This is a genomic window from Paenarthrobacter histidinolovorans, from assembly GCF_014647595.1.
In the GTDB taxonomy this organism is placed as follows: Bacteria; Actinomycetota; Actinomycetes; order Actinomycetales; family Micrococcaceae; genus Arthrobacter; species Arthrobacter histidinolovorans.
This window is the reverse complement of the sequence record NZ_BMPM01000009.1, coordinates 111788-169458: the sequence shown is the minus strand read 5'-3', so window position 1 is coordinate 169458 and position 57671 is coordinate 111788. Positions and strand designations below refer to the sequence as shown.

At 63.7% G+C, this 57671-nt stretch carries 51 protein-coding genes (2 of these 51 running past the window's edge); 34 read left to right on the top strand and 17 right to left on the bottom strand.

Annotated elements, in window-relative coordinates:
- The 3 genes in view from aceB to IEY62_RS18645 are tightly spaced (at most 14 nt apart) and all read left to right on the top strand, a layout consistent with a single transcriptional unit that may run on beyond the window.
- A protein-coding gene (aceB, locus tag IEY62_RS18655) for a malate synthase A (protein ID WP_189020677.1) crosses the window boundary here: on the top strand, window positions 1-1246 show its 3' portion. It extends 353 nt beyond the left edge of the window; only the last 1246 of its 1599 coding nucleotides appear in the window; the start codon falls outside the window, past its left edge; the stop codon is at window positions 1244-1246.
- Between the two features lies 1 nt (window position 1247).
- A complete protein-coding gene (locus IEY62_RS18650) occupies window positions 1248-2510 on the top strand; it encodes a DUF6986 family protein (protein ID WP_189020675.1) in 1263 nt (420 codons plus the stop codon).
- Window positions 2511-2524: 14 nt separating this feature from the next.
- Complete coding sequence (locus IEY62_RS18645) at window positions 2525-3337, top strand: bifunctional allantoicase/(S)-ureidoglycine aminohydrolase (RefSeq protein WP_026546909.1); 813 nt, start codon at window positions 2525-2527, stop codon at window positions 3335-3337.
- Window positions 3338-3435: 98 nt separating this feature from the next.
- Here IEY62_RS18645 and IEY62_RS18640 read toward each other — a convergent pair whose 3' ends face one another.
- The 5 genes from IEY62_RS18640 to IEY62_RS18620 all read right to left on the bottom strand — a co-directional run bounded on the left by IEY62_RS18640 (window position 3436) and on the right by IEY62_RS18620 (window position 7452).
- Window positions 3436-3732, bottom strand: a complete 297-nt coding sequence (locus tag IEY62_RS18640) for a hypothetical protein (RefSeq protein ID WP_189020674.1) — start codon at window positions 3730-3732, stop codon at window positions 3436-3438.
- A 79-nt stretch (window positions 3733-3811) separates the two neighbouring features.
- Complete coding sequence (locus IEY62_RS18635; protein WP_189020672.1) at window positions 3812-4135, bottom strand: MmcQ/YjbR family DNA-binding protein; 324 nt, start codon at window positions 4133-4135, stop codon at window positions 3812-3814.
- 65 nt (window positions 4136-4200) lie between these two features.
- Window positions 4201-5106, bottom strand: coding sequence for a carbohydrate ABC transporter permease (locus IEY62_RS18630; protein ID WP_189020670.1), 906 nt, complete (start codon window positions 5104-5106; stop codon window positions 4201-4203).
- 10 nt (window positions 5107-5116) lie between these two features.
- Entirely contained in the window at window positions 5117-5995 is an 879-nt protein-coding gene (locus IEY62_RS18625; RefSeq protein ID WP_229785442.1) for a carbohydrate ABC transporter permease, read from the bottom strand.
- A 119-nt stretch (window positions 5996-6114) separates the two neighbouring features.
- Window positions 6115-7452, bottom strand: coding sequence for a sugar ABC transporter substrate-binding protein (locus tag IEY62_RS18620; protein ID WP_189020666.1), 1338 nt, complete (start codon window positions 7450-7452; stop codon window positions 6115-6117).
- Between the two features lie 243 nt (window positions 7453-7695).
- Here IEY62_RS18620 and IEY62_RS18615 point away from each other — a divergent pair, with 243 nt between their 5' ends.
- Window positions 7696-8721 carry a Gfo/Idh/MocA family protein gene (locus tag IEY62_RS18615; protein ID WP_189020664.1) on the top strand — a complete coding sequence of 342 codons (1026 nt, stop codon included), beginning with the start codon at window positions 7696-7698 and terminating at the stop codon, window positions 8719-8721.
- Here IEY62_RS18615 and IEY62_RS18610 read toward each other — a convergent pair.
- Window positions 8718-10166 (bottom strand): sulfatase-like hydrolase/transferase, encoded by a 1449-nt coding sequence (locus IEY62_RS18610; protein WP_189020661.1) that lies wholly within the window; start codon window positions 10164-10166, stop codon window positions 8718-8720. The genes IEY62_RS18615 and IEY62_RS18610 overlap by 4 nt on opposite strands.
- Before the next feature lie 152 nt (window positions 10167-10318).
- Between IEY62_RS18610 and IEY62_RS18605 the strand changes: the two genes are divergently transcribed.
- Entirely contained in the window at window positions 10319-11509 is a 1191-nt protein-coding gene (locus IEY62_RS18605; protein WP_189020659.1) for a GntR family transcriptional regulator, read from the top strand.
- A 60-nt stretch (window positions 11510-11569) separates the two neighbouring features.
- Here the strand turns inward: IEY62_RS18605 and IEY62_RS18600 are convergent, their stop codons facing one another.
- Window positions 11570-13942, bottom strand: coding sequence for a polysaccharide lyase 8 family protein (locus tag IEY62_RS18600; RefSeq protein ID WP_189020657.1), 2373 nt, complete (start codon window positions 13940-13942; stop codon window positions 11570-11572).
- 237 nt (window positions 13943-14179) lie between these two features.
- Here IEY62_RS18600 and IEY62_RS18595 point away from each other — a divergent pair, with 237 nt between their 5' ends.
- The 8 genes from IEY62_RS18595 to IEY62_RS18560 all read left to right on the top strand — a co-directional run bounded on the left by IEY62_RS18595 (window position 14180) and on the right by IEY62_RS18560 (window position 23068).
- Window positions 14180-14761, top strand: coding sequence for a DinB family protein (locus IEY62_RS18595; protein ID WP_189020655.1), 582 nt, complete (start codon window positions 14180-14182; stop codon window positions 14759-14761).
- 84 nt (window positions 14762-14845) lie between these two features.
- Window positions 14846-15826, top strand: coding sequence for a phosphodiester glycosidase family protein (locus IEY62_RS18590; protein WP_189020653.1), 981 nt, complete (start codon window positions 14846-14848; stop codon window positions 15824-15826).
- The gene (locus IEY62_RS18585; RefSeq protein WP_189020651.1) at window positions 15823-16956 is read left to right on the top strand and encodes a bifunctional glycosyltransferase family 2/GtrA family protein; all 1134 of its coding nucleotides are present in this window, start codon (window positions 15823-15825) and stop codon (window positions 16954-16956) included. The genes IEY62_RS18590 and IEY62_RS18585 overlap by 4 nt, the downstream gene beginning before the upstream one ends.
- Window positions 16953-17606, top strand: coding sequence for a DUF4956 domain-containing protein (locus IEY62_RS18580; RefSeq protein ID WP_189020649.1), 654 nt, complete (start codon window positions 16953-16955; stop codon window positions 17604-17606). The genes IEY62_RS18585 and IEY62_RS18580 overlap by 4 nt, the downstream gene beginning before the upstream one ends.
- Window positions 17603-18412: a polyphosphate polymerase domain-containing protein gene (locus IEY62_RS18575; RefSeq protein WP_229785441.1), complete on the top strand. Its 810-nt coding sequence runs from the start codon at window positions 17603-17605 to the stop codon at window positions 18410-18412. The genes IEY62_RS18580 and IEY62_RS18575 overlap by 4 nt, the downstream gene beginning before the upstream one ends.
- A 9-nt stretch (window positions 18413-18421) precedes the next feature.
- The gene (locus IEY62_RS18570) at window positions 18422-20008 is read left to right on the top strand and encodes a carbohydrate-binding domain-containing protein (RefSeq protein ID WP_189020647.1); all 1587 of its coding nucleotides are present in this window, start codon (window positions 18422-18424) and stop codon (window positions 20006-20008) included.
- Window positions 20009-20271: 263 nt separating this feature from the next.
- Entirely contained in the window at window positions 20272-20772 is a 501-nt protein-coding gene (locus tag IEY62_RS18565) for a sensor histidine kinase (RefSeq protein ID WP_189020645.1), read from the top strand.
- A 106-nt stretch (window positions 20773-20878) separates the two neighbouring features.
- Complete coding sequence (locus IEY62_RS18560; protein ID WP_189020642.1) at window positions 20879-23068, top strand: transglycosylase domain-containing protein; 2190 nt, start codon at window positions 20879-20881, stop codon at window positions 23066-23068.
- 3 nt (window positions 23069-23071) lie between these two features.
- Here IEY62_RS18560 and IEY62_RS18555 read toward each other — a convergent pair whose 3' ends face one another.
- Window positions 23072-23806, bottom strand: coding sequence for a glutamine amidotransferase (locus tag IEY62_RS18555; protein WP_189020726.1), 735 nt, complete (start codon window positions 23804-23806; stop codon window positions 23072-23074).
- Window positions 23807-23953: 147 nt separating this feature from the next.
- On the opposite strand from IEY62_RS18555, the gene IEY62_RS18550 reads away from it, so the two are divergent.
- Window positions 23954-25213: an MFS transporter gene (locus IEY62_RS18550; RefSeq protein ID WP_229785440.1), complete on the top strand. Its 1260-nt coding sequence runs from the start codon at window positions 23954-23956 to the stop codon at window positions 25211-25213.
- Window positions 25214-25387: 174 nt separating this feature from the next.
- A complete protein-coding gene (locus IEY62_RS18545; RefSeq protein WP_189020640.1) occupies window positions 25388-26713 on the top strand; it encodes an ammonium transporter in 1326 nt (441 codons plus the stop codon).
- 138 nt (window positions 26714-26851) lie between these two features.
- Here IEY62_RS18545 and IEY62_RS18540 read toward each other — a convergent pair whose 3' ends face one another.
- Together IEY62_RS18540 and IEY62_RS18535 are read right to left on the bottom strand one after the other, a co-directional pair.
- Window positions 26852-27448 carry a DnaJ family domain-containing protein gene (locus IEY62_RS18540; protein WP_189020638.1) on the bottom strand — a complete coding sequence of 199 codons (597 nt, stop codon included), beginning with the start codon at window positions 27446-27448 and terminating at the stop codon, window positions 26852-26854.
- Between the two features lie 235 nt (window positions 27449-27683).
- Window positions 27684-29966, bottom strand: coding sequence for a SulP family inorganic anion transporter (locus tag IEY62_RS18535; protein ID WP_189020636.1), 2283 nt, complete (start codon window positions 29964-29966; stop codon window positions 27684-27686).
- A 247-nt stretch (window positions 29967-30213) separates the two neighbouring features.
- Here IEY62_RS18535 and IEY62_RS18530 point away from each other — a divergent pair, with 247 nt between their 5' ends.
- From IEY62_RS18530 to IEY62_RS18520, 3 genes are read left to right on the top strand one after another with little or no spacing between them, the layout of a single operon-like run.
- On the top strand, window positions 30214-31290 hold the full coding sequence (locus IEY62_RS18530; RefSeq protein ID WP_189020634.1) for an acyl-CoA dehydrogenase family protein: 1077 nt from the start codon (window positions 30214-30216) through the stop codon (window positions 31288-31290).
- Entirely contained in the window at window positions 31284-32648 is a 1365-nt protein-coding gene (locus IEY62_RS18525; protein WP_189020632.1) for a bifunctional PIG-L family deacetylase/class I SAM-dependent methyltransferase, read from the top strand. The genes IEY62_RS18530 and IEY62_RS18525 overlap by 7 nt, the downstream gene beginning before the upstream one ends.
- Complete coding sequence (locus IEY62_RS18520; protein ID WP_189020630.1) at window positions 32645-33391, top strand: glycosyltransferase; 747 nt, start codon at window positions 32645-32647, stop codon at window positions 33389-33391. The genes IEY62_RS18525 and IEY62_RS18520 overlap by 4 nt, the downstream gene beginning before the upstream one ends.
- A 55-nt stretch (window positions 33392-33446) precedes the next feature.
- On the opposite strand, the gene IEY62_RS18515 is transcribed toward IEY62_RS18520, so the two are convergent.
- Window positions 33447-34388 (bottom strand): LysR family transcriptional regulator, encoded by a 942-nt coding sequence (locus tag IEY62_RS18515; RefSeq protein WP_189020628.1) that lies wholly within the window; start codon window positions 34386-34388, stop codon window positions 33447-33449.
- Between the two features lie 120 nt (window positions 34389-34508).
- Here IEY62_RS18515 and IEY62_RS18510 point away from each other — a divergent pair, with 120 nt between their 5' ends.
- From IEY62_RS18510 to IEY62_RS18500, 3 genes are read left to right on the top strand one after another with little or no spacing between them, the layout of a single operon-like run.
- Window positions 34509-35501, top strand: coding sequence for a DUF1852 domain-containing protein (locus tag IEY62_RS18510; protein ID WP_189020626.1), 993 nt, complete (start codon window positions 34509-34511; stop codon window positions 35499-35501).
- A gap of 20 nt (window positions 35502-35521) precedes the next feature.
- A complete protein-coding gene (locus IEY62_RS18505) occupies window positions 35522-36568 on the top strand; it encodes a methionine synthase (protein WP_189020624.1) in 1047 nt (348 codons plus the stop codon).
- Window positions 36569-36570: 2 nt separating this feature from the next.
- Complete coding sequence (locus IEY62_RS18500; RefSeq protein ID WP_189020622.1) at window positions 36571-37143, top strand: flavin reductase family protein; 573 nt, start codon at window positions 36571-36573, stop codon at window positions 37141-37143.
- An 11-nt stretch (window positions 37144-37154) separates the two neighbouring features.
- Here the strand turns inward: IEY62_RS18500 and IEY62_RS18495 are convergent, their stop codons facing one another.
- Together IEY62_RS18495 and IEY62_RS18490 are read right to left on the bottom strand one after the other, a co-directional pair.
- Complete coding sequence (locus IEY62_RS18495) at window positions 37155-37733, bottom strand: adenylate kinase (protein ID WP_189020620.1); 579 nt, start codon at window positions 37731-37733, stop codon at window positions 37155-37157.
- Between the two features lie 102 nt (window positions 37734-37835).
- Window positions 37836-38714, bottom strand: a complete 879-nt coding sequence (locus IEY62_RS18490; protein ID WP_082924656.1) for a MurR/RpiR family transcriptional regulator — start codon at window positions 38712-38714, stop codon at window positions 37836-37838.
- A 108-nt stretch (window positions 38715-38822) separates the two neighbouring features.
- Between IEY62_RS18490 and IEY62_RS18485 the strand changes: the two genes are divergently transcribed.
- The 4 genes from IEY62_RS18485 to IEY62_RS18470 all read left to right on the top strand — a co-directional run bounded on the left by IEY62_RS18485 (window position 38823) and on the right by IEY62_RS18470 (window position 42747).
- A complete protein-coding gene (locus IEY62_RS18485) occupies window positions 38823-40217 on the top strand; it encodes an MFS transporter (RefSeq protein ID WP_189020618.1) in 1395 nt (464 codons plus the stop codon).
- Complete coding sequence (locus IEY62_RS18480; RefSeq protein WP_189020616.1) at window positions 40214-40732, top strand: GAF domain-containing protein; 519 nt, start codon at window positions 40214-40216, stop codon at window positions 40730-40732. The genes IEY62_RS18485 and IEY62_RS18480 overlap by 4 nt, the downstream gene beginning before the upstream one ends.
- 1 nt (window position 40733) lies before the next feature.
- Complete coding sequence (locus IEY62_RS18475) at window positions 40734-41984, top strand: metal-dependent hydrolase family protein (RefSeq protein WP_189020614.1); 1251 nt, start codon at window positions 40734-40736, stop codon at window positions 41982-41984.
- A gap of 100 nt (window positions 41985-42084) precedes the next feature.
- Window positions 42085-42747, top strand: a complete 663-nt coding sequence (locus IEY62_RS18470; protein WP_189020612.1) for an SRPBCC family protein — start codon at window positions 42085-42087, stop codon at window positions 42745-42747.
- A gap of 69 nt (window positions 42748-42816) precedes the next feature.
- On the opposite strand, the gene IEY62_RS18465 is transcribed toward IEY62_RS18470, so the two are convergent.
- Window positions 42817-44850, bottom strand: a complete 2034-nt coding sequence (locus tag IEY62_RS18465) for a rhamnogalacturonan lyase (protein ID WP_189020610.1) — start codon at window positions 44848-44850, stop codon at window positions 42817-42819.
- 361 nt (window positions 44851-45211) lie between these two features.
- Between IEY62_RS18465 and IEY62_RS18460 the strand changes: the two genes are divergently transcribed.
- Window positions 45212-46348 (top strand): LLM class flavin-dependent oxidoreductase, encoded by a 1137-nt coding sequence (locus tag IEY62_RS18460; RefSeq protein WP_189020608.1) that lies wholly within the window; start codon window positions 45212-45214, stop codon window positions 46346-46348.
- Window positions 46349-46387: 39 nt separating this feature from the next.
- The gene (locus IEY62_RS18455; protein ID WP_189020606.1) at window positions 46388-46825 is read left to right on the top strand and encodes a rhodanese-like domain-containing protein; all 438 of its coding nucleotides are present in this window, start codon (window positions 46388-46390) and stop codon (window positions 46823-46825) included.
- 77 nt (window positions 46826-46902) lie between these two features.
- On the opposite strand, the gene IEY62_RS18450 is transcribed toward IEY62_RS18455, so the two are convergent.
- Genes IEY62_RS18450 through IEY62_RS18440 form a run of 3 tightly spaced genes read right to left on the bottom strand, consistent with a single transcriptional unit; the run spans window position 46903 to window position 49853 of the window.
- Window positions 46903-48063: an LLM class flavin-dependent oxidoreductase gene (locus tag IEY62_RS18450; protein ID WP_189020603.1), complete on the bottom strand. Its 1161-nt coding sequence runs from the start codon at window positions 48061-48063 to the stop codon at window positions 46903-46905.
- An 18-nt stretch (window positions 48064-48081) separates the two neighbouring features.
- The gene (locus IEY62_RS18445) at window positions 48082-48741 is read right to left on the bottom strand and encodes a methionine ABC transporter permease (RefSeq protein ID WP_189020601.1); all 660 of its coding nucleotides are present in this window, start codon (window positions 48739-48741) and stop codon (window positions 48082-48084) included.
- A complete protein-coding gene (locus IEY62_RS18440; protein ID WP_189020599.1) occupies window positions 48738-49853 on the bottom strand; it encodes a methionine ABC transporter ATP-binding protein in 1116 nt (371 codons plus the stop codon). Before IEY62_RS18440 ends, IEY62_RS18445 begins: the two co-directional genes overlap by 4 nt.
- A gap of 222 nt (window positions 49854-50075) precedes the next feature.
- Between IEY62_RS18440 and IEY62_RS18435 the strand changes: the two genes are divergently transcribed.
- The 7 genes from IEY62_RS18435 to IEY62_RS18405 form a co-directional block, all read left to right on the top strand.
- Entirely contained in the window at window positions 50076-50960 is an 885-nt protein-coding gene (locus IEY62_RS18435; protein WP_189020597.1) for a MetQ/NlpA family ABC transporter substrate-binding protein, read from the top strand.
- A 92-nt stretch (window positions 50961-51052) separates the two neighbouring features.
- A complete protein-coding gene (locus tag IEY62_RS18430; RefSeq protein ID WP_189020595.1) occupies window positions 51053-52402 on the top strand; it encodes an LLM class flavin-dependent oxidoreductase in 1350 nt (449 codons plus the stop codon).
- A complete protein-coding gene (locus IEY62_RS18425) occupies window positions 52399-52935 on the top strand; it encodes a GNAT family N-acetyltransferase (RefSeq protein WP_189020593.1) in 537 nt (178 codons plus the stop codon). Before IEY62_RS18430 ends, IEY62_RS18425 begins: the two co-directional genes overlap by 4 nt.
- Window positions 52936-53077: 142 nt before the next feature.
- Window positions 53078-55054 carry an APC family permease gene (locus IEY62_RS18420; protein ID WP_189020591.1) on the top strand — a complete coding sequence of 659 codons (1977 nt, stop codon included), beginning with the start codon at window positions 53078-53080 and terminating at the stop codon, window positions 55052-55054.
- Between the two features lie 111 nt (window positions 55055-55165).
- The gene (locus IEY62_RS18415) at window positions 55166-55996 is read left to right on the top strand and encodes an oxidoreductase (protein ID WP_189020588.1); all 831 of its coding nucleotides are present in this window, start codon (window positions 55166-55168) and stop codon (window positions 55994-55996) included.
- A 181-nt stretch (window positions 55997-56177) separates the two neighbouring features.
- Window positions 56178-56348, top strand: a complete 171-nt coding sequence (locus IEY62_RS18410; protein ID WP_018778796.1) for a hypothetical protein — start codon at window positions 56178-56180, stop codon at window positions 56346-56348.
- Window positions 56349-56565: 217 nt separating this feature from the next.
- Window positions 56566-57671: the 5' portion of a glycosyltransferase gene (locus IEY62_RS18405; RefSeq protein WP_229785439.1), read on the top strand. 40 nt of this gene lie beyond the right edge of the window; only the first 1106 of its 1146 coding nucleotides appear in the window; it begins with the start codon at window positions 56566-56568; the stop codon falls past the right edge of the window.

Below are 57671 nucleotides of genomic sequence, written 5' to 3'. Positions count from 1 at the left end.
CACATGGCCCAACGTCATCGACGCCATCCTGAACCTCCGCGACGCCGCCCAGGGAACCCTGAGCTATACCTCCCCCGAAGGCAAGGAATACCGCCTCCGCACGGACGCTCCCCTGGCTGTTGTTGTGGCCCGTCCCCGCGGCTGGCACATGGAAGAGAGCCACCTGCTGATCGACGGCGAACCCGCCGTGGGCGCGTTGGTGGACTTCGGCCTGCACTTCTTCCACATCGCCAAGCAGCTTCTCCTCAACGGCCATGGCCCGTACTACTACCTGCCCAAGATGGAGAGCCATCTGGAGGCCCGCCTCTGGAACGACGTCTTCGTCTTCGCGCAGGACTTCCTGGGCATTCCGCAGGGCAGCGTCCGCGCCACTGTGCTCATCGAGACCATCCCGGCGGCGTTCGAGATGGACGAGATCCTCTACGAACTGCGTGACCACGCCTCGGGCCTGAACGCCGGCCGCTGGGATTACCTCTTCAGCATCATCAAGTACTTCCGTGATGCCGGCGAAGAGTTCGTCCTCCCGGACCGCGCCACCGTTGCCATGACGGCACCGTTCATGCGCGCCTACACCGAACTCCTGGTCAAGACCTGCCACAAGCGCGGCGCCTTCGCCATGGGTGGCATGGCCGCCGTCATCCCCAACCGCAAGCAGCCCGACGTCACCGCCGCCGCCTTCGACAAGGTCCGCGCCGACAAGACCCGCGAAGCAAATGATGGCTTCGACGGCTCCTGGGTGGCCCACCCGGACCTCGTGTCCACCTGCCGCGAAGTCTTCGACTCCGTACTGGGCGACCGTCCCAACCAGCTGGACAAGCAGCGTCCCGAGGTGAACGTCACCGCTGAGCAGCTCATCGACGTCGCGTCCGCCGGCGGAACCGTCACGGAGGCAGGCCTGCGCCTGAACCTGTACGTCGCCGTCGCCTACACCGGCGTCTGGATCTCCGGCAGCGGCGCCGTTGCCATCCACAACCTCATGGAAGATGCCGCCACGGCGGAGATCTCCCGTTCGCAGGTGTGGCAGCAGATCCGCAACAAGTCCGTCCTCGCGGACACGGGCAACACCGTGACCCGCGAACTGGTCACCCGTATCCTGGGCGAAGAAACCGAGCGCCTGCGCATCGAGTTCGGCGATGAGAACTTCACCAAGTACTACGAGCCGGCGTCCAAGCTGATCGAGGACATTTGTCTCTCCGACGATTACACGGACTTCCTCACCACTCCTGCCTACGAGCTGGTGGGCTGAGATGGGCTCATTCTCCGCATCCGATCTGGCCCACATCGAGTCCCAGCTGTCCGCTACCGATGAGCTGCTGGACCGCAACTACCCCGGCGACGACGGCTCACGCCAGCCGATCCACACCGTCTACATCCCGGCCGACCGCTTCACGCCGGCTCTCGCAGCTGAGTGGGGCACGCAGGCACTCGCGACGGCGGAGGCCCACGGCGGCCTGGAGAAGCTCGGCCGGCTGCTGGGCCAGGAATCCCACTTGGCCGCCGCTGTGGCTGAGCGTGTGGCAGCCAAGCTGTCCACTGAGCCCATCGAAGACCTCCGTTTGGACTTCGAGGACGGCTACGGCGACCGCGGCGACGAGGCAGAAGACGCCGACGCCGTTGCTGCCGCCAAGGCTGTTGCCACTGCCGTCGCGGCCGGAACAGCTCCGCCGTTCATCGGCATCCGCTTCAAGTGCTTCGAAGCGCCCACCCGGGCCCGCGGCCTGAAGACGCTGGACCTGTTCGTCTCCACCTTGGCTGAGGCCGGCGAGCTCCCCGCTGGCCTGATCCTCACCCTGCCCAAGGTCACCACGGTGGCACAGGTGCAGGCCATGGACTTCGCGGTGTCCCGCCTTGAGGAAGTCCACGGGCTCCCCGCTGGCCGGCTTCGCTTTGAGGTGCAGGTGGAAACACCGCAGCTCATCATCGGCGCGGACGGAACCTCGCCGGTAGCCCAGCTCCCCCACGTTGTTCCGGGCCGCATCAGCGCCCTGCACTACGGGACCTACGACTACAGCGCTTCCCTGGGAATCTCCGCGGAATACCAGTCCATGGAGCACCCGGTGGCCGACTTCGCCAAGGAAGTCATGCAGCTCGCTGTTGCCGGCACCGGCATCCGCCTCTCCGACGGGTCCACCAACATCATCCCCGTGGGCGATGGCGTGGAAGACGCGTGGAAGCTTCACGGCCGGCTGGTCCGACGCTCCCTGGAGAACGGCTACTACCAGGGCTGGGATCTCCACGCCGCCCAACTCCCCAGCCGCTTCTCGGCGTCGTATGCCTTCTACCGCGAAGGCCTGCCCGCCGCGGCACTGCGCCTGCGCAACTATGTGGAGCGCACCGAAGGCGGCGTCATGGATGAACCCGCCACGGCCCGCGCCCTGGCAGGCTTCGTCCTCCGCGGCGTCCAGTGCGGCGCAGTGGGAACCGACGAGGTCAAGGCGCTTGCCGGCGTCGAACTTTCACAGCTGACCGCGCTGGCGCACCCGCGGCTCGCACAACCGACTTCCCACTGATAGGAGCAACTCGCATGGGCAAGTACTACTACCCGCAGGGCGGCCTGCCGCCGCAGACCCACCTCACCACGGAACGGGCCATCGTCACCGAGGCCTACACGGTGATCCCCAAGGGCGTCATGACGGACATCGTCACCAGCAACCTGCCGGGCTTCTCCAACACGCGCTCGTGGATCATCGCGCGGCCGATCTCCGGTTTCGCCACCACGTTCTCCCAGCTGATCGTCGAGATCGCACCGGGCGGCGGGGCTCCCAAGGCAGAGTTCGAGTCCGGTGTTGAAGGCGTCATCTTCGTGACCAAGGGCCAGGTCAACCTGACCCTCGACGGGGAACTCCACCACCTCGAAGAAGGCGGCTACGCCTACCTCGCCGCAGGTGCAGAGTGGGGCCTGGAGAACGTCTCCGACGACATCGTCTCCTTCCACTGGATCCGCAAGGCCTATGAGCGTCTTGAAGGCTTCGAGGCCAAGTCCTTCGTCACCAACGAGAAGGACGTGGAGCCCACCTCCATGCCGGACACCGACGACGTCTGGAAGACCACCCGCTTCACGGACTCCAGCGACCTCGCCCACGACATGCAGGTCAACATCGTCACTTTCCAGCCCGGCGGCGTGATCCCTTTCCCGGAGACGCACGTCATGGAGCACGGCCTGTACGTCCTGGAAGGCAAGGCCATGTACTTGCTCAACAACGACTGGGTTGAGGTTGAGGCCGGCGACTTCATGTGGCTGCGCGCGTTCTGCCCGCAGGCTTGCTACGCCGGTGGCCCGGGCGAGTTCCGCTACCTGCTGTACAAGGACATGAACCGCCAGGTGAAGCTCACTTAGTCCTTGCCTGCCGCCGAGATCGCCGGAAAGCTGCCAGTTCGCTGGAGCTGTCCGGCGATTTCGCGTTTCAGCGGCGAACTCGCGTTTCTGCGGCGATCTCAGCGCCGGCGGCCCACCGCTAGCCCGGCCCAGAACGCGAGGACCAGCAGGCCAACCCCCGTTAGAGCCAAGCCCAGCTGAGTGCCCTGGCTGACAAAGGCCCCGCCGTTGCCCAGGAAGAGCGTGTCGCTCAACGGCGCGTAAGCAACGAAGCCGAAGTCCGTGCTCTGGTTGCTGAACGCCACGATCAGCCCCACGATCACCGCGATCAGCCCCAGCAAAGGCACGACGACGGCGGCCGGCTTCCGTGCAGGCTGCGGTGAGTTGTTTTCCCCAAGTATGTTGTTGTCCCCCATGCGCCCGAGTCTAACTTGCCTGCGCACCCAACTGAGTAGCAGCTCGCGTCGTTCCCAGCCCTGGGAACGACCTGATCTGCTACTTAGTTGGGTTCGTTGGGTGGGGGGCGCCGGCGATCCTGTACGACTCCTGCAGCAGTTCGTCGAGCTCGTCCACGTCGATGCCCTCCAGCCGGATCAGGAGCAGCTTCGGGGATTGCTCGTGATGCGGTGTCCAGAAATACGTGTCCGGTTCCATGGCTGCGAGCGCCTCGCGTTCATCGCTCTTGACCGTGACAACCCCGTCTTCCCAGATACGTGCCATAAGGGTTTTGGCGAACCAGGCCGGCTGCCCCCAGCTCAAGCGTTCACTCACACCCGGCAGGTCCAGGCAGATTCTCCTGACGTCCTCTTCGGTGGCCATGGTTCACTGTGGCATTGGCCCTCGTCCAAGGACAAGGCATGCTGTGAAGGCGCAGGCGTCGGGAGCTATTTGCCCATACCCAGGGTGAGTCCCTCGGTGAGGCGCCGGCCGAGCCAGACATAGATGATCAGCATCGGCAAGACCACGATCACCAGGCCTGCAAACAGTCCACCCCAGTCCGCGCCCGAGTATGTCTGCTGCTGCACGAACGAGATCAGGGCTACCGGCAACGTGTATTTCTCAGTGGACTGCAGCAGGGTCAGAGCCAGAAGGGTTTCATTCCAATGCGAGATGACCTGAAGGATGAAGGCAGTCAGGATGCCTCCCTTGGCCAGGGGCAGGGTGATGCGCCAGAACGTCCCGAAGGCAGTGGTCCCGTCCAGGGCTGCGGCTTCTTCCATCTCCAGGGGCAGGGAGCGGAAGAACGCGGTGAGCAGGAAGACCGTGAACGGCATGGACACCCCGATGTACACGAGGTTCAGTCCGATGATGCTGTCCGTGAGGTACACCTTGTTCAGCATCACGAACAGCGGAATCAGAATGACCTGCGCCGGGATACCCAGGCCCAGGATGAAGTACAGGCTCAGCCCGCGGGTCAGCCTGTTGTCCACCCGGCTCAGGTAGTAAGCGCACGGTGCGGCGATGGCGACGGTCAGGACCGAGGACACCACGGTGGTGAGCAGGCTGTTCCAGGTGGCCACCGCGAAATCGCCCACGGTCCAGGCCCGGACGAAGTTGCCGAAGTCCAAGGATGCCGGCACGCCCCAAGGATCATCAAGAATGGCCCGGGTATCCCGGAAGGCCTGCGCCACCATCCACACCAATGCCGCGATGCTGATCGCGACCACCAGCCACAGCAGCCCTACGCCGATGCCCCGGACCACGCCGCGTTCCCCCCGCAAAGCGGGACTGACGCCCCGGCGTCCCCTCCTGCGCGTAGTCAGGGGTGCCAGCAGTTTGTATTCGCTCATGACATTTCCTTTAGAACTCGACGGCGTCGCGACGCATGGCGCGACGCAGCAGGACAACCAGGACGGAGATCAGCGCCAGCGACAACACGGCGGAGGCCGTTGCGGCTCCATAGGCAGGCGTTGACTGTCCGGAGAAGGCGTTGACGTAGGTGTAGACGGCGGCCGTCCAGCTTTGGGTTGGCGGCACGCCGGCCCCTGAGCTGCCACCGAAGACCCAGACGATCTCGAAGATCTTCACCGACGAAATGGTCCACAGCACGGCGCAGGTACCGAAGACATCCCAGGTCAGCGGGAGAATCACATACCGCAGCCGCTGGAACGCCGTGGCCCCTGCCAGGGCACAGTCCTCGTAGTAGTACGGCGGAATACGGTCGACGCCGGCCATCAGGATGGTGGTGAAGTACCCGGTGGTGGTGCACACCAGGGTGACCATGATGAGCGGGAAGATGTTGTCCTGAGCCAGCCACTTGGGCGGGTCTGTCACCCCAAAGGGAGCCAGGAGGCTGTTCACCATGCCTCCCGGGTTGAAGATGAAGCCTGCCAGGACCCCGAACACGAGCGCGTTGATAAGGTGCGGGAAGAAGATGACGTTGCGCACCACCTTCTTCCCTGCCATGTCCCGGAGGACCAGCGTCATGGCAAAGGCGAGGACAAAGATTGCAGTACCCACCACGAACAGCAGCAGCAGGGTGTTGCCGAACGATGACAGGAACAGCGGGTCCCGGAAGATCCGGCCGTAGTTGTCCAGGCCCACGAATTTCATGGGTCCGGAGCCGGCCCATTTGTGGAGACTGATCCACACCGCACCAAGGGCTGGAACGATGAACAGGACCGTGTACAGGACGAACGCCGGACCCACGAACGGAAACAGAAGCTTCTTGCGCTGCACATCGATGGAACTTCCAGGCTGTCGGCCTTGAGCTGGTGCCTTCCTGGAGGCCGGTTTCCGGGACGCCGGATTCTGCGGTGACGCCTTACTGGCGCGAGGCTCTTTCAGACCCAGGGACATCAGCCGTTGTCCTTCCAGTACTGGATCTGGGCTTCCTTCATCTTGGCCACGAACTCTGCGGCCGTGGTCTTTCCAAGGAACAGTTCATCGTCCCTGGGGAAGAAGACCTTCTCGGTGTAGCCAGGAAACGTCACGCCGTCGTTCTGCAGGTGCGTGGCCGGTGCGGCGTCAATGGCGGCTTTGACGCTTGCGACGGCGGGATCCACCGGTGCGTCCTGCCTTACCGGCAGCACTTTGGCGTCAGTTCCGAGGGCGTTCTGGTACTTGGCATCCAGCAGGAACGCTGCAAGGCGCTGTGCAGGCACTTGGTTCTTGGATTTAGCTGGAACAGCGAATCCGATGAAGTCCACGCGGGCACTGGCAGGCTTGTCGCCGATGGCCGGGAACTGGAAGGAGGAGTATTCGAATCCCGGAGCGGCGTACGAACCGGTTTCGGTGGGTGTCCACGAGCCGTTGAGGATCAGGGCAGCGTCGCCGTTTGCCCAGAGCTGCTGTTGCGCGGGGAATTTGCTCGCGTTGTAGCCACTGTTCAGGTATCCGCCCTTGACCAGGGATTCGACTTTTTGGGCTGCTTCCAAAACTGCGGGGTCATCCCATCCTGCACCGGATTTGTCCTCGGCGAGGGCATTGAAACTGCCCGCGCCCTTGAGCCGAAGCAGTGCGGTGACAAACCAGGTGGAGTTGTAGCCGGCGATGTCACCATCCGCGGCAATGGGTGCTGCTCCGCTGGCCTTGAGCTTGTCCAGGACCTCCATGAATTCGTCCCAGGTGGCGGGCGGCTTCGCCTTGAGCTCCGGGTGCTTGGCGGCATCGAACCAGATGCCGTCGGAGCTGATGCTGTAGGGCACCATCCAGGGCTGTCCGTCTTCTCCCTTGAAGACGCCGTTGCTGGTGAACTTCTCCGGGATCACTGAGCTGACGGTCTTTCCGTCAAGCCCGTACGAGTAGACGGACGTCAGGGGGCTCGCCTGTCCTGTGTCGCCGATCACCGGAGCCAGTTTGGCGAGGGTTCCGTCCACGAGGTCCGGGACGTTGTTGGTATTCAGCGCCGGCACCAGCTTTTCAGTGTTGCTGCGTCCCTGCCACTGAACGCTGACTTTGGCGCCGGTTTCCTTTTCAAAATCCGAGATGGCGGTGGCAATGACCTTTTGTTGAGGCTCGCCGTCCTTCCACATGGACCAATAGTTGATGGTCTGGCCTGAAATGGACCCGGAAATATCCACGGCGTCGGCGGCCGGGGAGGCATCGGTGGCTCCGCCGCAGGCAGTGGTGGACAAGGCAAGTGCTGCACCCAACAGGGCGGCCAGTGGGCGAAGATGACGGGCCGTTTTGCCCATGGGAATCACCTTTCGAGTGAGGGGGAACCAGCCGGATGCGGTTCAGTGAGACGACTCTCACAGCCCCCGAAAGCAGGATTCAATGAGTATTTTGGAAAGTTTCCACAGCGGTATGGCAGCCCGGCTGCGGTGAGGGCCAATTAGGCATTTATTCCTCTTTTCGGACTGCCCAACAATCGAGGGGACTTGCGCGGTGCTCCCATCAAACGGGCCCGCGCTCCGGCTCCGAGCTAAAGAGGGAAATTGATACGACTTGGAATCATTGGCGCGGGCGCCGTGGCACACTTCCATGCAGCGTCCGCAGCGCGGATCAGCGGCGTAGAGTTGGCCGCCGTCTGCGATCTGCGGCCCGAAGCCGCCCAGAGGGTCGCATCGCCGTGGGGGGCTTCTGTCTTTGGGGACTACCTGGCCATGTTTCGTGAGGCCCGTTTGGATGCGGTCATCATCAATACCCCGCATGCCCTGCACCTGGAGATGGTGCTTGCCGCAGCCGAGCACGGATTGCACGTTCTGGTGGAAAAGCCCATGGCCACCACGGTTGCCGACTGCGATCGCATGATCCAGGCCTGCCGGGAGGCCGGGGTGTCCTTGGTGATCGGGCAGATCCAGCATTTCCTTCCGGAGAAGCTGGCAGCCGAGGAAGTGCTGGCCAGCGGCGAACTTGGGCGGGTACTCATGATCCGCGACTACAGGACCACTGATTACCGTCCGGGAACCCGTCCGGACTGGTTCTTCAGCGAGGCCATGGCCGGTGGAGGCGCGTTGATGAACATCGGCGGCCACTGCCTTGACCGGTCCATCTGGTTTGGTGGGGCGCCTGTTGAATCCCTGGGCGCCTCTACCCTCAAGCGCTTCGGCGTTCCCGTGGAAACTGATGGCGCCATCGCGCTGACGCTCAAGAATGGGGTCCATGTCAGCATCTCCGTGGTGTCCGATGCTGCACAACGGCTGGACGAGATCCTCATCGTGTGTGAGCACGGCACCCTGTCCTGCAGCCCGCACCAGGGAACCTTGGTGCGTCGCGACGGCGTATCACGCACCGTCCGGGAGCCGCGGCCCGAGGACATCCAGGAGGGTTTCTTCCTGCAACTGCAGGATTTCATCACAGTGCTCGACGGCGGCGCACCCAAGGTCAGTGTTGAGCACGCCCGCCACATCGTGGAGGTGGTCCTGGCGTCCTATGATGCGGACCGGACCGGCAGGTCCGTGCTGCTTGGCGAAAACGCCGAAGAGCTCAACGCGGGACTCGCTCTCACCGACGTCGGTTAGGAAGAGCCGCCGGCTGCGTCGGTGCCATCCCAGTTGGGTGGGGTGAATGCCCCCAGGGGATCATCGAGCACGGACGCAGCCTGGCCCGCGCCGGCCACTGGAAGCCAACTGCCGTCGAGCCCCGGGACGGCGTGCTGCTGGAACCATTCCTGAAGCTGGGAACGCAGGCCGGACACCCGCGCCGCGTGCGCTGGCCGATCCACGAGGTTGACGCGTTCATCAGGATCTGCCGCAAGATCGTAGAGTTCATGCGGACCGTGTGGATAGCGGTGCACGTACTTCCAGTCCGTGCTGCGGATCATCCGTACCGGGCCGTATTCGTCAAAGACCACGACGGCGCGGTCCCCGGCCGCCGGAGGCAGCCCGGCCAACAGACCGGCAAAGGATTGACCCGGCCCATCTTCGAAAGGCCGGGGGTCCACGCCTGCGAGCTCCAGGATGGTGGCCGCCAGGTCATAAGCGGATAACAGTTCCGTCAGCACCACCCCCTGCCGGATCCTGCCCCGGAGCGCGAAGATCGCCGGCACCTTGACGGAGGAGTCGTAGACGTTCTGCGGGAACGTCCCGTTGCCCTTTCCCCAAATGCCGTGGTGGCCACAATTGAAGCCGTTGTCACTGCTGAAAACCACCAGGGTGTTGTCCTGGATCCCGAGTTCTTCCAGTCGGCCAAGGACCGTCCCGATCCCTGCGTCCATGGCGCTGACCGCAGCGAAGTAGCCCACCAGCGCTGCCCGGACATCCGCCTCGCCGCCGATCGGCACACCGTCCAAGGTGGGAGTCCACGGGTGCATGGCTTCCTGCGGGCAACTGGAAAACGCACAGTCGCGGTATGCGTCCTCGAACTCGGGCGGGTGCTGCCCCTTCCACGGCTTGTGGGGAGCTGTGTAGTTGAGTGCCAGGAAGAAGGGTTCGGGTCCTTGCGAGGCTTCGGTGATGAAGTCCAGCGCATCGTTGGTGATCGCGTCTGTCAAATATTCGGTGACCGTTTCCCGGTGGCTGGTGCCGCCGTCGTACCTGTACATCACCGAGCTGTCATACGGGCTGCCGCCTCCCTCCAACGCGAACCAGTGGCTGAAGCCCTTCCGGGGAGCATCGTTGGCGCCCAGGTGCCATTTGCCGGACAGGCCCAGGCGATAGCCGGCCTCGGCGAGGTCATCCGTGAACAACCGTTGTCCGCTCAGGTAATCAATGGCTTGCGGTCCGGTTTCGACGCCGGCCAGGTAGTCGTGGACGCCGTGGCGCGAAGGAATGTTCCCGGTCATCAAGCTCGCCCGCGCCGGAGAGCAGACAGGCGAAGCGCAGAAGAAGTTCTCCAAGCGCGTCCCGCGGGCAGCCAGGGCATCCAGCTGCGGGGTCTGGATCTCAGGGTCTCCGGCGCACCCCAAGGCCCATGCGCCTTGGTCGTCGCTGAGGATGAAAAGGATATTTGGCTTCTTGTTCCACACCCTCCATTGCTACTGAGCCTCGAGGCGAGGAATCAATGAGCATTCCGGATTACATGAAAATACTCACCGACATTGAGCAATTACTACCTGAATACTCTCTAAAATCTGGTGCATGATAAGAGAAATTGCCTGCCAATCACGGGAGATGGATCATGCCGACGCGGAAACAGGAGCCGGACTCCGGTGCAGCCCTTCGCGACACCGCCAAGGCCAACCTGAAGTTCCAGGACCTGAGCGACGACCTCCGCAGGGACATCCTCGCCGGGACGTGGGCTGTGGGGACCAAGCTCCCCACCGAGCAGCAACTCGCAGCCGAGACCGGCCTTTCCCTGACGACGGTGCGGAGGGCCTTCGAAGATCTTGTAGGGAAAGGTCTGGTGGTCAGGCGGCAGGGCGCCGGCAGCTTTGTCGCTGCCCCCCAGCGTGCCCAAAAGCGTTCCCGCTTTGTGATTGGGGTCCTGCTCCCGGACACGCAGCTGTACTACCCGCGCGTTCTCCAGGGGATCGAAGAACACCTTTCCGCCCGGGGTGCCAGCTTGCAGCTGTCCACGTACCACTACGACTTCACGCGGGAGAATGCCAGCATCCAGTTCCTCCTGGATGCCGGAGTGGACGGGCTCATCCTGGTGCCAACGCTGACCGGCTTGGCCAACCCCCAGCAGCGCGCTTCGGAGCTCATGGCCCTGCCCGTGCCTGTTGTCCTCCTGGAGCGGAGCCTGGACGACTTGGGGCCGGGAGACCTCACTGAGCACGTCTGCTCGGATCACCAAGGTGGAGCGTACGACGCCGTTATGCACCTTCACCGTTTGGGCCACCGGAAGATTGGCCTGCTCACGCGGGCGAACGAGGCGGCACGGAGCAGCAATCCAACCCAGGCAGCGGTGGTTGCGGGGTACAGGGCCGCCGTTGCCGCTTTGGGATTGGACACTGACGGGCACCGGAGCATGGCATTCAGCGCAACGAAGCCGGAGTGGGAAGCGGACCAGGCCGAGCACATGTTCGGGCTGCTGGCAGGAAGCGGTGCCACCGCAGCGTTGGTCTTCGGAGACCGGGAAGCGGCCTTGTTGGAAGGCGCAGCGTCCAGGCATGGAGTTCGAGTGCCGGAGGATCTGGCCCTGGTTTCCTACGACGACGAAATGGCCGATCTCGCCCGGATACCGCTCACGGCGGTTTCGCCGGCGAAACACAGGCTTGGCGTCATGGCCGCCGACGTCTTGCTGCGCCGGCTGACCGAAGGTGACGCGTGCCCGCTGTACCAGATCCGGTTGCGGCCCCGCATTGTTGTCCGTGATTCCTGCGGAGCGAAGAAAACCGGGATTCCCCAGGTTTCCCACGCGTTGTGAGGCCCGCTCTGCGGCCTTCCGGGGCCAAATGGCGCGCAGAGCAGGCCTCACAAGGATGCTCTAGCGGCGGAGCTTCACCAGCCGGGTCTGGCCACTGAGACCTGCAGTGTCGATCGTCAAGGTACTCCGCCCCTCCGCGTCGGTCCCCAGTGTGCCCTCGCCCTCCAGCAGGCTGGACCATGTTCCCTCCGGCAGGGTCAGCGTGAGGCCGGCAGCCTTCTGCGTCGGCTCGCTGACGGCCAGGCTCAACTCATTTCCGTGCCTGGAAAACACCACGCAGGCGGGACCCGAGGCTCCAAGATCCCCCGCCATCCCAGGCTTCCAAAACGTTGCGGCCGTGGTCTTCCCGGGCTTGAACTCCACCGACTGCGCAGTGGCATCGTTACGGATCACCCGGTATTTGTTGCCCTGCAGCAGCTTCCGGGTCAGGTCCACCGATGCGCCCGGCGCCACCACATACGCATAACTGCCGGCGACAGGCCCGGCCCCGTGGTCCAGGTAAAGGGTGGCGAAGTTGCGTTGATGGACAGTGGCCGTGCCGTTGATGTTGACCCCGGACCAGCTGCCTGAACGGGTTTCCCGCAGCACATGGAGAGGGGCATCGTCCAGCAGGGCGTAGCCCCCGAAACCCTCCAAATGAACCCAGCGCCCGTCGCCCAGTACCTCAGCGCTGCCGGCTGATCCCGCGATGGTGCCTGACGCCGTCGTGAGCGTATTGCTGCCTTGGTGGAGGTTGCGGTGGTCCACGATGGTTTCCACCCTGGCCCCCGAAGCAGTGCTGATGTCCGCCCCGAGGCAGACGGTGACGTCGCCGCTGACGAACCAAGACTTCCGTGCGGTCAGGCCCGTACGGCCCGGCCCCAGCAGATGCTGCCCGACGGCGGCAACCTCACCAAGCGCGGTGGCGCCGCTCCACTCATTCGCGGGGACCGCAGCACCCCACTCCCCCTCCACCTTGTCCGGCAAAGGGGTGGTGTCCACCGTGGTTCCGGGCAGGCGGTTGTAGTTGGCCGTTGCCCAGAACGCGTCGTCGTACTGGCCAAGGTCTGAGGTGTAGAAGTAGGTCATGCCGGAACCGGTGTAATACCCGCGGTTGTTCTCGCCGTTGCCGCATTCGTACCAGGCGATGCGGTTGCTGGACATGGAGAGGGACAATGCCCAGCCGGGTCCGCGGTGCATGGTGCGGTCCATCGCGGGGAAGAGCTTGTGGCCGGCAGGTTCCGCAACGGGGGCAACACCAGTGGCCAGGAGCTCCTTCACCAGTGCCGTCCTGGGCACGCTGGCGCTGCCAAGGATGGGGCGGTAAGTATTGCGTGTAATCCAGCCCGCACACAAACCCCGCCACCGGGCAGCCGTTGCTGGATCCATGGCGCGGGCCAGGAGCAGGATGGCCTCGATCGCAGACGCCCCGAGGTCATAGCCGGTGTTGGCCTCGCGGCTGATGCTCCTGCCACGGACGGAATCGGCCATGGCCCCATTGATCATGACGGGCGCAAACGAACCTTCCACGGCATCGAAGAAGATGCTGCGCGTAGGGTCGGAGACCTCGAACGCCGAACCGCCCAGCAGGGAGAACAACTTGGACAGACCGGTGAGCAGGACTACCCCGTAGGAACCCGTGTACGGAGTGGTGCTGTGTTGGATGAATGAGCCGTCCCGGAAAATACCGTCCCCGCTGGTCACGTATTGCCACACCTGGCTGAGCCCGGCCACTGCGTGGTTGAGTTTGGCCGTGTCTTCTCCGGCCAGGGACCGGATGATGATTCCCTGGCACAGGTCCACCCGGTTGGCCCCCACAGAGGTGATCTTGCCGCGCTTGGGCGGGAACTGCAGCCACGGGTCGGGCACAAAATGGTCGATCGCCGCGCAGTAGGCCGTGCGCTCTTCGGCGGACAATTCCGCTTGCAGAAGCACCATGGCATCAGCGAGTGCCCGTGGGACACCGATCTCCCAGGACCACCAGTTTCCCACCTCTTCCTTCCTGTCGTTGTAGCAAAGGGTGTTGGCGTCGGCCAGGCCTGCCTTGATGGCGGCAAGCACCGAGGCATCACCGAACACGGCCGCGGTGGGTGTAGCCCATGCGGTGGCCAGTTGGGACAGGCGCGTGTAGGTGGTGACCATTTCCGCGTCTTTGGCCAAGGACAAGTCCGTGAACACCGATGTCCGGCCCAATGACGTGTTGAGCTTGGCCAGAGAGTCTGCGGCTTTGTTGTTCAGTGCGGTGATGGCTTTCGCGAAGTCGGAGTCGCCCGCTTGGATGACATTGCGGCCCGTGATCTGGTCCACCCAACGGTTCCGCAACGCTGCGAACTCCGCTGCGCCCGGTTCTGCGTCGGCCCAGGCGTTCTGCGCGAACATCGAGCTGACCATTGCCGCCAGGGATAGTGCGCCGGCACCCTGGAGGAGGGTCCTGCGAGGAAATTGAAGTGACAAGGAGATGCTCCTAACACTCGTGGCTGGACAGGGTCCGGCGTCCTTCGCCGGGTCCGCCACTGGCTTGGGTTGAAGTCAACGCGATGCCGAAGAGAGGAATAAAGCAGTACCTGGTCACGTCCACGTCGCCGGAAAGGTGCGTGACCGCCGTCGAGCGGCCAAATCGCCGGAGCGGTGCGGCGATCCCGCATTGCTCCGGCGAACTCGTTGTCGCACCCCTTCGGTAGAGTGCTGACCATGGATGACAAAGCAACGTTGCTGCACTATCTCCGCACCCGCCGCCAGGACCTGCTCAGCAAAGTGGAGGGCCTGGGCGAATACGATGCCCGCAGGCCGATGACCCCCACGGGGACCAACCTGCTGGGCTTGGTGAAGCACGTGGCCGGTGTGGAGTTGGGATACTTCGGCGAAACGTTCGGGCGGCCAAACGGACGGGAGCTCCCCTGGTATGAGGCCACCGCCGAGCCCGACGCCGACATGTGGGTCCCTGCCCATGAAAGCATGCAGGACATCATCGAGCTGCACCACTTCTCCGCCAAACACAGCGACGAAACCATCGAGTCCCTCCCCTTGGATGCCCCGGGCGTGGTGCCGTGGTGGTCCGACGAAAAGAAGAACGTCACCCTGCACCAGATCCTGGTCCACATGTGCGTCGAGACAGCCCGCCACGCAGGCCATGCGGACATCATCCGGGAACTCATTGACGGCCAGGCAGGGCAACGGCCAAATGACCCCAACATCCCCCAGCGAACCGCCGAAGAACTGGCCGCACACCGCCAGCGCATAGAACAGGCAGCCCGGGAAGCCGGCGGCCGCTGACTTTCACAGCCCCCGCCGAACCTTCACAGCCCCCGCATATGTGGAGCAAACCTCCGGCGTAGCCTGCCTCCGTAGAAAGGAGGCATGACTCCTCCACAGACCGAAAACCGCAAAGGCCGCCGGACCCGGCGCGCGATCGTCTCCGCTGTCCTGGCGGTCACTCTCTCTGCCGGGGGAGCAACAGCCTGGGCCCTGGACCGCTTCGTCATTCCGCACGCCGAAATCACCAACGTCTCGGAATACGAGGCCAGCCAGGCCGGCACCACCACGACGACGACCAGCACTTCCGCCGATACGTCGGCGAGCGCCGTGGTCACCGACACGAGCTACACCTCGGGCGACACCGGCGTCACCATCTCCAAAGTGACCACGGGCAGCGGCGACAGCACCGTCACCTACTACGTTGCCGACGTCGTGCTTGATGATGCCACCACGCTGAAGTCGGCATTCGCGGAGGACACCTACGGCGGGAACATCACGGAAAACACCTCCGCCATCGCCCAGGACCACAATGCCGTTTTCGCGATCAACGGTGACTACTACGGTTTCCGGGACACCGGCATCGTGATCCGCAACGGTGTGGTGTACCGGGACGAGGGCGCACGGCAGGGCCTGGCCTTCTACAAGGACGGCACCGTCAAGGTCTACGACGAGACCACCACTACCGCTGAACAACTCATCGCTGACGGGGTGTGGAACACGCTCTCGTTCGGACCATCGCTGCTGGACAACGGGGAGATCGCCCCGGGCATCGAGGACGTGGAGGTGGATACGAACTTCGGCAACCACTCCATCCAGGGCGAACAGCCGCGCACGGCGGTGGGCGTCATCGACCAGAACCATCTGGTGTTCGTTGTGGTGGACGGCCGCAGCCCCGGCTACTCCGCCGGCGTTACGATGACCGGCCTGGCGCAGATCATGAAGGACCTGGGCGCAACCACCGCGTACAACATCGACGGCGGCGGCTCCTCCACCATGTACTTCAACGGATCCTTGGTGAACAACCCGCTGGGCGAAAACAAAGAGCGCGGCACCTCGGACATCCTCTACATCGCCCAGTCATGATCATCCTGATACCGGCGTACGAGCCGGACCAACAGCTCATCAAACTCGTCCGGAACCTGCAGGAAGCCGACCCCTGGACCAGCATCGTGGTGGTGGACGACGGTTCCGGCCCGGAGTACAAGGACACGTTCGACGCCGCCGCGCGGCTTGGGTGCCATGTGCTTGGTTACGCCGTGAACGGCGGAAAAGGTCACGCCCTCAAGAGCGGCTTCGCCTTCATCACCGAACACTTCCCCGGTCACGACGTAGTGTGCGCAGACAGCGATGGGCAACACGGTGTTGCCGACGTCCTGGCTGTCGCTGACCGGGTCCGGGGCGTCACTGCCGCCATGGTCCTGGGCTCACGAAACTTCACCGGCAACGTCCCGGCCCGGAGCAGGTTCGGCAACACAGTGACCCGTGGCCTGTTCAGGCTCGCGACGGGCCAACGGATCACGGACACGCAGACGGGCTTGCGGGGCTACAAAGCGGACATGCTTCCGTGGTTGCTCACAGTGCGCGGACAACGGTACGAATACGAGCTGAACCTGCTGCTCGAAGCGAAGCATGCGGGCTACGGCATCAGCAGCATCGGGATCGCCACTGTCTACCTCAATGACAATGCGGGCTCACACTTCCGACCCGTAGCTGACTCCATCAGGATCTATGCGCCGCTGCTGAAGTTCCTGGGTTCGTCCTTGTCCGCTTTCGCGGTGGACATGGTGATGTTCCTGGTCCTCATCGCCATCACGGATTCCTTGCTCATCGCCGTGCTGGGTGCCCGCCTGGTCAGCGCCACAGTGAACTTCCTGGTCAACCGGCGTCTGGTGTTCGAACACGGCAAAGACCGGCCACTGCGGGCAGCCGCCGCCGGGTATGTGGCGCTGGTGCTGGTGTTGCTGGCGGCCAATTACGCCTCGATCTGGGCACTGACGTCTGTTTCAGTCCCGGACCTGCCCGCAAAGATCCTTACGGAAGCTGCCCTGCTGGGCATCAGCTTCGCAGTGCAGCACCGATTCCTCTTCACCCGCAAAGGCCGTAGCGGACAGAAGGAAACGCATACCCGGCCCTTGGCCCCGGCACAGTTCCAGCACAGCCTGCCACTGAAAAGTGGACATCAATTCCCCCAGAGATTCCGGAGCAACCGATGAACACCCTCATCCTCATAGCGGCAGACCTCGCTGCCATTTCCATCCTCACACTGGCCCTTTACCTCCGCCGCCACAGGCGCCGCGACCTGGTGGTTTCCTACCTCGGCATGAACGTTGGAGTCCTCGCAGTGGCCACTGCACTGTCCGGCTCTGCTGCCGGCGTTGGCTTGGGTCTGGGGCTGTTTGGTGTTCTGTCGATCATCCGTCTCCGTTCCACCGAACTTGCCCAGCACGAGGTTGCCTACTACTTCTCGGCACTGGCGCTGGGGTTGATCTCTGGCATCGGCGTCGAACCGCTCTGGCTCACCCTGTCCCTCATGGCATTGGTACTGCTGGTGATGTTCATTGGAGACAATCCCAAGGTCCTCCCGTCCTACCGCCACCAGACAGTGGTGCTGGACCGGGCCATCAACGACGAAGCCGAACTCTACGCCCGGCTCGAAGAAGTCCTCAACGGCACGGTCCACTCGGCCACCATCCAGGAGCTGGACCTGGTGAACGACAAGACAATCGTGGACGTCCGGTACGCCGTCCTCCCAGACCAGCCCACTTTCCGGCTTCCCGCGGGCGCCCTGACGGTGGCGCCACAGGAACTGCCCGTCCAGCCGGCATCCCAGCAGTCCGTGCCCACCTCAGCAGGTGCCGCATGAGCCGCACCGAAGCCCAATCCCAAGCGGTCATGCCCCAACTGGGCCGGCTTCCCGCCGTCGGGCTTGAAGAACTCACCACCGAAGCTGCGCTGCTGACCCGGGTGGACCGCAAATACTTGGTACCGACCGCGACAGCCCGCAGGATTCTCTCCACGTTCAGCGCCGAAGCCCGTGTCCTGGAGCTGGCTGGAGCCCGGAGCTTCGCCTACGACTCCGTGTACTTCGACACCCCGGCCCTGGACAGTTACATGCTGGCAGCCCACGGGCGGCGCCGACGGTTCAAGATCCGCACCCGGACCTATCTGGACAGCGCAGTGAGCTTCCTGGAGGTCAAAACCGAGGGAGCACGCGAAGCCACCGTCAAGGAACGCATCCCGTACGAACCCCGCGACCGCGACCGGCTGACGGACGAAGGACTGGCATACGTCAACGAGACCCTCTCCGCAGCGCTCGGCGAGGTGGCGTTCGGCCCACTGGAGCCGGTCCTGTCCACCCGCTACGACCGCACCACCCTGTACCTTCCGGAGTCGGGAAGCCGTGCCACGATCGACTCCGACGTCACCTGGCAGCGGCCGGACGGCCAGCCTTGGGTCCTGGACGACGCAGTGGTGGTGGAGACCAAGTCCGGCTCCGCTCCCGGCCCCTTGGACAGGCATCTCTGGGCGAACGGTGTACGGCCGTGCCGCATCTCCAAATTCGCCACCGGCATGGCCGCACTCCACCCGGAGCTGCCGGCCAACCGCTGGAACCAAACCCTTCGGCGCCGGATGCCCCTGCGCCGCGTCGACCAACTCCCCCAAAGCTAAGGAAACCCCATGCGCTCGTTCCGCACCTCCCTGTCCGTTGCCGCCGTCGCCCTCGCTGTGTCGCTGGCCGGATGCTCCACCGCCGCCACCAGCTCATCGTCCACGTCCACTTCCGGCACATCCACAACAAGCGCCACCCAGCAGGCCGTCACGGCCGCCACCATCGAGGAAGACACCCACTACGACAATGACGACCTCACCTGGGATGCCTCAACTGAAGTGGCCATCAGCCTGTCCGACGGCGGCAGCAAAGTGACGTCGTCGGCCTCCACTGGAGTGGCGGTGGACGGCAACACCGTCACCATCAGCGCGGCGGGCACCTACCGCCTCAGCGGTTCGCTCAGCGACGGCAGGATCGTGGTGGCCGCCGGCGATTCGGACACGGTTCGAATCATCCTGGACGGCGTGGAACTGGGCAACTCCACCGGATCCCCGTTCGTGGTCCAGAGCGCCGACGAAGCGATTATGTACCTGGAAGACGGCAGCACCAACACCCTGAGCGATGCCTCGAGCTACGCAGACCAAGGCGATGACGCACCCAACGCGGCCCTCTACTCCACGGCTGACCTGACCATTGCCGGGCCCGGTTCCCTGAAGGTCACCGGAAAGTACAACGACGGCATCGTCTCCAAGGACGGCCTGGTGCTGGCTTCGGGGAACGTCACCGTGGACGCAGCAGACGACGGCATCCGTGGAAAGGACTACACGGTACTCCTGGACGGCGCCTACCAGGTAACCGCGGGCGGCGACGGGGTGAAGGCCGACAACGATGCGGACGAGGGACGCGGCTGGTTGCTGGTCAGCGGCGGCTCCCTGTCCGTCACCGCCGGCGACGACGGAGTGAAGGCATTCAACACCCTGACTGTTTCCGGAGGCACAGTGAACGTAGCCAAATCCGAAGAAGGGCTGGAAGCACAACACATCGCAATCTCCGGCGGAAATGTCACGGTCACATCCAACGATGACGGCGTGAACGCTTCCGGCGGGGCGAGTACTTCCAGCAGCTCCGGCTCCGGCGGAATGGGCGGCGGGATGGCCGGCGGGATGGGCGGCGGCGAGACCGTGGGCGATTACTCGGTGGACGTTTCCGGCGGCGCGCTCACCATCAACTCACAGGGCGACGGCTTGGACTCGAACGGCAACGCCAGCATTTCCGGCGGGACCGTGGTGGTCAACGGGCCCACCAACGACGGCAACGGAGCGCTCGACGTCAACGGTGAACTCGCCGTCTCCGGCGGCACCGTGGCAGCGGCGGGCAGCGCGGGAATGGCTGTGACCCCCGGGACCTCCTCCACACAGTCCGGTGTGCAGGTCACGTTCAACTCCTCCGTGCCGGCAGGTACCCCGGTGCACATCGTGGATTCTTCGGGCGCCGTGGTGGCGACCTTCGTGACCACCAAGACCATTGCGTCCCTGGTGTTCTCTTCAGCCGCCATTACCGACGGCGCAAGCTACACGGTTTACACGGGAGGCACCGCCGAGGCCACAGCAGGCCTCACCACCGGATCCGTCGACGGCGCCAAGCAGCAGGGCACCGTGACGGCGGGCCAGTACACGCAGGCCCAGGGCCCGGGCGGCGGTGGTGGACGCCGCTAAGCTTCGTGGCCTGTGCAATTCTGCTGGATCATTCGTCATCGCACCCTAAGTTGCCCCGGGTATTCAGGGGATCTTCAGGGGGAACAGGCGAATGATCCAGCAGAATTCCCCCCCCGTGTGCCCCACCGACAGCAGCACAGCGAACCTCCCCCGCAAACTTGATGCGAACTTGAGCCAATCGAAAAGGTTCCTTGATGTAGCGGCGCCACGCTGGAATCAGCCGGAATACCAATACAAAGGCACTCCGACAACGAATTTCCGGTATGAAGCACAACGATGTGGGGGAACCAATGGAACAGTCAGCAGCCGTCGACGAGGTGGTAGCCGTAAAGGGCATCATCCAGGACCAGAACCCCGTGGATTTCTACGCGCTGGGTGTCGCGGGGTGCATCGACCGACTCGCCGCACCGCTCCGCCGCGCCGGTGTCACAATCCATTGGCACACTCCCCACCACGGCATCGAGATCTCCTCTGCTGCTGCAGGACTCCTGTACCACGTGGCTCAGGAGGCGTTCAGCAACACGTTGAACTACGCGAACGCCAGCGAACTCACCATCCGCCTCAACGCCGTCTACCACGGCATCCAGCTCACCATCACGGACGACGGAACCGGCTTCGAGATCCACGCGGCGCCCAGCGGCCGCAGGCACGGTTTTGGTTTGCTGCTGATGTCGATCGCCGTCCACGACGCCGGCGGGACAGTCAACATCGACTCCGCGGTTGGGCAGGGCACCAGCGTGCGGGTGACGCTGCCGCTGGATTGAGTCCGATTTGGGACCTTTATTGGGTACCTGACCCATGGAACAACAGACGTTCCGGACGTATTCTGTAGCTACTTTTCAGCCTGGCATCCCAACGGATTGGCACGAAATGGCGCGGAACAACAGAAGACCACTGGGTCTGGGAAAGGTCCTTTTGAGGGTCTTCGGGTTCTTCTTCGTGAGCCTGCTCTGCGGCGTGTTGATCTCCGGCTTCGTGGTCCCGGTGGTTGCCCTCACCAGCACAACCGTGGGTGGGTCCATAGGTTTCTACGAGAGCCTTCCCGGCCAGCTCGATGTTGAGTCACCTTCCCTTTCCAGCAAGGTGGTCACCGCTGACGGCCAGCTCATCGCCACGTTTTTCGCGGAGAACAGGGTCAAGGTTCCCCTTGAGGAAATGTCGCCGTTCATTCGCGAAGCAATCGTGGCCATCGAAGACAGCCGGTTCTATGAGCACCCGGGGGTGGACGCGCACGGAATCATGCGTGCGTTGACCTCCAACCTGACCAAAGGAACCAAACAAGGGGCCTCTACGCTGACGCAACAGTACGTGACCAACGTGCTCAACGAATCCCGGCTTTCACAGGGCCGCCCCGAGGACGTAGTGCTCAGCGGCGAAAAGACGGTGGGAGACAAACTCCGCGAGATCAAACTCGCCCTGGAACTGGAGAAACGCTTCAGCAAGGACCAGATCCTTGAGGGTTACCTGAACATCGTGTTCTTCAACAGGAACGCTTACGGAATCGAGGCCGCGTCCCGTTACTTCTTCAGCACCTCGGCCGCGGACCTCACACTGCCCCAGGCGGCGCTGTTGGCCGGCCTGGTGAATGGGCCCAGCATCTACGACCCCACGGTTGACCCTGCGGCAGCATTGGCCCGGCGGAACCTTGTATTGGACCGGATGCTCGAACAAGGCAAGATCACCGCGGTGGACCATGGGGTGGCTGTGGCAACACCGGTGGAATTGAACATCACCCCGTCCCTCCAAGGATGCGCCGGGGCCGCGATTGCCACGTATTTCTGCGATTACGTCTCGCACCTCATCCTTAACGACGAGGCCTACGGTGACACGGTCCAGGACCGTGAACGGCTCCTGTACCGCGGCGGCCTCACCATCACCACCACGCTGGACAGCAGGCTCCAGGCCGCCGCCCAGCAACAGGTGGATGCCTCCGCCGGAGATAACCCGGACAAATGGGGTGCTGCCATGACCACCGTGCAGCCCGGCACCGGCAAGGTCTTGGCGATGGCACAGAACACCGTCTTCGTACCGCAGGACGGCAAATTCGACACCCAGTTGAACTTCAACGTGGACGCGAAGGACGAGAACGGTTACGACCTGAACGGTGCCGGAGGGTTCCAGCCCGGATCCACCATGAAGCCCTTCATCTATGCGGAGTGGCTCAATGAGGGCAAGAACCCCACAGCCGTGGTGGATGCCTCCCGGAGGGTGTACCCCGTCGGCTTCCCGTGGCGTTCCAGTTGCGGAAAGGTTCTTGGCGGTTACAGCACAGCCCAGAAGGCGCAGAACCTAGGTGCGGATGACGACCTGCAGAACAACGACCCCGGCTACTACCGCCCGATGCCCATCAACTACGGCCTCTACAACTCCATCAACACGGCCACTTTTGCCACTGCCGCCCAGCTGGACTTCTGCGGAATCCAACGGATGGTGGACACCGTCGGCCTGCACAGCGGACTGGACAACGCACCGATCAACATGCACCAGATCGGCAACCTCCTGGGCTCCATCGGCGTCGCGCCTCTGGTGTTGGCGAGTGCCTACGCCACCTTCGCCAATGACGGCACTTACTGCAAGCCGATCGCCATCACGGAGATCAGCGACGCCCAGGGCAGGGAATACGAAGCCCAGACACCGGAATGCCGTGAAGCCGTCAAGCCGGCCGTGGCCCGGGGCGTCAACTCGGTGCTGCAGGATGTACTCAAACTGGGTTCTGGTGTGTATATCGAACCCAAGGTCCAAAGCAGGGTCCCGGTAGCTGCCAAGACCGGAACGTCCAACAACAACGGCGCCACCTGGGTGGCCGGGTACACGACGGCGCTCGCCACGGCGTCGTTCTTTGGGGACACGACGGCGGGACAACAGCGGGCGGGCCAGAACGTCACGATCAACGGCAAGTTCTATAAATCACTGGACGGCTACATGATCGCCGGCCCGCAGTGGGCGAATTACATGATGGAAGCCACCGCGCTCTACCCGAGTGGACCGTTCACGGCCCCTGCTCCCCCGCCGGCACCACAGCCCACCACCAGTCCGGCAGCACCGCGGGTGGGGCCGTAGTCCTTACTGGCGTGCGTAGAGGCCGGTGAAGTTCCGCAGCACGCGCATGGGCTCCTTCACCGAGGAGCGCCGGGCGGATTCGATGAGTTCGTCGGCTTCGTGGGGCGGGAAGTATCCGGCGTTCTTGTAGATGTTGATCCGCGTGATGAGCCCGTTGGCGTCGAGCTCAGGATGGAACTGGGTTGCGTAGAGGTTGTTCTTGATGCGGAACATGTGCACCGGGCAGGCTGCGGAACTTGCAAGCAGCACTGCGTTCGGCGGCAGTTTGCTGCACGCCTCCTTGTGACCGACGAAGGCCTCGAAGGTGTGCGGGACACCCTGAAGCATGGGATCGTGTTCGCCGTCCCCGGTCAGCTTGATCTCCGTTGCGCCCACTGGTTCTCCGAAGCGGCGGTCAATGACCGCCCCTTGGTGCACACCCAGGGTCCCGACACCGTAGCAGGCACCCAGGAACGGAAAATCCGCGGCCACGATCCGGTCCAGAAACTCTGAAAGTTCCGCCTCGACCCGGAGCTGGTCGGGGCCCTTCTCCTCCACAGGATCGCTGGAGGTGTAGGGACTGCCGCCAACGATCACGCCGGAAAAGTCCTCCAACTCAAGGGACGGCATGGGGCCGGATTCCAAGCGCACACGGACCAGTTCCTCCGGTTTCAGGCGGCAGTACCGGAGGTACGCCTGGTACTCGTCATCGGCGGCAGCATCTTCGGCCCGGGTGGCCAGCAACAGGAACGGCTTCACAGGCCCAGTCTGCGTGAGCACGCCGTCACTTTCCAAGTGAATGGGTAGGACTGACAGACACTCCCTCCGCGGGACTTCATTGCGTAGCGTTGTGATTGTTCGCGCTAACGCCCCCAATCGCGACTAATCCCAGAGGAGACATTTTTGATGCAGGACCCTGCCGTGGCTGACGCCCACCACGCCACCGGACCGGACGTGGTTACGCCACAGGACCCGTCAGTGAGCCACCGCCCCACCAGGATCCCTTGGGGCGGCCTCCTGGTTCTTGCTGCTGCTGGCTTCACCGCTGTGACCACAGAGCTCCTGCCCTCGGGTCTGCTCCCACAAATCAGCCGTGATCTGGGAGTGGACGAGTCTGCGGTGGGTTCACTGACCGCAGTCTATGCAGCGGTCATCGTTTTCACGGCCCTCCCGCTATCCCGGTTCCTGGCCGGCCGGGTTCCCCGGAAGACGCTGCTGATCGCCACCGTGCTGGCCTTCGCTCTCAGCAATGTCCTGCTGGCGTTGAGCCCTGCATTGGGCTGGGCCATTGGGGCCAGGCTCCTTGGCGGGATCGCGCACGGCATGCTGTGGTCCAGCATGGCGCCCTATGTTGCCCGGATCGTTCCGGCACACTCCGTGGGCAAAGCCATGGCTGTGGTGTTCAGCGGCAACAGCATCGCGCTGGCAGTGGGGGCTCCGATCGGTACGCTCATGGGATCGCTGATGTCCTGGCGTGCTTCCTTCCTGGTTCTTGCGGGCGTGGGCGTGCTGTTGGCCGGGTTGGCCTTCTGGCTCCTTCCGGGCGCCCACGACAACGCCAGCCAGAAGACTCCGTCCCTGCGTGCGGCCATGAAATTGCCGGGAGTCATCGCGGTGGCCATCGCCTGGCCCCTGCTGCTTCTGGCCCACTTCACCCTGTTCACCTACGTGGCGCCGTTCCTGCTGGCATCCGGGCTGCCGGAATCCGCCACCAGCATCTCCCTCTCCGTGGTTGGAATCGCGAGCCTCGTGGGCATTTGGATTGCCGGCATGACCGCTGACTCCCGTCCACGCGCATCGGTGATTGCCGCCGTCGGGCTCCTGACCCTCACGTTCGCCCTGCTGCCGGCGCTGGGCGGCACCTGGGTGGGGGCGTTCGGCCTCATGACGCTGTGGGGTATCGCATTCGGCGCGGTAGGTATCTACAACCAGGCGGCGATTCTCCGCGCCGGTGGCGAGCACAAGGACGCTGCCAACGGCCTCACGGTGGTGACCATCCAACTGGGGATCGCCGTCGGGGCCGTTTACGGAGCCCTCGCCCTGACCACCGTGGGCGCCCAACTTGTACCGCTGGCGGCGGCAGTGCCCACGGCGATCGCCCTGGTCATCATCATCGCCAGCAGGCGGGGCGGCTACCCGGCCGGACCCCGGGAGAAGCGCCGTTAACATTCCCGAAACATGCCAGTGACCTGATCTTCACGAACGGGAGATTTCTGTAACTTACCCGCAACTTAGCTCTTCTGAGTCGGAAACATAGCTCACCGAATATTGATCGGGGGGCTTACGGGAGCCGGATGAATCACGGCTCGTTTCGGACAGGCTTGAAAGAAGGGAACGCAGGTGGAGATCTCTGCGCAGAACGTCTGGATGATGTTGTCGGCGGCAATGGTGCTCTTCATGACTCCTGGCCTCGGCCTGTTCTACGGCGGCATGACCCGCGCCAAGGCAGCACTGAACATGATCATGATGAGCTTCATCTCCGCAGGGATCGTGGGCGTGGTGTGGGTCCTGTGGGGCTACTCGATGACCACCGGCGACGGCTTCCTGGGGTTGTTCGGCAATCCCTTCGCACACTTCGGCCTGCAGGATCTGGTGGGCACGCCCGATCTCATCAAGGCCACCTTCGCGGCAACGTTCGCCATCATCACTGTTGCCCTCATCAGCGGCGCCATTGCCGACCGGGCCAAGTTCGGCGCCTGGGCATTGTTCGTGCCCATCTGGATTACGGTTGTCTACTGCCCCTTGGCGTACATGGTGTGGGGTGGCGGCCTGATGAGCGCCGGTGGGGCCGTGACGGAAGTCTTCGGCCAGGTCATCGACTTCGCCGGCGGCGCCGTGGTGGAGGTCAGCTCGGGAACTGCCGCTTTCGTCCTCGCATTGATCGTGGGAAAGCGCCACGGATTCGCCAAGGACCCCAACCACCGTCCCCACAACGTTCCGTTCATCATGATCGGCGCAGCAATTCTTTGGTTCGGCTGGTTCGGTTTCAATGGCGGCGCGGCAACCACCGCCGAGCAGGCCGGCCTGATCTGGGTCAACACATTGGTCACTCCTGCCGCCGCGATGCTGAGCTGGCTGGTGGTGGAGAAGATCCGTCACGGGCACCCCACTTCCCTGGGCGCAGCGTCCGGTGTGGTGGCTGGCCTGGTTGCGATCACGCCCTCCTGCGCCAACATCAGCCCGCTCGCCGCTGTTGGCTTGGGCCTCGTGGCCGGCGCTGCCTGCGCTGTGTTCGTTGACCTGAAGTACAAGTTCGGTTTCGACGATTCCCTTGACGTTGTAGGGGTGCACTTCGGTGCAGGTGTCATCGGAACTCTTTCCCTGGGCTTTATCGCTTTCCCGCAGGATGGCGTGGCAGGTGGGCTCCTGTACGGCGGTGGCCCGCAGCAGCTGATCGCGCAGATCGTGGCTGTTCTGATCACCATTGCCCTGTCCGGAGTGGGTACCTTGGTCATTGGCCGGATCATCCACAAGACCATCGGCTTCCGCGTTCCCCGCGAGCATGAAATCACCGGCGTCGACCTTACCCAGCACGCCGAGTCCGCCTACGAGTTCGGTCTCACCGCCCACGGCCACTTCCGCCAGCAGCAGGCGCACCTGTCTGCGCTGCTCAAGGGCAAGCCCGCCGCGGCCACTCCGGAAGCCAAGGAAGACAGCTTCGCATAACGGCACCACCATCAAACAGCAGCCGACGGCGGTACCCGGGTTCCGCCGTCGGCTGCTGTTGTGTGCGCACCGCCCAAGCAGGTAGCAGTTCAGGCCGTTTTGAGCGCTGAGAACGACGTCAACTGCTACCCGGTTGGGTTAGCCGGTGCCGTTCCAGAGGCGCTGCCAAAAGGTCCGCTTGGCCGGCGCCTGCGGTTCCGGTTCCGGCGGGGAGGCCGCCGCGCGCCGCTGCCGCCACTGTTCGAGTTCGGCGTCCACATCCCTGAGTTTCGTGATGACCGGCGGGCCGCCTTGAAGCTGCCGACGGGCCTCGATCACGCGTTTGTTGAAGTCCTCGAGGATGTCCCGGACTTGTTTCTCCGTGTATTGCTGATCAAGCTTCGCGTCCAGTTCGGCGTCTTCGATCCGCAGCAAAATGGCAGGAGGGCCGATCCCGCTCAGCCGCTCGCGCTGGATGAGTCCCTTGACCCACCAGTCGGGATCGTAGTGCTCACCGAGCCCGGGGATCGGTTTTCCCGCGTACTTCAGGTTGTCGAACTTCCCTTGGTTCATGGCGTCGCGGATCAGGTATTCGACGCGGGCGGCATCATCCACCTTCCGGCGCTTCTCGCGTTCTTCGGCATCGGCGGCTTCGATCTCCGCGTCTTCCTCCGCATTGCCGCCCCAGCCACGGACGGCCCGAAGTTCGGCCCCGCGCTCCAGCTTCCGCCTGAAAGCGTTGTTCCCGGCACTCATAGTGTCCGCCACCTCCTCGAACGGCAGCCCTGGTCTGCCGGAATTCGTGGTTCTCCGTCCAGTATTCCCCACCTGGCGGTGCTTAATCCGTACCCAGGGCGACGTCGTCGAAACCAACATGCCGTACCGCCACCACCTACTTCGAAATTGAAACTGCCCCGACACGCCGCGGAGTGTGCGGAGTGTCGGGGCAGTGTGGGATCGAAAGTAGGTGGCGGCGGTACACCACAAGGATTTAGCGGACGGCCATGCTCGGGTCCAACTGCTCAATGCCTTCCGGGGTGACCAGGACCACCCGGGCTGTGCAGATGTCGTAGAACAGACCAGTCGCCTGCACTGTGCCCGATGCCAAGGCCGGACCGGTGACGGGATGCTCCGTCAGCTTTCCCAACTGCATCGCCACATTCACCATGCTCAACTGATCCAGGCGGCTGAAACCTTCTGCTTCAGCGGCACGGGCCACGGGATGTCCCGCCAGGAGTGCCTGATAGCTGGGTCGGGCATGCTCGAGCCAGGCATCGAACCCACGTCCCAGACCAGCGGCTGATCCTTCCGCGTCAGCGATCACAGCTTTCATGGCTCCGCAATTGGAGTGGCCGCAGACAACGATCGAGTCCACGGACAAGGCCTTCACAGCGAAGGCCAGCGTTGAGTCAATGGAGGCATCATGATCGTCGCTGCACACCACGTTGCCGATGTTCCTCAGGGTGAGGAGATCACCGGGACCACTGCTGGTGATCAGGTTCGGATTCACCCGCGAATCAACGCATGCCACGAACAGGGTGTCGGGGTTCTGGCTTTCGGTGAGGTCCTGGACCAGGGGCCGGACCTTGTCTGCGTGGCGGCGATGGTATTTGTCGATGCCCAGGAGGATGGAGCGCAGCGGCGGGTGAGGGTCGCCGTCGTCGTTCCTTTGGGCGGCATCTGCGGCCTGCCACGACGTGCGCGGCGGCAGCGGAAACTCGCGCGGTTCCTGGCGCTGCGGGGAGTTGTCCTCGGCATCGCTGAAAGCGGTGGTCCCGTGTTCTTCCACCACCACGGCCGCGCCGCCGTTGCTCTGCTGCTTCTCCCACGCCACCAGTGCTTCGCGGAAAGCGTGGTCCAGGTAGTCGGCGTTCAGTTCCACCACGGCGTCCTGGCCTTCGGGCACAGAGTGCAGGACGCGGTTGAGCCGGGGCAGCGCGAAGAAGCTGCACGAGCCGGCGATGGTCACGCGCCAGGGAAGCCCGGTTCCCGCCGGGGCGTGCGCCTGGATCTGGGCCCGGAGAACCCGCCACAGCACGCACAAGGCGGCGAGGGCCAGCCCGATGATGACACCCTCCAGCAGGTTGAGGGCCACGACGCACACCAACGTGACGGCATAGACCAGGAGGTCTCCGGTGCGAAGGCTGGTACGGATGTCGGCCACTTTGATGAGCTTGGCGCCGATCACCAACAGCAGGCCGGCCAGGACGGACAGCGGGATCAGTTGGATGAGACCGGCGAACAAGGCGGAGAAGACCAGAACCCAAACGCCATGCAGGATGGCGGAGGTACGGCTTTTCGCACCGGCTTCGACGTTGGTGGCGCTACGGACGATAACGCCTGTTACCGGGAGGCCACCGAGCATGCCGGACACCATGTTCGCCGAGCCTTGACCGACGAGTTCCCGGTTGAGGTTCGTCCGGATTCCGCCGTGCATTTTGTCCACGGCGACGGCTGACAGCAGCGATTCGATGCTGGCAATGAGGGCCACCGTGATCACGGCCATGGCGGCGGCACGCCAGTTGCCGTCGGGCAGGCTGGGGAGTGCGACGGCGTCGAAAATCGAACCACTGAAGCTGATGCGCTCAACGCCCGGCGCCACCGCTACGGACAGCGCGGTGACAGCAACGACGGCGGCCAGGGGCCCCGGCACTTTCCGCACCGCAGCGGGGAGGAACTTCCACGTCAGCAGAATCGCGACGACGGCCAGTCCCAGCAGTGCCGAGTGCAGCTCAACGTTGGTGACTGCGGCTGGAAGCGCGGTGAGGTTTTCGACGGCGGAGCCCGCGGCCTGCCCGCCGAGGAGCACATGGAGCTGCTGCAGAATAATGGTGATTCCGATGCCCGCAAGCATCGCCTTGACCACCACTGGCGACACTGCCAGCGCGGCCCGGCCAATGCGGCTGACACCCATGAGCAGCTGTACGACGCCGGCGGCAGCGGTGATTGCGCAGGTCACCTGCCAGCCGAATTCGGCAACAAGACCGGCGACGACGACGGTCAGTCCGGCGGCGGGGCCGCTCACCTGCAGTGGGGAGCCGCCGAGGCTGCCCGCGACAATTCCGCCGATGGCTGCGGCAATGAGGCCGGCCATGATGGGCGCTCCGGAGGCGGCGGCGATGCCGAGGGAAAGCGGAAGAGCTACGAGGAAGACCACGAGAGAGGCCGGAAGATCTGCGCCGAGGTTGCTGAGGATGCTTCTCTTGGTGGGACTGGTGCCCGGCGGGCTGTGGGAGTCGGTGGGGACGGTGGCGGATTCGTTGGGCTGTGGCATGGGGTTCTCCTGGCTCGGAATGTGCTGACCCTTCCAAGCTACGGAACCTGTCACGGTTAATGACAACAAGATGTGACAAGCGTGACAAAAGCTGTGAAGATGCGCTTCATGTTGGGACCCATGGGAACTTTGATGGGGGTGGCGCGCGTTGGAGGTCCGGGCCGGTGGCACTCGAGGCGGGAACCTCACGCTGCGGCCCCCTTTCCCGACGCACCAAAACTAAGGCTGCTTAGAATAGGCTTGGTCCATGAGCGCACCCGACCCCCAGCCCGTACGCATCAGCTCCGCACCAGTACAGCTCCAAGCCCTCGAGCCGGCTCTGGAAAAGATCAACTCCGCCGTGGGCGACGTCCCGGCCCTGCTCGCCATCGCCGCGGAACTCGGACAGACAGCTCCCATGCCCGGCGAAGGCAGCACAGCCAAACTCTGGGAACTCCTGGCATCAGTGACGGCCGTGGATGTCGCAGCCGGCCGAGTGCTGGAACCCCACCTGGACGCCCTCGCGATCCTGGCCCAGGCCGGGAACGGAACCGACACGACAGGCACCTGGGGAGTGTTCGCGGCGGAGGGGCCCGGCATGAAGCTCGAAGCCAAGCGCACCGCAAACGGCAGCTACGTCCTCCACGGATCAAAGCCGTGGTGCTCCCTGGCCCAACAGCTGGACGGCGCCGTGATCACCGCGCATCTTCCCGACGACGGCGGCAGGGCGGCCTTCGCGGTGAACCTGAAAGACCCCGGCGTGAGTGCGGAAACACCGGCGTGGACCGCCCGGGGACTGCAGGAAATCCCGAGCGGCACGGTCCATTTCGTCAACGTTCCGGCCACCCCGGTTGGCGATGAAGGCTGGTATTTCTCCCGGCCCGGCTTCGCGTGGGGCGGGATGGGAGTTGCCGCGTGCTGGCTGGGCGGTGCGGTGGCCGTGGCCCGGGACTACGCCACGGCGCTCAGCAAGGCCTCCAACAACGGCCGTGAACCTGACCAGATCGCACTGGCCACTTTGGGAGAGATCGACCGCACCATCAGCACGGCCACCAGCCATCTCGTCCAGAGCGCGGAACGGATCGACGCCGGGCTGCTGGAGGATTCGGATACCGAGGGTCAGAGCCCTTGGAGCGACGCCTTGCGTGTCCGCGGAACTGTTGCCGCCGCCGTCGAACGCATCCAATCCCTGGTGACGCAGAACCTGGGCCCCGCCCCGCTGGCGTTCGACGAAGCGTATGGAAAGCGCATGGCGGACCTGTCGTTGTACGTCAGGCAACACCACGCCATGCGGGACGATGCCCAGTTGGGCGCCCTGGCCTTGAAAGGGGATCGGAGTTGGTGACGTTCACGCACGCGGACACCGGCACGGCCGAGTCGGACTGGTTGGCCAGCGGCCTGGCCGCCTTGCCCGAACTTCCCCTGGGCAAGGACGAACTCGCCGGCATGACCTTCGTGGTCCTCGCCGCGCACCCGGATGACGAGTCCTTGGGCGCCGGCGGATTTCTCGCAAAACTTCACGCAGCAGGCGCAGACATCAAAGTCCTGCTCTGCACCGCCGGCGAAGCGTCCCACCCGGAATCGCCAACGACGACGCCGGAACAGCTTGCCGCCCTCAGGCTCACAGAGTTCGACGCGGCTGTGTCGGGGCTGGCTCCGGGCGCGAGCTGGCAGTTCCTGGAACTGCCTGACGGCAAGCTGGCAGCCAACGCAGACAGGATCGCGGACGCGGTCCGGGAGGCCACCGCAGCTTCAGGGCGTCCAGCGGAGAACGTGACGATCGTTGCCCCGCTCCGATCCGACGGGCACACCGACCACGACGTCCTGGGCTCCACGGCGGCGGAGCTCGCCGACAACGGCGGCCACGGTTTGTTGGAGTACCCCATCTGGTACTGGCTCTGGGCAGGGCCGGACCATGAAACCTGGCAAACGTGGGTGCGGGTCCCGCTCGAAGAGTCGGAGCAGGAGGCCAAAGCTGCTGCGATGCGGGCCCACGCCTCACAAACGGAACCACTCTCCGGGGAGCCGGGCGACGAGACACTGCTCTCCGGAACATTCCTGGAACACTTCCAGAGGCCGTGGGAAACCTTCGCCTGGCACCCCTCAACGGCTGGAAACAACAGCGCCAAGGATGCGGAGCGGATCTTCGACGAGGTGCACTCCCGCGAAGAGGATCCCTGGAGCTACACCACCAGCTGGTACGAACGCCGCAAGCGGGCCATGACCCTGGCTGCACTCCCCCGGGAATCCTACGAATCAGGGCTGGAGCTGGGCTGCTCAATTGGCACGCTCAGCGAAGAGCTCGCCAAGCGCTGCGGAACGTTCCTGGGCGTGGACGCCAGCAGCACGGCACTCGCGGAGGCCGGTAAGCGCCTTTCCCGGTATCCATCAGCGGAGGCCAGGCACCTCACAATGCCGCATGAGTGGCCTGAAGGCACGTTCGATCTGGTGGTGTTGTCCGAGACCGGCTACTACCTTTCCCCGGAGGAGCTAACGGAGCTCCTGGCCAGGATCCAGGCCTCCACCCTCCCCGGCGGGACCCTGCTGCTGTGCCACTGGCGGCATCCGATATCGGGCTGGCGGCTTGATGCTGAAGCCGTCCATGCGATGGCCCGCACCCAGCTGGAGTGGCCCACACACGGGCTTTACCGCGAGAAGGACTTCATGCTGGAAATCCTCGTGGCCCCGGGCGGGGCGACATGACGGATCCTGTGCCGCAACGCATTCGGGATGTGGCAGTGGTCATGCCCGCCCACAACGAGGACCAGCACATCGGCCACGCGCTGTCAGCTCTTCGGACAGCCGCCGACGTGCTCAACAGGGCACGCCCGGACATCCGACTCCACATGACGGTGGTCCTGGACAGTTGCACCGACCGCTCAGCGGACATCACCGCCGCGTACGTAGCCGGCGATCCCCGCTTTTCCCTGGTCGAAGTGGCGTTGCGGAGCACGGGCGCCAGTCGCGGTTTTGGCTTCCGCAGCGCTCTGGCCGCACGGCGCCCCATCGACGCCGGCGACCTCTGGTTCGCCAACACCGACGCGGACTCCGCGGTGCCGGAGAACTGGCTTGTCCGTCAGGTGGAGCTCGCTGAGAACGGAGCGGATGCCATCCTGGGTTCCGTGGAGCCCGACCCCAACGATATTGACCCCGCAGTGCTGCGGCGCTGGCTGGAACTCCACCCGTTCCGCGAGGACCATCAGTACATCCATGGGGCGAACTTTGGCGTCCGCGGCTCCGCCTATTTTGCCGTGGGCGGTTTCCCGCGGTTGCGGGCGCACGAGGACAGGGTCCTGGTGGAACGCCTGCGCAGCCGCGGATTCCAGGTGGTGGCGACAGACACCATCCGCGTCCTGACCTCCGGGCGGACCCACGCCCGCGCACCGGAGGGTTTCGCTGCTTACCTTCGCGCCTTGAGCGCGGAACTTCCGGCCGTAACGGGCTAGGCGGGCGACTACATCCAATCAGTGAAGGAGTGAAGACCCGCCCGCTCAACTGCAGTCAGTCGATCAGCGCTACGCCGAACTCAGCGACGACGGTCCGCAATTCCCCGAGGTAGCGCTGCGCCTGGTCGGTGAGCGGAATCGCGGCATGGCCGATCCAGCCGATCTCGATGCGTTCGTCAACGTCGAGCGGGATGGCCACGATCTCCGGGTCGAGTTGCCCGCTGATGATGCCCGTCGAGATCGTGTAGCCGTGGAGCCCGATCATGAGGTTGAAGATCGTGGCACGGTCGGAGACCCGGATCTCCTGCTTGCTGGACAAGGTGGAGAGAATCTCCTCGGCGAAGTAGAAAGAGTTGTTCGCACCTTGATCGAAGGTCAGGCGCGGCAAGCCGGCGAGATCATCAAGAGTCGCACGCTCTTTTGAGGCGAGCGGGTTCTTCCGTGAAATGAAAATGTGTGGATCGGCGAGGAAAAGAGGAGTGAACGCGAGCCCGGATTCCCGGAGCAGCTTGTCGATGACCTTCCGGTTGAAATCGTTCCGGTAGAGGATGCCTACCTCGCTGCGGAGAGTCCGGACATCCTCGATGATGTCCCAGGTGCGGGACTCACGCAGTGAGAACTCGTATTCGGCCACATCAGTGGCCTTGACCATCCGGACGAAGGCATCCACCGCGAACGAGTAGTGCTGGGTTGACACCCCGAGCAGTCGCCGCCGTGGTGGCCTGCCAAGATAGCGCTGCTCGAGGAGAGCAAACTGCTCCACCACCTGCCTCGCGTAGCCGAGGAACTCCACCCCGTCGGCGGTGAGGGTGACCCCGCGGGCGGAGCGAAGCAGGAGCGCACGGCCAACCCGCGCCTCAAGATCCTTCATCGCGGCGGACATGGTCGGCTGCGCTACGTAGAGAAGATCGGCGGCCGCGGAGATCGACCCCTCGGCTGCAACTTCTATGAAGTAACGGAGCTGCTGCAAGGTCAATCCGCTCGAAATCTGAGGCATAGGTAGATTCTATATGTATGCATAGTAACCAGTAGTTACCTGATACCCATCAAAAAGCTGCACCATGGATACATCCCCTTCTGAAAGGCCGTCTCCGGCCCATCAACGGATTGGCATCACATGGCAGACGACTTCACCTTCAGCATCACCACCACCCCCTTCGACGAGGACTACTCCCCGTCCGAAGGCTCGCGGATCACAACGAATTTCGCCAACCTGGCACGGGGCGAGCACCGCCAGGAGAACCTCCGCAACGCCCTGACCATGATTCGGCGCCGTTTCAACGATCTGGCATGCTGGGACAACCCGGACCGCGACCGTTACACGCTCGAGCTTGAGATCGTCTCTGTGCAGATAGAGTTCACCGCGGAAGGCACGGACCAGCAGTTCCCGCTGTTCGAGGTTCTCGACATCCAGATCGTCGACCAGCTGAACGGGGTCCGCCACCAAGGGATCGTGGGAAACAACTTCTCCTCCTACGTCCGTGACTTCGACTTCAGCGTAGTACTGCCGGCGGCCGCAGGCGACTCAGGCAAACCCACCGTTCCCGAGGACTTCGGCGATCTTCACGGCAAGCTGTTCCAGCAATTCCTCGATTCCCCGGCATGCCAGGAACGCTTCCCGCAGCCACCAGTGGTGTGCATCAGCGTCTCCACGAGCAAGACGTACCGGCGAACCGAGAACCATCACCCGGTCCTGGGCGTCGAGTACCAGCAGGACGAGTTCTCGCTGACGGACGCGTACTTCGCAAAGATGGGGCTGCAGGTCCGCTACTTCATGCCACGTGGCAGCGTTGCCCCGCTCGCCTTCTATTTCCGCGGCGACCTGCTCAACGACTACTCCAACCTGCAGCTCATCGGCACGATCAGCACCATGGAGACGTTCCAGAAGATCTACCGCCCGGAGGTCTACAACGCGAACTCCGCCGCCGCCGCCATCTACCAGCCGAGCCTGGGAGAGCAGGATTACTCGCGGACCCAGATCGCTTACGACCGCGTCGAGCGCAGTCAGCTCGCCATCAAGCAGGCGAAGTACACGGAGGAACACTTCATCACGCCCCACAAGGACCTGTTGGACCGGTGGACCGCCAAATACCCCGCACTCGTCAACTGACCCCCGGAGAATCGTCAATCATGAACACACTCTTGCCCACCACCGTCGTCGGAAGCCTGCCGAAACCATCGTGGCTCGCACAGCCTGAGACTCTTTGGTCCCCCTGGAAACTGGAGGGAGATGCGCTGCTCGAAGGCAAGCAGGATGCCCTGCGCATCGCCATCCACGAACAGAGCCGACGCGGCATCGACATCGTCAGCGACGGCGAGCAAACCCGCCAGCACTTCGTCACTACGTTCATCGAGCATCTCAGCGGGGTGGACTTTGAACAGCGAAAGACCGTGCGCATCCGCGATCGTTACGACGCGAGTGTACCGACCGTCGTCGGAGCGGTTCGCCGCGAGCGGCCGGTATTCGTCGAAGACGCCAAGTTCCTCCGTGCAACCACCGACCGGCCGATCAAATGGACTCTTCCCGGCCCCATGACCATGGTGGACACGCTCTACGATGACCACTACAAGAGCCGCGAGAAGCTCGCCTGGGAGTTCGCCACGATCCTGAACGAGGAGGCGAAAGAACTGGAGGCGGCCGGGGTGGACATCATCCAGTTCGACGAGCCCGCGTTCAACGTCTTCCTCGATGAGGTCAAGGACTGGGGCGTGGCTGCGCTTGAGAGAGCGGCAGAGGGACTGCGCGTGGAGACCGCTGTGCATATCTGTTACGGCTACGGAATCAAGGCGAATACTGACTGGAAGGCCACGCTCGGCTCACAGTGGCGGCAGTACGAGGAAACGTTCCCGCTGCTGCAGAGCTCCAGCATCGACATCGTCTCGCTGGAATCCCAGAACTCCCACGTGCCCATGGACCTCATCGAGCTCCTCCGCGGCAAGAAAGTCATGCTCGGGGCAATCGACGTCGCAAGCGAGACCATCGAGACCCCGGAGGAAGTCGCCGACACCCTCCGCAAGGCCCTGCAGTTCGTCGACGCGGACAAGCTCATCCCGAGCTCCAACTGCGGCATGGCACCGTTCCCCCGCGACGTCGCACTGGCCAAGCTGAGTGCTCTCAGCGCGGGGACGAACATTGTTCGCGAGGAACTCGCCGGCTCCGCCCCCAGGGTGTCATAACCATGTTTCACGCTTACCCCACGGAAACCTGGCTCGAGGCCCCGAAGCAAAGCTTCCCGTCCTCTCTCTCGGCCGACGAATTCAAAGCACTGTTCCGTGGCCACCCGGGAGGTGTCGCCGTCATCACGGCTGATGCCGGCGAAGGACCGGTGGCGCTGACGGTATCGTCGGTCGTGTCAGTGAGCGCGGAACCTCCGTTGCTGATTTTCTCGGTCTCGGCACTGTCCTCTGCGTCCAAGGTGCTTTCACGCGCCGAAACCGTCGTGGTGCACCTGCTGGACTCGCACGACGTCGACTTGGCGAAGCTTGGAGCGACCCCCGGCGCCGACCGCTTCGACCAGACCCACCCCTGGTCGAGACTCGCAACCGGCGAAGCGGTTTATGACGACGTCCGGGCCTGGGTGCGCTGCGCCGTCATCAATCGCATGGAGGTTGGGACGTCCACAATCATCGCCGTTCACGCCCTGGAGTCCCGCGTGATGCGTGACGTCCAACCGGGCGAACCCGGCGACGCCCTGGTCTACCACAACCGGTCATGGCACCGTCTGGGTGAGCATTCCAAGCATGGCGGCTGAGCACCGCCAGGTTAAGCCAACAGCGCCCTTTCGACGGCGGCAATTGCAGCCTGCGTAATGGTCTCCCGCTCACCGGTCCCCTCCACGGTCAACAGAATCCCGCGCTTCGTGTACGCCGTCAGAACCGGCTGGGTTTCTTCCCGGTACAGCTCCAACCGACGTTGGATCACAGCTTCGGTATCATCGCTGCGGCCCTGCTCGTGAGCACGGCGGAGCATCCGGGCCAGCAGCTCGCTGTCCGAGGCCGTGAGTGCAAGTACTACTTCCAACTGCTGGCCACGGGTTGCAAGCATCTCGTCCAGGGCGCCGATCTGAATGACCGTCCGGGGGTACCCATCCAACAGGAAACCGTCGGCAGCATCGGGTTCCTCCATGCGCTGCTTGAGCATGTCCGAGGTGACGTGGTCCGGCACGAACTCACCCCGGTCCATGAACCCGCCGGCTTCAAGCCCCAGTTCTGTTTTGTCCCGGACGTGGGCGCGGAACAGATCCCCCGTGGAGATGGCGGGAATCCCGAAATGCCGCGCAAGGTGCTCGGCTTGCGTGCCTTTGCCGGAACCCGGAGGGCCCATGATGATCAGTCGCGCCATGACACTGGTCCGTTTCGAGAGGCGGCCGGGACTTAACCATACGACGACGACGACGGGAGGCACCCGCCGTCGTCGTCATCTTTTTGCTGGGAAACGGCTTGGCTAGGAGCTGGACCGTGGATGCATGATCCGCATCTGGTCCCAGGTCCGCTCCGAAGCTGCGATGTTCTGGTTGGACCGCTCACGGTCCAGGGAAGCGAGTTCGACGGCGATCGCCTGGACCGCGGACACGGCACCTGTAAGGGAGGGGAAGAAGCCCGCGCCTTCTGTGGGCACCACGATCCGGTGGTCAGCATGCACGGCCACTGGTGATCCTGCGCTGTCCGTGATGGAGGCGATGGGGGTGCCAAGGTTGTGCGCGATCTCGACCGCACGCATGGTGCTGTCGTAGACCCTCCAGAGGCTGATCGCAATGACGAGGTCTTCTGCACCAAGCCGTGCAATGGCGTTGGTCAGGGCGGCGACGTCGGCGTCGAGGAGCCGGACGTTGTAGCCGGCGATGATGGCGTTGTGCTCCAACGCCTTGCCCGGGATCGCGTAACTGCCTGCTGCAACGATGAATGTTTGCCTTGCACCCGCAATCGCCTGCGCAATGTCATGAAGGGTGTTGGCATCCAGGGTTCGCTCAAAGTGGGCCAAATTGGCCCGGTCCGTGGACACTGCTGCCTGTGCCGGACTGTTGATGTGGCCATTGTGCTCGGCGGCAACTTCCACTGCGCTGAGGGACGCCAGGAACCGTGAGCGCAGCTCAAATTGAAAGTCTGCCCACCCCTTGAATCCCAGTGTCTGTGCGGTTCTGGTCACTGTGGAGGCGTTCGACGCGGCAGCCCCGGCGATGTCACTGACCGAACCGTAGGACGCAAGCCGCGGCTGGGATCGGAGGATGCCAATGACCTGCAGTTGGCGCGCAGCGAGCTTCCGCCCCTGGACACGGCTGTCCAGCCACTCGGTCAACGTTGACGAGTCGAAATCTTCTTCCACCTATTGACCTACCTCACACTTTGGCCGTAACTTCGATACATCACTTCTGCACAGATCCGTGCATATTCCTAAAAATGTACAACTTGGCCCACTTTGGCAGGAATCACCATGTCTCTCACAGCACGCCTGGATCGTCTGGCTCTCAGTCGACCACACTACAAGCTTCTCCTCATCGGAGGCCTCGGCTACTCATTCGACGGCATGGACGGTGCAGTGGTCGCGTTCCTGCTCCCGCGCATCCAGGAACTGTGGGGCCTCAGCACCGCCAGCCTCGGATTGGTTGGCTCCGCGGCCCCGTTCGGCTTCTTCTTCGGCGCAATCCTGGCCGGTTGGATGGGTGACCGCTTCGGCCGCAAGAAGGTCATGCTGTGGGCTCTCGCCTTCTACTGCCTCATGTCGATAATCGCCGCCATGGCCCCCAACTTCGAAGTCTTCCTGATTGCACGGATCTTTGCAGGATTGGGCGCCGGCGCCGAAAGCGTGATCATCGCCCCCTTCCTCTCCGAGTTCATTCCGCCGAAACGCCGCGGTTGGTTCATTGGAACCCTGGCCGGCTTCTTCTCCTTTGGTTTCGTGGCTGCGGCACTGATCGGCCGATTCGTGGTTCCGATGGGCGAGGACGGCTGGCGCTGGGCGCAGGTCATCACCGCCATTCCCATCCTCCTCCTGCTGTGGTGGCGTCGCGGACTGCCCGAATCCCCACGCTTCCTCATCAGCCGCGGGCGCATCGCCGAGGCAACCGCAGTGGTGGATCGATTTGAGCAGAGCGTCGTGAAAGCGACCGGGAAGCCCCTGGCCCCCTTGCCGTCCGCGGAAGAAGAGATCACCAAGCATGAGCAAAAGATCAGTGTCTGGAATGCCCTGAAGTTCATGTGGTCCAAGGCAATGCGCCGCCGGACCGCCGTCATCTGGTTGATCTGGTTCGTCATCACATTCTCGTACTACGGCTTCTTCTCCTGGATCCCCACCTTGCTGGTAGGCCGTGGCATTACAGTCACCAAGAGCTTCGAATTCTCCATCCTCATCTACCTGGCACAGATTCCCGGCTACTTCTCGGCCGCCTGGCTGTGTGACCGTATTGACCGCAAGAACACCATCGCCCTTTACCTGGCGGGATCGGCCATCAGCGCTTTCTGGCTGAGCCAGTCCAACGATTCCGGCATGATTCTGGTGGCTGCCGCAACGTTGTCCTTCTTCCTGAACGGCACCTACGCAGGTGTTTACGCCTACACGCCGGAGCTTTTCCCCACCTGGATGCGCGCCACGGGCGTTGGCCTTGCCAGTGCCGTAGGCCGCGTCGGCAGCATCCTGGCCCCATCCATCATCGGAATCTTCGCCGCCTCCCTCGGTTTCGGCGGGGTGTTCACCATGACCACGGTGGTGCTGACCATCGGCGTCCTTGGCGTCGTGATCTTCGGCGCCTCCACTGCGGGCAAGTCGCTTGAGGACATCAACGCCCGCGCCGAACATGACCCGGCAGCGGCAGGAGCAGTGAGCAAATGAGCGGAAACACCCTGAACACTGACAGCACTTTCCAGCAGGCCTTCACCTCCCTGCAGCAGGATCCGGGAGTTGTCCTCTTCACCGCACTGCAGTGGATCCCCCAACGTTCCGGACTGAAACGACTGTTCACCAGCCATCCCACGCAATACCCGGTTGGCGGAGAGAAGACCGTTGAGATATCCCCCGGCTGGCTTGGAACGGTCATCGAAGACAAGAAGCCGTTCCTGGCCCCCGACCTGGCAGCACTCCGCGAAGTCTTTACGGATTCCGAGCTTATCCAGCAACTCGGCTGCGGAGCCGTGATCAACGTGCCGGTCCTGGACCCCCACAGCACCGTTGTTGGCGTCCTGGCGCTCCTTGACGCGGAAGGCAAGTACACGAAGCAAAGTGTGGCCACCGCCGTCGAGGTCATCAACGCGAACCTGCCCGCGCTGGTCCAAGCCTTTGAAGCCCATCCCACCGAAGTACCCGAAGCACCCGAAGTCCCTGCAGTCCCCGGGAAGGACACCGTTTAGCATGAGCACCACCCTTGAAACCACGGCCCTCGTCATCCGCAACGCAAGCGTCCTGGACGTTGACGCAGGCACTTACTCGACTGCCGACGTCGTGAGCGTTGATGGAAAGATCAGCAGTGTGGGACCGGATGCCGAGGCGCCTTCCGGCGCCCGGGTCATTGACGGCGCCCGGGTCATTGACGGCACCGGGAAGTTCGTCATCCCGGGCCTCATCGATGCCCACGTACACGTGGTGGCATCGAGCGCCGACTTCAGGTCACTGACCTACACACCGGCGTCGTACGTCTACGCGCAGACGGCGAGGATCATGGGAGAGATGCTGCGGCGCGGATTTACTACTGTGCGCGATCTGTCCGGAGCGGATTTTGGGTTGGCCCAGGCGCAGGAGGAGGGGCTGCTGGAAGGCCCGAAGATCCACTTCTGCGGCCATGCGTTGAGCCAGACCGGCGGTCACGGCGACATGCGCTTGCCCGGCGAAGACCACGACCCCAACGGCCGCGGATGCTGTGGCATCGGACGCGTAGCGGACGGCGTTGACGCAGTCCGGGCCGCCGCCCGCGACGAAATCCGCAAGGGCGCCCACCACATCAAGATCATGGCGTCCGGCGGCGTCTCCTCCCCCACCGACCGCATCGACTCGACGCAGTATTCCATGGAGGAAATGCGCGCAGCAGTGGAAGAAGCGGAGGCCGCCAACCGCTATGTCGCGGCCCACGCCTACACAGCGCGGGCCATCAACCGCGCGCTGGAAGCCGGCGTACGTTCGATTGAACACGGCAACCTCCTGGACGACGAAAGCCTGCGGCTCTTCCTGGAGAAGGATGCCTTCCTGGTTCCCACGCTTGTGACCTACTGGGCTTTGAAGGAAGAGGGCAAGGAGTTCGGACTTACCGAAGAAATGTGGGCCAAAGTGGACTCCGTGCTCACCAGCGGACTCGAAGCCATTTCCCGGGCCCACCAAGCGGGCGTGAAAATGGCCTTCGGATCCGACCTTCTGGGCGGCATGCACCGCCACCAGAACGAACAGTTCAGGCTGTTGGGCAAGGTCCAGCCCGCCATCGACGCCATCCGTTCAGCCACCACGACGGCGGCGCTGCTGCTTGAGCGCGAAGGTGAACTGGGCGTGGTCGCGCCCGGCGCCGACGCGGACATGCTGGTCCTGGACGCGGATCCGGTGGCCGATATCTCCGTGCTTGCCGATATTTCCGAACACCTCGAGTACCTGATCCAGAACGGCCGGGTAATCTCCTAGCGCCGCGTCCCCGACGGCAGTAAGGCCTGGTCTTCCCTTCCGAAAAGCCCGATAATGTAAGCATGCTGATCAATACCGGATTGAGCAGGAGGAGGACACAGTGACCACGAAAGTGAACAAGACAATCATGGTCAACGTTCCGATCAGTACGGCCTACAGCCAATGGACACGGTTCGAGGAATTCCCGCACTTCATGGGCGGCGTGCAGCGGGTGACGCGGCTCGGCGACGACCGCCTTGAATGGGTGGCCGAGATCGCAGGCGTCCACCGCACGTGGGAAGCCAGGATTGTCCAGCAGGACGTTGACCGGGCAGTGGCGTGGGCCGCCGTCGAAGGTGTCAAGAACGCGGGCTGGGTGGAGTTCAAGGAAGCCGGCCCCAGTCAGACGTCCCTGCACCTGTCCTTGGAATACGAACCTCACGGAGTCCTGGAATTCCTGGGGGACAAGTTGCACATTGTTGAAAGGCAGGCTGAGTCAGACTTGAAGAAATTCAAGGAGTACATCGAAAAGCAAGCACCCGAAGCCGGGATGCCGGCATCCGGTACCGCCGCTTTTACGGGAGCCGCTGCCGCCCCGGACTCAACGCCCGTGATTGATCCCGCAACGCACGTGTTCGACCAAACCAACGGCTTGGTGGACCTCGAGGGCGACTCGGATGAGACCGCTGACAGCGACACCCGCAGCGCAGCGGAACGGAAGGACGATGAGGGCCGAGGGCCGGGCTTCATCCCACCATTGGGCGGGCTCCCCGGCCAAAGGTAGCCCCTGCAGCTGACCAGACATAAGAGCCGCCCGGGACCACCCGGACGGCTCTTATGTTTCCTACGGCTGCTACTTCTTGGCGCCGGTGTAGACGACGGCGGGCGCCGCCGGGGCCTGCATCCCCTCACCAATGAAGAAGCTCGGGTGCGGCGGCTGGTTGTAGGCCACATTCTCGCGCGCAACGGCCGTGCGGTACACGGTGTCATGCATCAGCGTGCGCAGCCGAACCTCGGTGGGAGCCGTGGTGGTGTAGATCCGGAGTTCGGTGCTGTCCGTGGACGGCCAGGCGATCTCCTCGCGCCAGTCGCCCAGGATGTCGGCTTGGATGGACGGGTTGCCCTTGGTGGTGTTGTTGCTGCGGGCACCCTCAGCTGTCAGGAGGCGGTCGCTGGTTTCGGTCTCCCAGTTCCACTTGCTGATGGTGGGGACGCCACGGGAGGCCGTTGCATCGTAATCGTGGTCAACGATCTCGCGGAGCAGGTCCCCGTCCCACCACGCCAGGAAGTTGGCGGCCGGAATGTTCCCGCTGATCAGCTCACCCTTGGCCGACCTCAGCTGGCCAACGGGCGAGTCCCAAGCAGCTGAGCCACCCACAGCCCAGCCCTCGGCCCCTTCATAGCGGGGATCGATGTCGCCCGCTGCGCCACGGCCGGTGTCCTTGACAGCAGGGATGCTCCAGAGAATTTCACCAGTGGCAGCATCCCGGAAGGTGGCTCCACGGTTCCCGCTTTGGCCCATGCTTTCGTGGACGGCAAACGTCTCCAGCCCGGGCCTGGACGGGTCGAGGTCCCCGGTGTGGATCGCGTCGCCGTGGCCGAGCTTGGTGTTGTAGAGCGGCTGGCCATTGTCGTCAATGGTCATCGAGCCGAAGACGAACTCATCCTTGCCGTCCTGGTCCACGTCGGCGACGGAGAGATTGTGGTTGCCCTGCCCCTTGTACTCCTCCCCTGCCTGGTTGGAATCGAAGGTCCAGCGCTTCACGAGTTTCCCATTGACGAGGTCGTAGGTCACCAGCACCGTGCGTGTGTAGTAGCCGCGGCTGAACATCAACGACGGGTGTTCGCCGTCGAGATAGGCCACTGCGGCGAGGAAGCGGTCCACGCGGTTGCCGTAATTGTCTCCCCAGGCTGCAACGGAACCCCGGGCAGGTTCGTAAGCCACGGTATCCATGATCGTTCCGGTTTCGCCCTTGAAGACGGTGAGGAACTCGGGGCCGGACAGGACGTAGCCGGCACTGTTGCGGTAGTCGGCGTTGGCGTCGCCGATCACCGTTCCCGCCGCGTCCGTGGTGCCGTCCGCCGTCTTGAACGAGACCTCAGCCTTGCCGTCGCCGTCGAAGTCGTATGCAAGGACCTGTGTGTAGTGTGCGCCGGCGCGGATGTTGCGCCCCAGGTCGATCCGCCACAGCTTGGTTCCGTCCAGTTTGTAGGCATCCACGTAGACGTTGCCCGTGTAACCGGACTGCGAGTTGTCCTTCGCATTGGATGGCGACCACGTCTGGATGACCTCATACTTGCCGTCGCCGTCGAGGTCCGCCACGGTGGCGTCGTTGGCTGAGTAGGTGTACGGCTTGCCGTCGGGCGTCACGCCATCGGCCGGCTTGTCCAGCTTGATGGCCAGATAGTTCTGCGCCAATGGTGTGACGGCTTCAGTCAGCTTGTCCTGGCCCTGCCCGTTGCCCACGGTTTTGATCACGTAGCTCGACTGCGCTGTACCTGCAGGATCCACGAACATGGTGGAGTTTCGGATCGGTTCGGGCGTGATGTTTTTGCCGTCGCGCAGGACCTGGAAGCCGATGCTGTCCTTGTCCAGGCCCAGCATGCGCCAGCTCACGGTGACGCCCTGGTCGGTCAGGACCGCCACGGGTGCGCGGTCCAGGTTCTCCACCTGGCGCTGGAGCTCGGCGGGCTTCTTGGCGGAGGGCACGACGCCGGAGAGGCCGGCTTGCGCTGATTGCGGGAGTTGGGCGGGAGCTGCTTGAGCGAGCGGGACGCCCGTCAGTGCAAGGGCGGCCGCTGCAAGCGAAGCAGAGGCCGCCAGGGGAACGGCTTTCCATGCGCGGCCATGGTTACTGCGATAGGAACACTTCGAAGGGTGAGCCAATGAACATCTCCTTTGATGCTGGGCGGCAGGGGGTCCGCCACCGCTGGATTGGAACGTTTCACAAACATTCAAACAATCTCCCCGCACAACGATGAGTGATGCGAATAATGAGTGATGTGAACGATGCGTGAAAACGCTTTCCGCCAACAAGGTTTACCAGCGCCTCAACCACCCGGTCAAGGGTTTGACAGGAAATGACTGTTCGGCTTCGGTGTGAAATGTTCGGATTTGTATGTTGTCCTATCCGCTCAGCCCCCGATTCCATGACGGTCCGTTTCTCAGGATTTCGCTGGATTTAGCCCGGTTGAGCGCGGTGACGGATCGGCTTTGGCCGGGGTATTGCGCTCCGTAGGGTCGTTCCATGCCGAAGCCCTCAGTTACTCCTTTATCAGTCCTCGACCTGAGCCCGGTATCCGCGGGGCAGACTCCCGGCGAGGCGTTGCGCAGCACCCTTGCCCTTGCCGCTGTTGCCGAGGCTTCCGGCTACTCGCGGTACTGGCTTGCCGAGCACCACCTCAACACCGGCGTCGCCGGGTCGGCCCCGCACATTCTTGCCGGATTGGTTGCTTCGGCCACCAGGACCATCCGTGTCGGGACTGCTGCCACGCTGCTGGGCAATTATCGGCCCCTCCAAATTGCGGAGAGCATCGGAACGCTCGCCGCAATGTTCCCGGACCGCTTGGACCTCGGCTTTGGTCGCTCAGGTCCACCGAAGTCGCCCAGCGAACCTGCGCCGGGAGTTGTTCCCGCTGCGGAGGAAGTCGGAGACCGCATTGTTGACGGTCTGCTGATCCCCTCACCTCGACCCATCTTTGGCGCGGTCCTGCCCAGGAAGTTCCGGCTGCAGGGTGAACTGCTGGGCCGCTTCCCGGGTGACACGGATAATTTTGAAAACGACGTCCAGGACATCATCGGATTCTTCACGGGCGAGTACAGGACCAGGCACGGCGAGGAAGTCACCGCAACCCCGGCCCTGGGCCAGGCGCCGCAGTTCTGGGTGCACGGTTCAACTGCCGGCCCCAGCGCCCGTTTGGCCGGGAAGCTGGGCCTTCCGTTCGGCGCGAACTACCACGTTGCACCTGCGGGGGTTTTGGACTCCATCGCCGAGTACCGCGCCCACTTCGAGCCCTCCGCCACCTTGCAGGAACCGCACGTGATCGTCTCGGCGGACGTGCTGGTGGCTCCCCAGGAACGCCAAGCCCGGCACCTGGCCCGCGGCTACGCACAGTGGGTTCACGGCATCCGCAGCGGCCAAGGCGCCATCCCTTATCCGTCCCCCGAGGACGCCCTGGAACTGCCCCTGGATGCGGAAGCCGAAGATCTGGTCAAGGACCGCCTGGATACCAGGCTGGTAGGCGACCCCCATCACGTCAGCGACAAACTGCGCACTCTGCAGCGGGCCACCGGGGCTCAGGAACTGCTGATCACCACCATTGCCCACCACCCCGAAGACCGGCAGAACTCCTACCAACTACTCGCCGAGGCCTGGGGTCTGTAGCGTTCCGATTTTCCACCCACCACCTACAAAAGGAGCACCATGTCCATCGAAACCACCGTCCAGGATTCCGTGCAGGAAGACACCCAGCTCATCACCGCCGAGGAAGCGGCCAAGCTCATCGAAGAAGGCGCCCTGCTGATCGATGTCCGCAGCGAAGGCGGCCGTGCCAGCACTGGCGCAGTCCCGGGCGCCGTCGTCGTCAACCGCGAGCATGTGGAGGAAGACTTCAACCCGGAATCCGCCCACCGACTGGCCCAGGTCAGCGGAACGGACCAGAAGATCGTGGTGTTCTGCGGCTCCGTGAACGGCTCACGTCCTGTTGCGCAGAAGCTCGAGGTCCTCGGTTACGCCAACGCCGTCCACGTCGACGGGGGCTTCCCGGCCCTGCGCGACGCCGGCGTCCCCACCACCGGGCCGACCGCTCCGCCCGCCGAAACCACTCAAGCGCGCACCGCTTCGGTGACCTCCGAACGCTGAGTACCTCCCGCCGTCGGGCCTTCCGGCGTTAGTACCGCCGTCGCGGCTTCCCTTCCGGAAGTCGCGACGGCGGAGGGTCAGGAGGCCGCGGCCAGCACCCGCGCCCGGGCGGCGGCTTGGCCGGCCCGGATTTCATCGGCACTCTTGCCTTGCTCCCGGTGGGCCACTTCCTGTTTCAGCTGCGGAATGACGTGCTGGCCGAACTCCAGTGCATCCTGGACGAAGTCGTAGCCGCGGAGCCCGAAGATCTCGAACCCCAGCTCGTGGTAGTCCAGGATCGCCTGGGTGACCGTGTCGTAGGAGCCGACCAACGCCGTCGCGCTTCCACCTCCACCACCCGCCGCTTTGGCGAGGGCCGTCCAAAGTGCCCGGTCGTGCAGCTCGGCACGTTCCGCCGCGGCGAGGAGGCGTTGGGTGCCTGCGGCTTCAGGTTTCTGGTTGTAGTGGCGAACAGGATCGATCACTTCGCCGGCGGACCGCCGGGCCTGGAATGTTCCCAGGATGGCCTGGGCTTTCTCCCACGCCAGTTCATCGGTGGCCGCCACAATGGGCCGGAACGCTATCTGCCAGCGCAGCGGATCGGTCCGCCCGAGCGCAGCGGCCCGCGCAAGGATCTGCTCCTGCTGGCCCGCGGCATCGGCCAACGGTTCGCCAAACAAGGCGTAGATATCCGCTTCGGCTGCCCCTACCACCCAGGCAGCCTCCGACGACCCACCAAAGGAGATACCCGGCCGCTTCCCGTTAAACGGGCCCAGACCCGAGGCGAAGTTCTCGAAGCGGTAATGCTCGCTGTCCCAACTGAACGAATCCCCGGACCACGCCCGCCGCACAATCTGCATGTACTCCTGCGTCCGGCCATACCGGGCATCCTTGGCCAGGAAATCACCCTCCCGGGCCTGGTCCGCTTGGCTTCCGCCGGTGATGAAGTGCACGGTCAGCCGGCCTTCGGCGATGTGGTCCAGCGTAAGGAAGGACCGGGCCGCGAACGTGGGATGCGAGACGTTGGGGCGGTGCGCCAGCCGTAGCTGGATCCGTTCGGTGTTCGCGGCAACCCACGCCGCGTGGACAGTGGGGTCCTGCGTGGTGGAGTTGTAGGCGAACAGAACGTGGTCCCAGTTGTTGTCCTCGTGGATCCGCGCAATACGGGCCGCATACCGGGGGTCGAAGAAGGGCGTGGTGGCCGGCGACGTCTCCGTGGAGTCATTGCCGGCGCCCATGCCGAGGAATTCGATAGGCATAAGAAATCTCCAAAAGACTTAGCGGCGGAGGATGCGTTGCGCCAGGAAGTTTCCCAGCAACTGCGCGGCCTGCACCATAACGATGATGATCAGGACGGTCACCAGCGTGACCTCCCAGTTGAACTGTTGGTAGCCGTACATGATGGCGAAATTGCCCAGCCCACCGCCGCCGATGTACCCGGCCATGGCAGACATGTCCACAATCGCGATGATCATGAACGTGTAGCCCAGGATCAGCGGTGCCAGCGATTCGGGAATCACCACGGACCACAGGATGTGCAGCCGGCTGTCGCCCATGGCCCGGGCAGCTTCCACAACGCCAGGGTCGGAGGCAACCAGGTTCTGCTCCACAACACGCCCGATCACCACACCGGCCATCAGTGCCATGGGCAAAATCGCTGCCGTGGTGCCGATGGTGGTGCCCATGACGATCAGTGTCAGCGGCGCGATGGCGGTGATGAAGATGATGAACGGGATAGGCCGGATGATGTTGACCAGGAAGTTCAGGAACGAGAACACGGCCTTGTTGGCAAACAGGTTTCCGGGCCTGGTGGCGTAGAGGGTGACGCCCAGCGCCAGCCCGGCGATGCCGCTGAGCAGGACGGTGATGACCACCATGTAGATGGTCTGTTGGAAGGATTCGCCCAGGACGGGCAGGAGGGTTGTCCAGTCGGTCATGGCTGTTCTCCGGCGTTCGCGGGGACGGGAAGGTGCGGAACGGCACTATCGGCGGGGGCGCTCCGTTGCTCGGCCGCCGCCGTTTGGCGTTCGACGGCGGTGACGTCGCCCAAGTCGGCGAGCGCGGCGTCGATCGCGGCGTCGCTGCCCGTGAGTTCGTAGGTGAGTGTGCCGAGGATCTTGTTCTGGATCTCGGTGACCCCGCCGTAGACCACGCTGGATCCCACGCCGTGGCGCTCGAACGTGGCAGCGACCAGAGGGGTGGGTGCCGCCTCGGAGATGCCGATGGAGACGAGTTGGCCGGGATGAGCAGCGGAGAGTCGGGCGACGGTATCCGGCTCCGGGGTGCCGTGGACGGCAGTGGCGACGAAGCGCTGGGTGGAGTCGCTCCGGGGGTTGGCGAACACGGAGTAGGTGGGCCCGGCCTCCACCACGGACCCGGATTCCATCATCACCACGGTGTCGCAGATTTCGCGGACCACGTGCATCTCATGGGTAATGACCACAACGGTGGTGCCGAGTTCTTTGTTGATGCGTCGGAGCAAGCGGAGGACGTCGCGGGTGGTCTCCGGATCCAGGGCGCTGGTGGCTTCGTCCGCAAGGAGGATGTCCGGGGCGTTGGCCAGCGCACGGGCAATGCCTACGCGCTGCTGTTGCCCGCCGGAAAGTCGCCGGGGGTACGAGCCCGCTTTGTCGGCGATCCCCACGAACTCCAGCAGTTCGTCCACCCGCGGCTTGATCTTGTCCTTGGGCCAACCGGCCACCCTGAGCGGATAGGCCACGTTCCCGAACACGGTGCGGGACTTCAGGAGGTTGAATTGCTGGAAGATCATGCCAATGCCGCTGCGGACCTTGCGCAGCTGGCCTTCCGGAAGGGTCGAGATGTCCTGTCCCTTGACGATCACCTGGCCTTCGGAGGGACGTTCCAGGCCGTTGAGCAGGCGCACCAAGGTGGATTTTCCGGCACCGGAGTAGCCAACGATGCCAACCACCGTGCCCTCTTCAATGTCCAGGGTGACGTCATCGACGGCGCGCACTGGCTTGGTGCGTTGGGCGCTTCCTTGGACCGGGAACAGTTTGCTGACGCCGCGCAGCGAAACGATCGCGCTCACCGGAGCCTCCTTTTGGGGTTGATTGGATGCCCATTCCAACAGCGCCCCAGCCCTCGCATCGAACCCAATGACCCCCTGTGACCTGGGGTTTCTTTCCTTGACGATGCGCGTCGGAGTGTTGCGAAAGGGTTCGATTCCCACCACCCCGGCTGCCTAGCGTGAGGCAGGGGGAACACCCCGTACCTTCCATTCGCATCAATACCCTTTGTACGGAGAAGCATCATGAAGAACCGCCTGTTAGTCGCCGCCGTCGGCCTGGTTGCCGCCCTATCGCTCTCGGCTTGCGGGGGTGTGTCAAGTGGTTCGTCAGCCGCCGCGAACACCAAGGTGGTCATCGGTGTGGACGACGGCGCCGAGGAGCACTGGACCCTCCTGAAGAACAAGCTGAAGGATCAGGGCATCGATCTTGAGGTCAAGAACTTCACCGATGGTGCGCAGATCAACACCGCCACTCAGCAAGGGCAGGTGGACATCAACCTGTTCCAGCACCTGAAGTACTTGTCGCAGTTCAATGTGAACAGCAACGGCACGCTGGTTCCCGTGGGCGCCACCGCGGTGTACCCGTTGGCGCTGTACTCGGAGAAGTTCAAGTCCGTGGAGGAGCTGCCGGCAGATGCCGAGGTCGCCATCCCGAACAACCCCACCAACCAGGCACGTGCCCTGCTTAACCTGCAGACCGCAGGATTGCTGCAGCTCAAGGATGGCGGCAACTCGCTGTCCACCCCGGCTGAGATCACTTCCAGCAAGATCAAAGTGGTCCCGGTAGACAGCAACCAGACGGTGAACGCGCTCAAGGGAACCACGGACGCTGCAGTGGTGAATAACACGCAGGCACAGAAGGGCGGTCTGGGCGACGAGAAGATCATCTTCAAGGAAGACCTGAACTCGGAGTCCCTGGCTCCTTATATCAACGGGTTCGTGGTGAAGGCAGACCGCAAGGACGATCCCACGTGGAAGAAGATTGTGGATGCCTATCACACGCCTGAGGTTGAGGCTTCGGTGACCAAGCTCAACGACGGCAACCTTCAGTTCAAGGCTGATTGGACTGCTGCCAAGCTGCAGGAAGTCCTCACGGCTGAAGAAGCAGCCATCAAGAAGAGCAAGTAGCACTTGAGGGGCGGCGGCCCTGCGCCACAGAGTGCCGCTGCCCCTCAACCTTCCTGCCCCCGAAGAGCACCGAACAGCACCGGAACAGGCCCATGAACCAGACACTCACGCGTGAACGCCAGCAAATCCACTTCTTCGCCTACCTGGTGGGCACCGGCATCCATCTGGCTTCGTGGCGCCACGAAACTGCCTTCCCGCAGGCCAGCATTGACTTCGCGCATCAGGTGGAGCTCGCTGGCATCGCCGAAGAAGCCAGGTTCGACGCGATCTTCCTGGGCGACTCCCTCGCGATAGACGAAACCTCCAACCCCGGCATCCTCAACCGTTTCGACCCCATCGGCCTGGTCACAGCCCTTGGCGCGGTCACCAGCAGGATCGGCCTCATCGCCACCTCATCAACCTCCTACGATGAGCCCTTCAACTTTGCCCGCGCAGCCCTCACGGCGGACCACATCAGCGGCGGCCGTGTTGGCTGGAACATTGTCACCACGCGGGACCTCACCAACAGCACCGCCGGCAACTTCAGCGCCGACCAACACTTCGACCACAGCCTGCGCTACCGCCGTGCCGAGGAGTTCGTTGAGGTGACGCAGGGCCTGTGGAATTCCTGGGGCGAGGACGCTTTCCTCTATGACAAGGAAGCCGGGGCGTTCTTCGACCGCCACAAACTCAACCGACTGAATTACCGGGGAGAGTTCTTCAAGGTGGCAGGTCCCTTGAACATCGGCCCGTCGCCTCAGCACTCCCCCTTACTGGCCCAGGCGGGAACCTCTGGTCCTGGACAAAAGCTGGGCGCGAGATTCGCCAACGCCCTCTTCGCCAGCCATCCGGATATTCCGCAAGCCCGGCAGTACCGGGAGTCCGTCCGGGCTCAGGCGACGGCATTCGGCCGGAATCCCGACGAAATCTACGTCTACCAGGCCATCTCGCCCGTTGTCGCGGACAGCCGCGAGGAAGCCTTGGAGCGTATCCGCGAGCTGGATAACCTCATCACCGATCAGCAGGTCCTGGACTTCCTGCAGGAATACTTCGCGGGCCAGCTCGACTTCACCGGCCTCGGGGCCGACGCCACAGTGGCCCAGTCCGGCATTCCCACCATCACACAGCCCCGTACCGATTTCCGTTCTGCCGGCGAACAGATCCATGGCCGCGAGGACGAGGTAACGCTCAAGGATCTCTATTCGATCCTCACCGGAGACAAACGAAACCACGACTTCATCGGGACCCCGCAGCACGTGGCCGACTCCTTGGCGCGCTGGCACGCAGCAGGCGCCGCGGACGGCTTCAACCTCATGTTCTCGCTCCTGCCCCAGGATCTGGAGCGCTTCGCTACCGCAGTCATTCCCATACTCCAGGAGCGCGGCTTGGCCCGCACCGAGTACTCGGGGACCACACTCAAATCCCATCTCGGACTCGATCCACAGCAGAAAGGACAAGCATGACCACCACACCTGCCGTCGCCACCGGCACTTATGTGATTCGGCAGGCGCGCCCCGAAGAGTACGACGCCGTCGGGCAGCTGACGTATCAAGGCTTCGGTCATCATCTTCCCGGCGCGCATCAGCCGGACGAGGCACGACTCCACCTTCTGCTGGATGCAGCCGCAAGGGCCCGTGAAGGTGTGCTGCTGGTAGCCGAAGACCTGGAAACAGCCCGCTTGGTGGGCACCGCCAGCCTCCTGCCTTTTGGGTCACGTCTCAGCAGGCAGGCTGAGGACGGCGAAGTGGAGCTCAGGCTGTTGGCCGTGCTGCCTGAGGCCCGCCGGACCGGTCTTGGCCAAAGACTCCTCGACGAGTCCGCCCGCCTGGCCGCGGCCCAAGGTGCCCAGCGCGTGGTGCTGGACACCGCCGTCGACAATGAACCGTCCCAGCGCCTGTACCGCCGGCTGGGCTACGTCCGCCGGCCTGAGCGGGAGAAGGAACGGCCGGCGCCGAAGGTGCAGCTGGTGGTCTACACCTTGGACCTCACACCGTGAGGGGTTAGCTCTCAAGGCTTTGAAAGCCACAAGAGCTCACCCCTCGCGTAAAGGTCTCATCAAGAATTGCCCTCTTCCGGCATCATGAAGCCTGCACGGTGCTATCTTCAGCTCAGATCGACGAGCGTCTGGGAGGGCACCCATGACCACGTTAAGCAGACCACCGGCAGACCCCTCGGCACCCAGGCCCCGGGGCTGGACGTCATTCCGGACGTGGCTCCTTTTCGGCCTGCAAGACAGCAAAGGGCGGCATCCCGGCCCGGGCGTGGTTAGCGCGGCCCACGAAAAGAAGCACCCCTGGTGGCAAGTCATGTGCCTGACGGGTGTGGACTACTTCTCCACGCTGGGATATCAGCCAGCCATCGCCGCTTTGGCCGCGGGCGTAATCTCACCACTGGCCACCATCGTCCTGGTTGCCGTCACCTTGCTCGGCGCACTCCCGGTCTACAGGCGGGTGGCCGGCGAAAGTCCCCGCGGCGAAGGCTCCATCGCCATGCTCGAGCGTTTGCTGCCACGCTGGGGAGGCAAACTGCTGGTCCTGGTGCTGCTCGGCTTTGCCGCCACGGACTTCATGATCACCATGACCCTGTCCGCGGCGGACGCAACGGCCCACTTCATCCAGAACCCCGTGATGCCGTCCTGGCTGCAGGGCCAGAACGTGCCCGTCACGCTGGTCCTTCTGGCGCTCCTGGCCGCCGTGTTCCTCCGTGGTTTCAAGGAGGCAATAGGCGTCGCCGTCGTACTTGTGGTCCTTTACCTGGGCCTGAACGTGGTGGTCGTCGCCACCACTGTCGTGGAGGTCCTGACGCATCCCACCGCCGTGGGCGACTGGTGGCAATTACTCTGGACATCACACGGCAACCCGATCATGGCCGTAGCCATCGCCTGCATCGTGTTCCCCAAACTCGCCCTGGGCCTTTCCGGATTCGAAACCGGTGTAGCCGTGATGCCGCAAGTGCAGGGCGATCCGGATGACACCGAGGCAAGGCCAACGGGACGCATCCGGGGAACCCGAAGAATGCTGACCACCGCGGCGTTGATCATGAGTTCCTTCCTCATCACCTCCAGCTTCACCACCGTGGTCCTCATTCCCGAGTACGAATTCGAGCCCGGCGGCCAGGCGAACGGCCGCGCCCTGGCGTTCCTCGCCCATGAGTACCTCGGCCTGGGCTTCGGCACGGTGTACGACATCAGCACCATCGCCATCCTGTGGTTCGCCGGCGCCTCCGCCATGGCCGGCTTGCTCAACCTCGTCCCGCGCTACCTCCCCCGCTACGGCATGGCCCCGGAATGGGCCAAAGCGGTTCGGCCCCTGGTGCTGGTCTTCACCCTGGTGGGATTCTTCATCACCTTCGTCTTCAACGCCGACGTCGACGCCCAGGGCGGTGCGTACGCCACCGGCGTCCTGGTGCTGATGACGTCAGCGGCCGTGGCAGTGACACTGTCCACCCGCCGTCGTCGGCAGCGCAAACGCATGGTCAGCTTCGGCGCCATTGCCGCCGTCTTCGTGTACACCACGGTGGCCAACGTCGTAGAGCGGCCCGAAGGCATTCGGATCGCGGCTGTTTTCATCGCCGGGATCATAGGAATCTCCCTGTTGTCCCGCGTGCGGAGGTCATTCGAGCTGCACGCCACGCACGTCCACATGGACCGCCACGCCCTGGAGTTCATCCTCGACGACGGCGTGGAACCCATCCGGCTCATCGCCCACGAACCCCGCAGGCTCACGGCGGAGGCCTACCGGGAAAAGCTGGTTTCGGCCATCGAGGTCAGCCATCTCCCCCTCAACTACCACGGACTGTTCCTTGAAGTGGTGCTGGACGACACCTCCGATTTCGAGACCGAACTGTACGTCAAGGGCATCGAACGGCACGGCTACAGGATCCTGGAGGTCCACGGTCCGGTGGTGCCGAACACCATCGCCTCCGTACTACTGCATATCCGGGATGTCACAGGGCTGATGCCCCACATCTACTTCCGCTGGACCGAGGGCAACCCGATGACCAACCTGATGCGTTTCCTGTTCCTGGGCGAAGGCGAAATTGCCCCGGTGACCCGCGAAGTCCTGAGGGAGGCCGAACCCGATGTGAGCCGCCGCCCATGGGTCCACGTGGGTTGAACGGCGTGGTCGGCTGCCATGGGTGGCACCGGCAATACCTGTATGGGCCGTCACTCCCCCAGCACCGCGGAGTAGCGTTCAGTGGGATAGGTCACCCATGAAAGGAAGATCATGACTACCTGGCTCATCACAGGCTGCTCCACCGGACTCGGCCGCGCACTTGCCCGGGCGGTCCTCGCGAAAGGCGATAACGCCGTCGTCACCGCCCGCGACACCGCCACCCTGAAGGACCTCGCCACGGAATTCCCGACGACGGCACTTGCCGTCGCGCTCGACGTCACCGATCAGTCGCAGGTGGATGCGGCCGTGCAGCAGGCCGAAGAACGGTTTGGCGCCGTGGATGTCCTGGTCAACAACGCCGGTTACGGCTACCGCGCCGCGATCGAAGAGGGCGACGACGCCGACGTCCGGACGCTGTTCGACACCAATGTGTTCGGCCCTGTGGCGATGATCAAGGCCGTCCTGCCCGGCATGCGTTCCCGGCGTTCGGGTGCGATTGTGAACATTTCCTCGATCGGTGCCCGCATCTGCCCGCCGGGATCCGGCTACTACTCGGCCACCAAGGCTGCGCTGGAAGGCATCTCCGGTTCATTGCAGAAAGAACTGGCACCGCTGGGCATTACGGTCACAGCCGTGGAACCGGGTGGTTTCAGGACGGACTTCGCCGGGCGTTCCCTCACGCAATCCGCAGAAGCCATTGATGATTACGCCCAGACCGCCGGCAAGCGCCGCAAGGAAAACGACACAGTGCACGGCACCCAGCAGGGTGATCCGGACAAGGCCGCCGAGGTCATCATCAGCGCCGTGGAAGCCGAACAAACGCCCGCCTTCCTGCTGCTTGGAGCAGACGCCGTCTTTGCCTACGACGCCGTGGAGGAAGCCATGCGGGCAGAGGTGGACCGCTGGCGGGAGCGCAGCGCCAGCACCGGTTACACGGAGTAACAAGCAACGTGTAATCGGTCACACTTGGCTGGATTCACTTGTCAATCACGGTGGGCAGCATGAACCATGAATGAGGGAATCCGTTCCCATACAAGCTGAATCAGCAATCCTCACCGACGAGGATGCGGCCCCGGGCGACGAAGCTTGGGGGCTGTCACCAGCCTGAGTGAAAGTACTGACAATGACGACACATACTGACTCCATCACGCTGAAAATCTGGGACAAGTCGGCCATCGACCACACCATCGATGCCGCCATCCAGTCCCTTTCCCACCGCGCTGCAGCAGAAAACTGCGGCATCGCTGTGACCCTCAGCGGACCGAAGACCTTCACGGTCAGCCTGAGCCGCTAAGCCGCTCGAAACCAACGCAAGAGGACGACGCCGGGACCTCCCGACGTCGTCCTCTTGCGTTTAATCCCACACGGGATCCCGCAGCAGTTGTGTGACGCTTCAAGCAAACCCTGAGCGAACCTTGAGTTTTCCTTGACGGTTTGCCTGCGCATTTCTTGCGTTGGCATTGGAACTCTAAGTGAGTCAACGCTTTCGACTCACGAACGGAGGGATCACAATGCTCACGGAAACCAAGGTCCAGGCATCACCGGACACAGCCGCCGCGCCGGACACGGCTGCAGCCTTACGCGGATCCCACCGTGCTGCTGGTGGCGTGGTCACCGTGTTGGTCCCGGCCCACAACGAATCCGCCGGCATCACCGAAACCCTCGTCTCTCTGAACAACCAGACCCATCGCCCGGACCGCGTGATCGTGGTGGCCGACAACTGCACAGACGACACCGAAGAGCTCGCACTGGCGCAGGGAGCCGAGGTCATCCGTACCGTGGGAAACAAGGACAAGAAGGCCGGGGCCTTGAACTTCGCCCTCAGCCAGCTGCTTCCTGATGCCGACCCCGAGGACCTCATCCTGGTCCAGGACGCCGACTCCCAGCTTGCCCTCGACTTCATTGGGAATGCCACCCAAAACCTGCTCGCCGACGAACTGCTCGGCGCAGTGGGCGGGGTCTTCAGCGGAGGTCCCGGAGGCGGCTTCGTAGGACACCTCCAACGCAACGAATATGCCCGCTACGCCAGGGACGTCAAACGCCTCCATGGCAAGTGCCTGGTTGTGACCGGGACGGCCGCACTTTTCCGCGTCAAGACACTGCGCGACGTCGCAGCTGCGCGCCTGGAGGGCACACTCCCTCCCGGAAACGGCAAGGGCGGCATCTACGATACGTCCGTCCTGACAGAGGATAACGAACTCTCCTTCGCCCTGCTGACACTGGGCTACCGAATCGCATCTCCATCCAACTGCACGCTGGTTACCGAAGTCATGCCCACGTGGCGTGAGCTGTGGGCCCAACGGCTCCGGTGGAAGCGGGGCGCGGTGGAGAACTGCGTGCAATACGGATGGACCAAAGTGACCAGGCCCTACTGGGGCCGCCAGTTCCTTTCCATGATCGGCGTCATCGTGACGCTGGCCTACTTTGGCTCCATCCTCTTCGCGCTCATCTCAGGGATGGGATTGAACCTCCAGCCCTTCTGGATTGCAGTCACCGGCATCTTCATCCTGGAACGCATTGTCACAGTGCGGTTCCGGGGATGGAGGTACATGCTGCTGGCCGCAACCATGTACGAAACAGTGATCGACATCTTCCTCCAGGCTGTGCACGCAAAGGC

What these genes read in the sequence shown, in the direction of transcription:
- IEY62_RS18450 (WP_189020603.1), bottom strand. Translation starts at nt 48,063, where the DNA reads ATGCCTATCGAATTCCTCGGCATGGGCGCCGGCAATGACTCCACGGAG.
- IEY62_RS18445 (WP_189020601.1), bottom strand. Translation starts at nt 48,741, where the DNA reads ATGACCGACTGGACAACCCTCCTGCCCGTCCTGGGCGAATCCTTCCAA.
- IEY62_RS18635 (WP_189020672.1), bottom strand. Translation starts at nt 4,135, where the DNA reads ATGGCCACCGAAGAGGACGTCAGGAGAATCTGCCTGGACCTGCCGGGT.
- IEY62_RS18495 (WP_189020620.1), bottom strand. Translation starts at nt 37,733, where the DNA reads ATGGCGCGACTGATCATCATGGGCCCTCCGGGTTCCGGCAAAGGCACG.
- IEY62_RS18505 (WP_189020624.1), top strand. Translation starts at nt 35,522, where the DNA reads ATGAACACACTCTTGCCCACCACCGTCGTCGGAAGCCTGCCGAAACCA.
- IEY62_RS18510 (WP_189020626.1), top strand. Translation starts at nt 34,509, where the DNA reads ATGGCAGACGACTTCACCTTCAGCATCACCACCACCCCCTTCGACGAG.
- IEY62_RS18630 (WP_189020670.1), bottom strand. Translation starts at nt 5,106, where the DNA reads ATGAGCGAATACAAACTGCTGGCACCCCTGACTACGCGCAGGAGGGGA.
- IEY62_RS18540 (WP_189020638.1), bottom strand. Translation starts at nt 27,448, where the DNA reads ATGAGTGCCGGGAACAACGCTTTCAGGCGGAAGCTGGAGCGCGGGGCC.
- IEY62_RS18645 (WP_026546909.1), top strand. Translation starts at nt 2,525, where the DNA reads ATGGGCAAGTACTACTACCCGCAGGGCGGCCTGCCGCCGCAGACCCAC.
- IEY62_RS18420 (WP_189020591.1), top strand. Translation starts at nt 53,078, where the DNA reads ATGACCACGTTAAGCAGACCACCGGCAGACCCCTCGGCACCCAGGCCC.
- IEY62_RS18485 (WP_189020618.1), top strand. Translation starts at nt 38,823, where the DNA reads ATGTCTCTCACAGCACGCCTGGATCGTCTGGCTCTCAGTCGACCACAC.
- IEY62_RS18565 (WP_189020645.1), top strand. Translation starts at nt 20,272, where the DNA reads ATGAAGCACAACGATGTGGGGGAACCAATGGAACAGTCAGCAGCCGTC.
- IEY62_RS18560 (WP_189020642.1), top strand. Translation starts at nt 20,879, where the DNA reads ATGGCGCGGAACAACAGAAGACCACTGGGTCTGGGAAAGGTCCTTTTG.
- IEY62_RS18515 (WP_189020628.1), bottom strand. Translation starts at nt 34,388, where the DNA reads ATGCCTCAGATTTCGAGCGGATTGACCTTGCAGCAGCTCCGTTACTTC.
- IEY62_RS18590 (WP_189020653.1), top strand. Translation starts at nt 14,846, where the DNA reads ATGACTCCTCCACAGACCGAAAACCGCAAAGGCCGCCGGACCCGGCGC.
- IEY62_RS18605 (WP_189020659.1), top strand. Translation starts at nt 10,319, where the DNA reads ATGCCGACGCGGAAACAGGAGCCGGACTCCGGTGCAGCCCTTCGCGAC.
- IEY62_RS18520 (WP_189020630.1), top strand. Translation starts at nt 32,645, where the DNA reads ATGACGGATCCTGTGCCGCAACGCATTCGGGATGTGGCAGTGGTCATG.
- IEY62_RS18415 (WP_189020588.1), top strand. Translation starts at nt 55,166, where the DNA reads ATGACTACCTGGCTCATCACAGGCTGCTCCACCGGACTCGGCCGCGCA.
- IEY62_RS18530 (WP_189020634.1), top strand. Translation starts at nt 30,214, where the DNA reads ATGAGCGCACCCGACCCCCAGCCCGTACGCATCAGCTCCGCACCAGTA.
- IEY62_RS18575 (WP_229785441.1), top strand. Translation starts at nt 17,603, where the DNA reads ATGAGCCGCACCGAAGCCCAATCCCAAGCGGTCATGCCCCAACTGGGC.
- IEY62_RS18550 (WP_229785440.1), top strand. Translation starts at nt 23,954, where the DNA reads ATGCAGGACCCTGCCGTGGCTGACGCCCACCACGCCACCGGACCGGAC.
- IEY62_RS18640 (WP_189020674.1), bottom strand. Translation starts at nt 3,732, where the DNA reads ATGGGGGACAACAACATACTTGGGGAAAACAACTCACCGCAGCCTGCA.
- IEY62_RS18480 (WP_189020616.1), top strand. Translation starts at nt 40,214, where the DNA reads ATGAGCGGAAACACCCTGAACACTGACAGCACTTTCCAGCAGGCCTTC.
- IEY62_RS18475 (WP_189020614.1), top strand. Translation starts at nt 40,734, where the DNA reads ATGAGCACCACCCTTGAAACCACGGCCCTCGTCATCCGCAACGCAAGC.
- IEY62_RS18620 (WP_189020666.1), bottom strand. Translation starts at nt 7,452, where the DNA reads ATGGGCAAAACGGCCCGTCATCTTCGCCCACTGGCCGCCCTGTTGGGT.
- IEY62_RS18460 (WP_189020608.1), top strand. Translation starts at nt 45,212, where the DNA reads ATGCCGAAGCCCTCAGTTACTCCTTTATCAGTCCTCGACCTGAGCCCG.
- IEY62_RS18535 (WP_189020636.1), bottom strand. Translation starts at nt 29,966, where the DNA reads ATGCCACAGCCCAACGAATCCGCCACCGTCCCCACCGACTCCCACAGC.
- IEY62_RS18425 (WP_189020593.1), top strand. Translation starts at nt 52,399, where the DNA reads ATGACCACCACACCTGCCGTCGCCACCGGCACTTATGTGATTCGGCAG.
- IEY62_RS18595 (WP_189020655.1), top strand. Translation starts at nt 14,180, where the DNA reads ATGGATGACAAAGCAACGTTGCTGCACTATCTCCGCACCCGCCGCCAG.
- IEY62_RS18435 (WP_189020597.1), top strand. Translation starts at nt 50,076, where the DNA reads ATGAAGAACCGCCTGTTAGTCGCCGCCGTCGGCCTGGTTGCCGCCCTA.
- IEY62_RS18580 (WP_189020649.1), top strand. Translation starts at nt 16,953, where the DNA reads ATGAACACCCTCATCCTCATAGCGGCAGACCTCGCTGCCATTTCCATC.
- IEY62_RS18455 (WP_189020606.1), top strand. Translation starts at nt 46,388, where the DNA reads ATGTCCATCGAAACCACCGTCCAGGATTCCGTGCAGGAAGACACCCAG.
- IEY62_RS18410 (WP_018778796.1), top strand. Translation starts at nt 56,178, where the DNA reads ATGACGACACATACTGACTCCATCACGCTGAAAATCTGGGACAAGTCG.
- IEY62_RS18570 (WP_189020647.1), top strand. Translation starts at nt 18,422, where the DNA reads ATGCGCTCGTTCCGCACCTCCCTGTCCGTTGCCGCCGTCGCCCTCGCT.
- IEY62_RS18585 (WP_189020651.1), top strand. Translation starts at nt 15,823, where the DNA reads ATGATCATCCTGATACCGGCGTACGAGCCGGACCAACAGCTCATCAAA.
- IEY62_RS18500 (WP_189020622.1), top strand. Translation starts at nt 36,571, where the DNA reads ATGTTTCACGCTTACCCCACGGAAACCTGGCTCGAGGCCCCGAAGCAA.
- IEY62_RS18430 (WP_189020595.1), top strand. Translation starts at nt 51,053, where the DNA reads ATGAACCAGACACTCACGCGTGAACGCCAGCAAATCCACTTCTTCGCC.
- IEY62_RS18650 (WP_189020675.1), top strand. Translation starts at nt 1,248, where the DNA reads ATGGGCTCATTCTCCGCATCCGATCTGGCCCACATCGAGTCCCAGCTG.